The 52,500-nt window shown below is 55.8% G+C and carries 43 protein-coding genes, 1 tRNA gene, 2 rRNA genes, 1 pseudogene and 1 other annotated feature (1 of these 48 only partly in view); of the genes and pseudogenes, 20 read left to right on the plus strand and 27 right to left on the minus strand.

Features of this window, described 5'->3' with window-relative positions; genetic code table 11:
* The 5 genes from dnaA (at position 1) to gyrB (ending at position 6,867) form a co-directional block, all read left to right on the plus strand.
* Positions 1–1,359, plus strand: coding sequence for a chromosomal replication initiator protein DnaA (gene dnaA / locus ACVBAU_RS00005; RefSeq protein ID WP_138924945.1), 1,359 nt, complete (start codon positions 1–3; stop codon positions 1,357–1,359).
* A gap of 135 nt (positions 1,360–1,494) precedes the next feature.
* Complete coding sequence (gene dnaN, locus ACVBAU_RS00010; protein WP_138924944.1) at positions 1,495–2,613, plus strand: DNA polymerase III subunit beta; 1,119 nt, start codon at positions 1,495–1,497, stop codon at positions 2,611–2,613.
* 46 nt (positions 2,614–2,659) lie between these two features.
* On the plus strand, positions 2,660–3,757 hold the full coding sequence (gene recF, locus ACVBAU_RS00015) for a DNA replication/repair protein RecF (protein ID WP_448327158.1): 1,098 nt from the start codon (positions 2,660–2,662) through the stop codon (positions 3,755–3,757).
* On the plus strand, positions 3,754–4,374 hold the full coding sequence (locus tag ACVBAU_RS00020; RefSeq protein ID WP_448327160.1) for a LysE family translocator: 621 nt from the start codon (positions 3,754–3,756) through the stop codon (positions 4,372–4,374). Before recF ends, ACVBAU_RS00020 begins: the two co-directional genes overlap by 4 nt.
* A 78-nt stretch (positions 4,375–4,452) precedes the next feature.
* Positions 4,453–6,867, plus strand: coding sequence for a DNA topoisomerase (ATP-hydrolyzing) subunit B (gene gyrB / locus ACVBAU_RS00025; RefSeq protein ID WP_138924941.1), 2,415 nt, complete (start codon positions 4,453–4,455; stop codon positions 6,865–6,867).
* A gap of 263 nt (positions 6,868–7,130) precedes the next feature.
* Here gyrB and ACVBAU_RS00030 read toward each other — a convergent pair whose 3' ends face one another.
* Complete coding sequence (locus tag ACVBAU_RS00030) at positions 7,131–8,324, minus strand: MFS transporter (RefSeq protein WP_448327162.1); 1,194 nt, start codon at positions 8,322–8,324, stop codon at positions 7,131–7,133.
* Between the two features lie 84 nt (positions 8,325–8,408).
* On the opposite strand from ACVBAU_RS00030, the gene ACVBAU_RS00035 reads away from it, so the two are divergent.
* The gene (locus ACVBAU_RS00035) at positions 8,409–9,305 is read left to right on the plus strand and encodes a LysR substrate-binding domain-containing protein (protein WP_448327163.1); all 897 of its coding nucleotides are present in this window, start codon (positions 8,409–8,411) and stop codon (positions 9,303–9,305) included.
* Positions 9,306–9,683: 378 nt separating this feature from the next.
* Here ACVBAU_RS00035 and ACVBAU_RS00040 read toward each other — a convergent pair whose 3' ends face one another.
* The 5 genes from ACVBAU_RS00040 to ACVBAU_RS00060 form a co-directional block, all read right to left on the minus strand.
* On the minus strand, positions 9,684–10,826 hold the full coding sequence (locus ACVBAU_RS00040; protein WP_335744527.1) for a patatin-like phospholipase family protein: 1,143 nt from the start codon (positions 10,824–10,826) through the stop codon (positions 9,684–9,686).
* A gap of 67 nt (positions 10,827–10,893) precedes the next feature.
* Entirely contained in the window at positions 10,894–12,066 is a 1,173-nt protein-coding gene (locus ACVBAU_RS00045) for a YHYH protein (RefSeq protein WP_448327165.1), read from the minus strand.
* Between the two features lie 658 nt (positions 12,067–12,724).
* Entirely contained in the window at positions 12,725–13,405 is a 681-nt protein-coding gene (locus ACVBAU_RS00050; protein WP_448327166.1) for a response regulator, read from the minus strand.
* Positions 13,402–14,481, minus strand: a complete 1,080-nt coding sequence (locus ACVBAU_RS00055) for an ATP-binding protein (RefSeq protein ID WP_448327168.1) — start codon at positions 14,479–14,481, stop codon at positions 13,402–13,404. Before ACVBAU_RS00055 ends, ACVBAU_RS00050 begins: the two co-directional genes overlap by 4 nt.
* A 603-nt stretch (positions 14,482–15,084) precedes the next feature.
* Positions 15,085–15,675: a hypothetical protein gene (locus ACVBAU_RS00060; RefSeq protein WP_448327170.1), complete on the minus strand. Its 591-nt coding sequence runs from the start codon at positions 15,673–15,675 to the stop codon at positions 15,085–15,087.
* A gap of 228 nt (positions 15,676–15,903) precedes the next feature.
* Between ACVBAU_RS00060 and ACVBAU_RS00065 the strand changes: the two genes are divergently transcribed.
* Positions 15,904–16,221 carry a bactofilin family protein gene (locus tag ACVBAU_RS00065; RefSeq protein WP_138924933.1) on the plus strand — a complete coding sequence of 106 codons (318 nt, stop codon included), beginning with the start codon at positions 15,904–15,906 and terminating at the stop codon, positions 16,219–16,221.
* Between the two features lie 138 nt (positions 16,222–16,359).
* Here the strand turns inward: ACVBAU_RS00065 and ACVBAU_RS00070 are convergent, their stop codons facing one another.
* The 4 genes from ACVBAU_RS00070 to ACVBAU_RS00085 all read right to left on the minus strand — a co-directional run bounded on the left by ACVBAU_RS00070 (position 16,360) and on the right by ACVBAU_RS00085 (position 22,790).
* The gene (locus ACVBAU_RS00070) at positions 16,360–17,475 is read right to left on the minus strand and encodes an SH3 domain-containing protein (RefSeq protein WP_448327172.1); all 1,116 of its coding nucleotides are present in this window, start codon (positions 17,473–17,475) and stop codon (positions 16,360–16,362) included.
* A gap of 73 nt (positions 17,476–17,548) precedes the next feature.
* Positions 17,549–17,974 (minus strand): hypothetical protein, encoded by a 426-nt coding sequence (locus ACVBAU_RS00075; RefSeq protein WP_138924931.1) that lies wholly within the window; start codon positions 17,972–17,974, stop codon positions 17,549–17,551.
* A 53-nt stretch (positions 17,975–18,027) separates the two neighbouring features.
* A complete protein-coding gene (locus ACVBAU_RS00080) occupies positions 18,028–18,483 on the minus strand; it encodes a hypothetical protein (RefSeq protein WP_448327173.1) in 456 nt (151 codons plus the stop codon).
* Between the two features lie 107 nt (positions 18,484–18,590).
* Positions 18,591–22,790, minus strand: a complete 4,200-nt coding sequence (locus ACVBAU_RS00085; RefSeq protein ID WP_448327174.1) for a peptidoglycan-binding domain-containing protein — start codon at positions 22,788–22,790, stop codon at positions 18,591–18,593.
* A 304-nt stretch (positions 22,791–23,094) separates the two neighbouring features.
* Between ACVBAU_RS00085 and ACVBAU_RS00090 the strand changes: the two genes are divergently transcribed.
* Positions 23,095–24,162: a helix-turn-helix transcriptional regulator gene (locus tag ACVBAU_RS00090; protein WP_448327176.1), complete on the plus strand. Its 1,068-nt coding sequence runs from the start codon at positions 23,095–23,097 to the stop codon at positions 24,160–24,162.
* A gap of 612 nt (positions 24,163–24,774) precedes the next feature.
* Here the strand turns inward: ACVBAU_RS00090 and ACVBAU_RS00095 are convergent.
* The 7 genes from ACVBAU_RS00095 to ACVBAU_RS00125 form a co-directional block, all read right to left on the minus strand.
* On the minus strand, positions 24,775–26,133 hold the full coding sequence (locus ACVBAU_RS00095; protein ID WP_448327178.1) for a sensor histidine kinase: 1,359 nt from the start codon (positions 26,131–26,133) through the stop codon (positions 24,775–24,777).
* The gene (locus ACVBAU_RS00100; RefSeq protein WP_335744539.1) at positions 26,130–26,786 is read right to left on the minus strand and encodes a response regulator transcription factor; all 657 of its coding nucleotides are present in this window, start codon (positions 26,784–26,786) and stop codon (positions 26,130–26,132) included. The genes ACVBAU_RS00095 and ACVBAU_RS00100 overlap by 4 nt, the downstream gene beginning before the upstream one ends.
* On the minus strand, positions 26,771–27,193 hold the full coding sequence (locus tag ACVBAU_RS00105; protein ID WP_448327180.1) for a diacylglycerol kinase: 423 nt from the start codon (positions 27,191–27,193) through the stop codon (positions 26,771–26,773). Before ACVBAU_RS00105 ends, ACVBAU_RS00100 begins: the two co-directional genes overlap by 16 nt.
* Positions 27,194–27,293: 100 nt before the next feature.
* Positions 27,294–28,958, minus strand: coding sequence for a phosphoethanolamine transferase (locus ACVBAU_RS00110; RefSeq protein WP_448327182.1), 1,665 nt, complete (start codon positions 28,956–28,958; stop codon positions 27,294–27,296).
* Between the two features lie 344 nt (positions 28,959–29,302).
* Positions 29,303–29,746, minus strand: coding sequence for a sensor histidine kinase (locus ACVBAU_RS00115; RefSeq protein ID WP_448327183.1), 444 nt, complete (start codon positions 29,744–29,746; stop codon positions 29,303–29,305).
* Positions 29,747–29,821: 75 nt separating this feature from the next.
* Positions 29,822–30,232 carry a GAF domain-containing protein gene (locus ACVBAU_RS00120; protein WP_448327185.1) on the minus strand — a complete coding sequence of 137 codons (411 nt, stop codon included), beginning with the start codon at positions 30,230–30,232 and terminating at the stop codon, positions 29,822–29,824.
* A gap of 311 nt (positions 30,233–30,543) precedes the next feature.
* A complete protein-coding gene (locus ACVBAU_RS00125; protein WP_448327187.1) occupies positions 30,544–31,467 on the minus strand; it encodes a nitrilase-related carbon-nitrogen hydrolase in 924 nt (307 codons plus the stop codon).
* Positions 31,468–31,726: 259 nt separating this feature from the next.
* Between ACVBAU_RS00125 and ACVBAU_RS00130 the strand changes: the two are divergent.
* Both ACVBAU_RS00130 and ACVBAU_RS00135 read left to right on the plus strand, forming a co-directional pair.
* Positions 31,727–33,001: pseudogene (locus ACVBAU_RS00130) on the plus strand (IS3 family transposase).
* Positions 32,013–32,129, plus strand: a sequence feature (AL1L pseudoknot). (Overlaps the previous pseudogene by 117 nt.)
* 56 nt (positions 33,002–33,057) lie before the next feature.
* On the plus strand, positions 33,058–34,035 hold the full coding sequence (locus ACVBAU_RS00135) for a zinc ribbon domain-containing protein (RefSeq protein WP_448327189.1): 978 nt from the start codon (positions 33,058–33,060) through the stop codon (positions 34,033–34,035).
* Positions 34,036–34,038: 3 nt separating this feature from the next.
* On the opposite strand, the gene ACVBAU_RS00140 is transcribed toward ACVBAU_RS00135, so the two are convergent.
* The 4 genes from ACVBAU_RS00140 to ACVBAU_RS00155 form a co-directional block, all read right to left on the minus strand.
* Positions 34,039–34,443, minus strand: a complete 405-nt coding sequence (locus ACVBAU_RS00140) for a hypothetical protein (RefSeq protein WP_448327191.1) — start codon at positions 34,441–34,443, stop codon at positions 34,039–34,041.
* 114 nt (positions 34,444–34,557) lie between these two features.
* Positions 34,558–35,877, minus strand: a complete 1,320-nt coding sequence (locus ACVBAU_RS00145; RefSeq protein WP_448327193.1) for a plasmid recombination protein — start codon at positions 35,875–35,877, stop codon at positions 34,558–34,560.
* Positions 35,878–36,296: 419 nt separating this feature from the next.
* On the minus strand, positions 36,297–36,683 hold the full coding sequence (locus ACVBAU_RS00150; protein WP_448327195.1) for a hypothetical protein: 387 nt from the start codon (positions 36,681–36,683) through the stop codon (positions 36,297–36,299).
* A gap of 559 nt (positions 36,684–37,242) precedes the next feature.
* Positions 37,243–38,397, minus strand: coding sequence for a C4-dicarboxylate TRAP transporter substrate-binding protein (locus ACVBAU_RS00155; RefSeq protein WP_448327196.1), 1,155 nt, complete (start codon positions 38,395–38,397; stop codon positions 37,243–37,245).
* A gap of 232 nt (positions 38,398–38,629) precedes the next feature.
* On the opposite strand from ACVBAU_RS00155, the gene ACVBAU_RS00160 reads away from it, so the two are divergent.
* Complete coding sequence (locus ACVBAU_RS00160) at positions 38,630–39,028, plus strand: hypothetical protein (protein ID WP_448327198.1); 399 nt, start codon at positions 38,630–38,632, stop codon at positions 39,026–39,028.
* Positions 39,029–39,106: 78 nt separating this feature from the next.
* On the opposite strand, the gene ACVBAU_RS00165 is transcribed toward ACVBAU_RS00160, so the two are convergent.
* Positions 39,107–40,069 carry an SIR2 family protein gene (locus tag ACVBAU_RS00165; RefSeq protein WP_448327200.1) on the minus strand — a complete coding sequence of 321 codons (963 nt, stop codon included), beginning with the start codon at positions 40,067–40,069 and terminating at the stop codon, positions 39,107–39,109.
* Positions 40,070–40,114: 45 nt separating this feature from the next.
* Positions 40,115–40,720, minus strand: a complete 606-nt coding sequence (locus ACVBAU_RS00170; protein WP_448327202.1) for a hypothetical protein — start codon at positions 40,718–40,720, stop codon at positions 40,115–40,117.
* Between the two features lie 1,093 nt (positions 40,721–41,813).
* On the opposite strand from ACVBAU_RS00170, the gene ACVBAU_RS00175 reads away from it, so the two are divergent.
* The 3 genes from ACVBAU_RS00175 (at position 41,814) to ACVBAU_RS00185 (ending at position 44,133) form a co-directional block, all read left to right on the plus strand.
* Positions 41,814–42,572, plus strand: a complete 759-nt coding sequence (locus ACVBAU_RS00175; protein ID WP_448327204.1) for a hypothetical protein — start codon at positions 41,814–41,816, stop codon at positions 42,570–42,572.
* A 46-nt stretch (positions 42,573–42,618) separates the two neighbouring features.
* Positions 42,619–43,305 carry a hypothetical protein gene (locus ACVBAU_RS00180; protein WP_448327205.1) on the plus strand — a complete coding sequence of 229 codons (687 nt, stop codon included), beginning with the start codon at positions 42,619–42,621 and terminating at the stop codon, positions 43,303–43,305.
* A gap of 378 nt (positions 43,306–43,683) precedes the next feature.
* Positions 43,684–44,133, plus strand: a complete 450-nt coding sequence (locus tag ACVBAU_RS00185) for a hypothetical protein (protein ID WP_448327207.1) — start codon at positions 43,684–43,686, stop codon at positions 44,131–44,133.
* 34 nt (positions 44,134–44,167) lie between these two features.
* Here ACVBAU_RS00185 and ACVBAU_RS00190 read toward each other — a convergent pair.
* A protein-coding gene (locus ACVBAU_RS00190) for an IS3 family transposase (RefSeq protein ID WP_448325853.1) occupies positions 44,168–45,255 on the minus strand; the annotation gives its coding sequence in 2 pieces (ribosomal slippage) (positions 44,168–44,994 and positions 44,994–45,255; 1,089 coding nt in all).
* 195 nt (positions 45,256–45,450) lie between these two features.
* Here ACVBAU_RS00190 and ACVBAU_RS00195 point away from each other — a divergent pair.
* The 6 genes from ACVBAU_RS00195 to tnpC all read left to right on the plus strand — a co-directional run bounded on the left by ACVBAU_RS00195 (position 45,451) and on the right by tnpC (position 50,268).
* Positions 45,451–45,891, plus strand: coding sequence for a hypothetical protein (locus tag ACVBAU_RS00195; RefSeq protein WP_448327209.1), 441 nt, complete (start codon positions 45,451–45,453; stop codon positions 45,889–45,891).
* A gap of 193 nt (positions 45,892–46,084) precedes the next feature.
* The gene (locus ACVBAU_RS00200) at positions 46,085–46,270 is read left to right on the plus strand and encodes a hypothetical protein (RefSeq protein WP_448327210.1); all 186 of its coding nucleotides are present in this window, start codon (positions 46,085–46,087) and stop codon (positions 46,268–46,270) included.
* 119 nt (positions 46,271–46,389) lie between these two features.
* Positions 46,390–47,826, plus strand: coding sequence for a recombinase family protein (locus tag ACVBAU_RS00205; protein ID WP_448327212.1), 1,437 nt, complete (start codon positions 46,390–46,392; stop codon positions 47,824–47,826).
* Positions 47,827–47,869: 43 nt separating this feature from the next.
* Positions 47,870–48,301: an IS66-like element accessory protein TnpA gene (gene tnpA, locus ACVBAU_RS00210; RefSeq protein ID WP_067629910.1), complete on the plus strand. Its 432-nt coding sequence runs from the start codon at positions 47,870–47,872 to the stop codon at positions 48,299–48,301.
* Positions 48,298–48,654: an IS66 family insertion sequence element accessory protein TnpB gene (tnpB, locus tag ACVBAU_RS00215; RefSeq protein WP_448327214.1), complete on the plus strand. Its 357-nt coding sequence runs from the start codon at positions 48,298–48,300 to the stop codon at positions 48,652–48,654. Before tnpA ends, tnpB begins: the two co-directional genes overlap by 4 nt.
* A gap of 54 nt (positions 48,655–48,708) precedes the next feature.
* Entirely contained in the window at positions 48,709–50,268 is a 1,560-nt protein-coding gene (tnpC, locus tag ACVBAU_RS00220) for an IS66 family transposase (RefSeq protein ID WP_237271760.1), read from the plus strand.
* 189 nt (positions 50,269–50,457) lie between these two features.
* Here tnpC and ACVBAU_RS00225 read toward each other — a convergent pair.
* The 3 genes from ACVBAU_RS00225 to ACVBAU_RS00235 all read right to left on the minus strand — a co-directional run.
* A tRNA-Met gene (locus tag ACVBAU_RS00225) sits at positions 50,458–50,534 on the minus strand.
* 74 nt (positions 50,535–50,608) lie between these two features.
* Positions 50,609–50,723: ribosomal RNA gene (gene rrf / locus ACVBAU_RS00230) — 5S ribosomal RNA — on the minus strand.
* 89 nt (positions 50,724–50,812) lie between these two features.
* Positions 50,813–52,500, minus strand: a 23S ribosomal RNA gene (locus ACVBAU_RS00235); it runs 1,147 nt beyond the window's last position.

The raw sequence follows: 52,500 nt of genomic DNA on the forward strand, positions 1-52,500 counted from the left end.
ATGATGCAGGCAGAGTGGACGACAATTCGGGGCCGGCTTTTAAAGACGGTCGGGCAGAACAACTTTACGACCTGGATAGACCCGCTGACCGTTGGCCCGATCGATGACGGCATCTGCACGTTGTTCGTGCCGACCAACTTCTTTGGCAACTATGTCAGCCAGAACTTTGCCGATCTGCTGCTGCATGAAATGCAATCCGAAGACATCAGCATCAGCCGCCTGAAATTTGCTGTGGCCCCACAGGACAAGCCCACCGCCGTCGATCCTGTGACTGCCCGCCCCAAGCCCGCCGCCGCAGTTCATCCTGCGAACAGCCAAATCAACACTGCCCCGCTTGATGCGCGCTTTAGCTTTGACAACTTTGTTGTCGGCAAACCCAACGAGCTGGCCCACGCCGCCGCGCGTCGCGTTGCCGAAGGGGGCCCCGTCACGTTCAACCCGCTGTTCCTGTATGGTGGCGTCGGTCTGGGTAAAACGCACCTGATGCACGCCATCGCGCAAGAGCTTCAGATCCGCAAACCCGAGCTGAACGTGCTGTATCTCTCTGCCGAACAGTTTATGTACCGTTTTGTTCAGGCATTGCGCGATCGCAAGATGATGGACTTCAAGGAAATCTTCCGCTCTGTCGACGTGCTGATGGTGGACGATGTCCAGTTCATCGCCGGCAAGGACAGCACGCAGGAAGAGTTCTTTCACACGTTCAACGCGCTCGTGGACCAGAACAAGCAGATCATTATTTCGGCAGACCGCGCCCCGGGCGAGATCAAGGATCTGGAAGACCGCGTGAAATCGCGTCTGCAGTGTGGTCTGGTCGTAGATCTGCACCCCACCGACTATGAACTGCGTCTTGGCATTCTGCAAAACAAGGTCGATGCGCAGCGCAAGAACTACCCCGGTCTCGAAGTCGAGGCAGGCGTGCTGGAATTTCTGGCACACCGGATCACCACCAACGTCCGTGTGCTTGAAGGCGCGCTGACCCGCCTCTTCGCCTTTGCGTCACTGGTGGGCCGCGAGATCAACATGGACTTGACGCAGGATTGCCTTGCCGACGTGCTCCGCGCGTCCGAGCGCAAAGTCAGCGTTGAAGAAATCCAGCGCAAAGTGTCCGAACATTACAACATCCGCCTCAGCGATATGGTCGGCCCCAAGCGTCTGCGCAGCTACGCGCGCCCGCGTCAGGTCGCCATGTATCTGTGCAAGAAAATGACCAGCCGGTCGCTGCCTGAAATCGGGCGTCGCTTTGGCGGGCGCGATCACACCACGGTTATGCACGGCGTCAAACGCATCGAAGAGCTGAAACAGAACGACGGTCAGATCGCCGAAGATCTGGAACTGCTGCGCCGCTCTCTCGAGGCTTAAAAGCACCAGCTTGCTCAGAACACACGCGAAGGCCTTGACGGGCCTTCGTTTCGTGCTGAAAAGTCAACAAAACTCTTGTGAATACATTGGTATCGGGTAGTTTGCCCTCCCGGACTGCCGGAATGGAGATGGCATATGAAATTCAGCATCGAACGCGCCGCGCTGCTTAAGGCCGTATCACAGGCCCAATCAGTGGTTGAGCGCCGCAACACCATCCCAATTCTCGCCAACGTGCTGATCGAGGCCGAAGGCTCCGACGCGTCGTTCCGCGCGACCGATCTGGATATCGAAGTTGTCGATAAGGCCCCCGCTCAGGTGGAACGCGCCGGTGCGACCACCGTATCGGCAACCACGCTGCATGAAATCGTGCGCAAGCTGCCCGACGGTGCGTTGATCAGTCTGACCGCCGACAACGCCGCGGGGCGTCTGACGGTTGAAGCAGGCCGGTCCAATTTCTCACTGGCGACGCTGCCACGCGAAGATTTCCCCGTGATGGCCACCTCTGAATATCAGTCGAACTTCAAGGCCCCTGCCCCCGTGCTGCGCCGGCTGTTCGACAAATCCAAATTCGCCATCTCGACCGAAGAAACGCGGTATTACCTGAACGGCGTCTACATGCACATTTCGGACAGCGACGGCAGCAAGGTTCTGCGCTGCGTTGCGACCGATGGCCACCGCTTGGCCCGCATCGACGCGCCCATGCCGGACGGTGCCGCTGAAATGCCCGGCGTGATCGTCCCCCGCAAAACCGTGGGTGAATTGCGCAAGCTTCTGGATGACGATGATATGGAAATCGCCGTTTCCGTGTCCGAGACAAAGATCCGCTTTGCCACGCCGCATATCACGCTGACTTCGAAAGTTATCGACGGGACGTTCCCCGACTACACGCGCGTGATTCCGCAGGGCAACACACGTAAAATGGAAGTCGACGCCAGCGATTTTGCCCGCGCCGTTGACCGTGTTGCGACCGTAAGCTCTGAACGGTCGCGTGCCGTCAAACTGCAATTGGACGAAGACCGTCTGGTATTGTCGGTCAATGCACCTGACAGCGGTGCCGCCGAAGAAGAGTTGGTCGTCGCCTATGCGGACGAACGGCTCGAGATCGGGTTCAACGCGAAATACCTGCTTGAGATTGCAAGCCAGGTAGATCGTGAAAATGCGGTATTCCTGTTCAACTCCTCCGGTGATCCGACGCTGATGCGCGAGGGCAATGATATGTCTGCCGTGTATGTCGTTATGCCGATGCGTGTGTGACGCTGCCAGCTTACGCCGAATATCTTAACGCATTCATACCACCCGTATGAGCGGCCTATTTTTATCCCAGCTGACGCTGTCGCATTTCCGTTCGCATAAACGGGCGGTGATCGACAGCGATGCGCGACCGGTATCGATCTTTGGTCCGAATGGCGCGGGCAAGACCAATATCCTCGAAGCGGTATCTTTGCTGTCCCCCGGACGTGGCCTGCGGCGGTCGAGCGCATCGGATATGACACGCCGGCCAGAGGCGCTTGGCTGGAAAATCACCGCACATCTTCACAGCTTAGGACAGGTCCACGAGATCGAGGTCTGGTCAGAAGCAGGCGCGGCGCGACAGCTGCGCATTGACGGCAAAGCCGTAGCGCAGAACGGTTTAGGGCGCATTGCGCGGGTGCTGTGGTTGATCCCGTCGATGGACCGTCTGTGGATCGAAGGGGCCGAAGGGCGCCGCCGCTTTCTGGACCGTATGACCCTCAGCTTTCTGCCTGACCATGCAGATCAGTCGCTGGCCTACGAGAAGGCCATGCGGGAACGCAACCGCCTGCTCAAAGATATGGTGCGCGAACCGTCGTGGTATGTCGCGCTGGAACAGCAGATGGCCGAAGCCGGAAGCGCGATCCACGCCAACCGTGTTGCTGCCCTTCAAGCGATCACCGAAGCGCAGGCGCAGGCCGAAACCGCCTTTCCGACCGCCACACTTGATCTGGTCTGCGACATGCCCAAAACCGCCGACGGGCTGCGTCAGGCGCTTGCCGATAACCGCATGCGCGATCTTTCGGCTGGGCGGACATTGATCGGCCCGCATCGTGCCGACCTTGAGGGCGTCTATGCCGCTAAAGATGTCCCCGCGCGCGATTGTTCAACCGGAGAGCAGAAGGCGCTGCTGGTATCGCTGATCCTTGCCAACGCCCGCGCTTTGGCCGCTGATTTTGGCGCGCCCCCTTTGTTGCTGCTCGACGAGGTCGCGGCACATCTGGATGCAAGCCGCCGCGCCGCGCTGTATGAAGAACTAAGCGCACTTGGCGCGCAGGCCTGGATGACCGGCACCGGGGAAGAGCTGTTCGACACGCTCGGCCCGCGCGCGCAACGGCTTGAGGTGACAGACGCCGACGGATTGTCGACCGCAAGAATGCTCCCATGACCATCGACCTGTCCGACCTGCTGCTGTATTGCGGTGCGCTGCTCATCCTGTTTCTGACACCCGGTCCGGTGTGGTTGGCGATCATGGCGCGGGCATTGTCGGGCGGATTTGCATCGGCTTGGCCGCTCGCCGTTGGTGTCGCAATCGGTGATATGCTGTGGCCACTGGTGGCGGTGCTTGGCATCAGCTGGATTCTGTCGGTCTTTGATATGTTCATGTTGGGCATGCGCTGGATTGCATGCGGTGTGTTCCTGATCATGGGCTTCCTGCTGATCCGCCATGCCGACGCTAAAATCGACCGCGACAGCCGTCTCACGCGGCCAGGTGCCTGGGCTGGTTTCGGGGCCGGTCTGCTTGCCATTCTGGGCAATCCAAAAGCGGTATTGTTCTACATCGGCGTGCTGCCGGGCTTCTTTGATCTGCGCAGCGTTACCACAGTTGATGTGGGTGCGATCATCGCGGTCTCGGTCGCAATTCCGCTGCTTGGCAATCTCGCTGTCGCCGCTTTGGTGGGCAAATTGCGCGGCCTGATGACCAACCCTGCCACGCTGAAACGGATCAACATTGTGGCCGGCACGCTATTGATCTGCGTAGGTTTGCTCATTCCCTTCATCTAACGCAAAATCTTGTGTCAGGCGCGTGACAATCATGGCGAAAAATACTATAAATTGGGTAACAAAAGAAGGTTTCCCAATATGTCCGACACCGATCAGCTCCCCGAGGAATACGGCGCAGATTCCATCAAGGTTCTCAAAGGCTTAGAAGCTGTTCGCAAACGTCCGGGCATGTACATCGGTGACACCGATGACGGGTCGGGTTTGCACCACATGGTCTATGAGGTCGTGGACAACGGCATCGACGAGGCGCTGGCCGGTCATGCGGATGCGGTGAACGTCACAATCCACGACGACAGCTCCATTTCTGTCCGCGATAACGGGCGCGGCATTCCGGTTGGCATCCACCAAGAAGAAGGCGTTTCCGCAGCCGAGGTCATCATGACCCAGCTGCACGCGGGCGGTAAGTTCGACAGCAACTCCTACAAGGTGTCGGGCGGTTTGCACGGCGTGGGTGTGTCGGTTGTGAACGCCCTCTCCGACTGGCTTGAGCTGCGCATCTGGCGCGAAGGCAAAGAACACATCGCACGCTTTGAGGGCGGCTTTACCACAGAGCACTTGAGCGTTGTTGGCCCGACTGACCGTACGGGTACTGAAGTACGTTTCATGGCCTCGACAAGCACGTTTTCGAACCTCGAATACAGCTTTGAAACGCTGGAAAAACGCCTGCGCGAACTGGCCTTCCTGAACTCCGGTGTGCGGATCATCCTAACGGACGAACGCCCTGCCGACCCCCTGCGCTCAGAACTGTTCTATGAAGGCGGCGTGAAGGAATTCGTGAAATACCTCGACCGCTCGAAATCCTCTGTCATGCCAGAACCGATTTTCATCACCGGTGAAAAGGATGATATCGGGGTCGAGGTCGCGATGTGGTGGAATGACAGCTACCACGAAAATGTCCTGCCGTTTACCAACAACATCCCACAACGCGATGGCGGTGCCCATATGGCGGGCTTTCGGGGCGCATTGACGCGGACGATCAATAACTACGCTCAAGCTTCCGGCATTGCCAAGAAAGAGAAAATCTCCTTTACCGGCGATGACGCGCGCGAAGGTCTGACGTGCGTGCTGTCCGTCAAGGTGCCGGACCCCAAGTTTAGCTCGCAGACCAAAGACAAATTGGTCAGCTCAGAGGTGCGCCCCGCCGTCGAAGGCTTGGTCAACGAAAAGCTGTCCGAATGGTTCGAAGAGAACCCCCAGATCGCCAAGATCGTCGTCGGCAAAATTATTGAAGCCGCTCACGCCCGCGAAGCGGCGCGCAAAGCCCGCGATCTGACCCGTCGCAAGACCGCCATGGATGTGAATTTCCTTGCCGGCAAGCTCAAGGATTGCTCTGAAAAAGACCCGTCCAAAACCGAAGTCTTCCTGGTGGAGGGTGACTCAGCCGGTGGTTCTGCGCAAACTGGCCGTGACCGCCAGACCCAGGCAATTCTGCCATTGAAGGGTAAAATCCTGAACGTCGAGCGTGCACGGTTTGACCGGATGCTGGGCAGTCAGGAAATTGGTAACCTTGTTATGGCGCTTGGCACAGGTATTGGCCGCGACGAATTCAACATCGACAAGCTGCGCTACCACAAGATCGTCATCATGACTGATGCGGACGTCGACGGCGCGCACATCCGCACGCTGCTGCTTACGTTCTTCTATCGCCAGATGCCGAAGCTGATCGAGAACGGCCACCTCTATATTGCGCAGCCGCCCTTGTACAAAGTGTCGCGCGGCAAGTCTGAAGTCTATCTGAAAGACCAGGCCGCGATGGAAGACTACCTGATCCAGCAAGGCATTGATGGTGCTATGTTAAAACAGGGTAACGGCGAAGAAATCACCGGTCAGGATCTGGCCCGCGTCGTCGATCTGGCGCGCCAGATGCGCCGTGTTCTCGAAGCCTTCCCGACCCATTATCCCCGTCATATTCTAGAACAGGCAGCTATCGCCGGTGCCTTTGTTCCAGGCGCGGTCGATTCCGATTTGCAAGGTGTGGCCGATAAGGTCGCCGTGCGTCTGAACCTCATTGCGCTGGAATGGGAACGCGGTTGGCAGGGCCGTATCACGCAAGACCACGGCGTCCGTCTCGCCCGTATCCTGCGCGGCGTGGAAGAAGTCCGCACCCTTGATGGCCGCATGCTCCGCTCCGGCGAAGCAAAGCGTTCCGGCGGTTTCACAGAGCATCTGCAAGACGTCTATGGCACGACCGCCAAGCTGGTACGCAAAGACCGCAGCCAGCTCATCCACGGTCCGATGGACCTGCTTGAGGCAATCCTCGCAGAGGGTGAAAAAGGCCTGTCTCTGCAGCGCTACAAAGGCTTGGGTGAAATGAACCCTGATCAGCTTTGGGAAACCACGCTCGACCCCGACGCGCGGACCCTGCTGCAAGTCAAAGTGGCCGATATGGCCGAAGCAGATGATCTCTTTACCAAGCTCATGGGCGACGTCGTGGAACCCCGCCGCGAGTTCATCCAGCAAAACGCGCTGAACGTAGCAAACCTCGATTTTTAGAGGGTTCATTGGCCTGCGCCGTATCGATATGCCGAAACCCTTCGGAAAGGGGCGCGGCCAGAACGTCCTCGATTCCACGCTGTGATTGGCGCAGGTTCAAGGCGATGTGGGCGAACCCTGCAGCGTGCAGGGAACGAACCTGTGTCGTTAGAGCATTGCGACCGATACGGCTCCTGAACTGGGTGGGCCGGAACAGCGCATCGGGATCAGGGGCAAGACCCCGCTGCATGGCGGTCAGGATTGGCGCGGATGGCAGGCCTGCATCATTGCGCGCCTGACGCCACATCGACAGTCGGCGTGCGGCCTGATCGGGAGGGCCCGGATAGGCGCACCAGTACAATCCCGACAACCACCACACCAGCGGCGATGTAGGGCGCAGCGGCAAGGCCTATGCATTCCACAACAAGCCCCCCGGCCCATGCACCCCCGGCGATGCCAAGGTTGAACGCGCCGATGTTCAGACCGGATGCCACATCGACCGCACCCGGGGATACTTCGCGCGCAATTTGCACGACATACGATTGCAGCGGCGGCACGTTGGCGAAGGCAAAGCCGCCCCAGAAGGCCGCAACCGCGATGGCTGCAATCGGGTGTGTAAGGAAGGCACCAAGTGCGACCAGTGATATCGCAAGGCCAGAGAAAATCACCGTCAGGGACGCGACTGCACCGATACGGTCAGCCAGTTTGCCACCGGCGATATTTCCTACGGCAACAGATGCACCGTAGAGCAATAGCACAAGACTAACCGCGCCCGCAGACAGACCCGTGACTTCGTTCAGCATCGGTGCAAGGAAGGTAAAGGCAATGAAGTTGCCGCCATAGCCGACAGCCGTGATCAGGTAGACCAACAGAAGGCGCGGCGAAGTCAGCACCTGTAGTTGGGCTTTGATTCCCGCTGATGCGGTCTTGGACAGATTGGCGGGCACCAAAATGGCAGAAGCGATGAAACCGATAACGCCAAGCACGACAACGCCAAGGAAAGTTGACTGCCAGCCGAAGTTCTGGCCGATGAACGTCCCCAAGGGAACACCCGTCACAAGCGCGACAGTCAAACCAAGGAACACCAGCGCAATAGCCGAGCTTTCCTTTTCAGGTTCCACAAGGTCCGTGGCGATAGTCGAGGCGATAGCAAAGAACACGCCGTGGGCGAGGCCAGTAATAAAGCGCGCAGCGACAAGGCTGCCGTAATCCGGCGCAAAGGCAGCATAAGCATTGCCGAGCGTGAACAGCGCCAGCAAGAGCAGCAACAGCGTTTTCCGCGGCACACGGTCTGCCATGGCGGTCAGCACTGGCGCGCCGATGGTCACGCCAAGCGCATAGAGGCTGACCAGCAGGCCAGCGGAAGGAATGGAAACGCCAAGATCGGCGGCGATGGTGGGAAGCAAGCCGACGATAACGAACTCGGTCGTTCCGACGGCAAAAGCGCTGATGGTCAGCGCCCAAAGGGCAAGTGGCATCGGTTTTCTCCAATAAATTTGATGTCGACGCCGTATATGCCTGTCGTTATCTATTGCGAGAACAGACAAGTTTGGAATGGATCATTGCAGAAATTGCACGAATTGCTGCGCATGGGGGATTTGGCCGCCTTCGTCGGGATCGTCGATGATGGAGGCTTTGCTGAATCTGCCCGGCGCAGAGGGGTGTCTGCCTCAACACTCAGCCGGTCGGTCACGCGGCTGGAAGAGCAGCTGAAAGTCACGCTGCTGCGCCGGACCACGCGGTCCATCGAAATCACACCCGAAGGCGCCGCCGTTCTGGCTGAGGCGCGCGAGATTTTAGATCGTAGCGAAGCCCTGCAAGAGATCGCCACAAGTGGACAGGCCCCCGCCGGACCACTACGTGTGAACGCACCGGTTCCCTATGTCCTGCATGTCCTCGCCCCGCGGCTGGCCGAGTTCCGCACCCGATATCCCGACATCCAGCTGTCGATTGACATGACGGATGCGCTGGTGGACCTAATCGGCAGTCACGCGGATGTTGCCATTCGGCTGGGCCAGCTGCCTGATAGCGACATGTTGCAGCGCCCCTTGGGGCGCACGGCTTGGAAATTGGTGGCGACGCCGGAATATCTCGATCGCAACGGCTGGCCCAAAACACCAACCGACCTCGCACGGCTGGAGCAAGTGCGCTTTGCGGCACCAGATCATATCAACACGCTGCGCTTTACTGGTCTGCCCACCCCCGTGACGGTGCCCCCCGCCCTGACTGCGAGCAATGGAGAGGCCGTGCGTCAGATGGTATTAGGCGGGCTTGGCATCGCGCGGTTTTCCGATTTCATGATCGCAGATGACATCGAGGCGGGCCGATTGGTGGAGCTGTTTCCCGGCCGACTTGACGCCGCCCCACTGGATATCTCAGCGCTCTACCTTACCCGCGTATCAGGATTGCGCCGTCTGGGCGTCTTTTTGGATTGGCTGGGGAACCTTAGCGAAGGCTAAGTTACGCTGGTGCCCTTCGCGCATGCATAACGATACCGAGCAAAGCGTGGCCTCGAAAAGGTTAATCTCTGTCAGTCTTATATAGACATATTTTTTATGCCCGCTTTCGGGAAGTTGCCCGCAGCGGTGCGATCCCTTCCGAACGGCGGGTAAGGCTGGAAGTTGCCATGGTGACGACGCGCGGAGAGCCGGCCTTTGCTGCGGGTTGTACGATCGGCAGCCATGTGCAGAAAGTTGGATTTGCAAAGTCCGAGATTTTACTAGATTCAGCGCATTTTTGTTCTGCGGTGCGCCCGCTGCGGCTTACGTTTTCCGCAAGTTCGGGGTGCTGACCTAATCAATAAGGATCGGTGCTACTTCTTCTATCGCCCATTCTTCCTATGCGTTCGTCCAAAGAGCGCCATTCTGCGCCCGCTCCGCCCCGTGCTGATAAAGGGCGTTCATATAAGTTGATGAAAACCGATCCGACGGATCATAAACGATCCCCGAACTCGGATCGATCGATGTCACCGAAAAGCGGAGCCCCCTTTCTCGCGCGTAAAGCTGCGTCGCGTTGACCTGTAGCAATGCATTTGCTCTGCCTGTTGTCGTGAGCGCTTGTTGCGAGATGCTTAGCGCGGATCTTCTTACTGTCTCAGGTGCAGGGTTAAGCGTGTTGTTGATGAGGACGTAGATATGCCCGCCTTGCAGCTTCTGATCAGGTGTTGTGAACGCGAAATTAGGTACCGCCAGAAACTGCATGTGAACGCCACCGTCGACATGTGTTTCCGCATAGGTTTTATCATTCACACTGTATCGCAGGTTCACGGGCGGAAAGAGGCCCGGCAATGCAGCAGACGCCCGCATTATACTGCGAAACAGATCGTATTGCCCTGCGGCGGCGATGGCACCCATGTCCCAGACCGAGGCTCGCGCACTATCAAGCTCCGAGGTTACGACCAGCAGACTATTTCCCGCTTTATGCTTTTGCGCAATGGCACGGAGGAACGAGGGTGGGGTGTTTTCCTCGATCAACACTGCAAGCGGAGAAGTGTCATATAGCGCGTCGCTGAAGACTGCCTGAAATGGACGCATCCGCATGATGTCACTTGCATCACTTTGGGTGAAAACGCGGGTCAGAACCTCGTCATAGTCCTGTCCCATAAACGCAAAGGGCGCGATCAGCGCTCCGGTCGAGATACCGGTCACCAGGTCAAAGTCGGGTCTGTCGCCCCGTGCGGACCAGCCAACAAGCGCGCCTGCACCAAAAGCACCATCCTCACCGCCGCCGGATAGGGCCAGCACGTTCGGCCCGTCGGAAGACCCCGACGAGGATTGCGGGGGATGCAGGTGTTTGAGCCATTCATCCGGCCCATCATCCGCAAAGAGACGAAACCGAGACAGCGGGTCATCGTCTGTTGCAACACGCGTTTCCAAGGGGATCTGAACGCGGCTTGAGCAGGCTGAAAGGGCGGTTGCCCCAAGACCCATGAGAAGCGAGCGGCGGCCCAAAAGGTCACTGGTTGGTTTCGTGCACGTCATCTCAATTTCCTCAACGGCACCGAGCAAGTAGCCCTGCTCGGTGAACTGTATCCTGTCTTAATGGTCATTAATGGTCGGGCGGTGGTGGAAGGGTGGCCGGCAAGGCATCTTCGGTGATGCCCAGCGCCTTGGCCGCAGCGGACATATCGGGCCGTCCAGCTTGAGGGTCGCCCAAGGCACGCACCAGTTCTTCGGGTGTTACCCCAAGCGTCTCTGCAGCCTCAGCAAAACCCGGAGGCATCTGCCCCGACGTGCCATCGCCGGGACGTGGCGGTTCATTTCGCCCGTCTGCACCAGCCCGTGTTGCGCCAACCCCTGCAGTTGCGGTTGTTGAGAAATTACCCACGGCTTGCACGCCAATCAGGCATGCCGGCAGGTTCGGGAATTCATCCGTAGCATGATAATGATATATTTCGCCTGTGGGGGTCGCTCCGATGTGACCGTTGCAAGCATCAAGACCCGTGACTTCTGCGCCATCCGCTTCGGTGCTGCCATACATGGCGTGACCGTCGAATGCGTAGCCGAACAGCGCGGCGCTATCTTGATCCAATGCACAATCTGCGGCGACGCCTTGCTTTTCAAAGACGGTTTCTATGTCCGTCGACGTGGCATGCCAATGATACCAACCGCCGGGATCGATATGACCGCCACAGGTATCAAGCGCTGGCATATGCCCCGTTTGCTGAATGCTGGGCGCGTCCGAGAATATCGGCACACCATCAAGCGCCACGCCGACCTTGGAGACAGTGCCAAGCGGGCTGGGGCTCCCTGCCATTACTGGTGTCACCGGTAGCAGCATGGTGATCTCGACGCTTTCGTCCGCAGATACATTGATGCAGGCGTGGTCGACCGTTGGCCGTTCGGTCGCGTTATCGACCGTGTGCACGGTTCCGTCCTCGTCGAAGAAGCTATAGCCAAGCTCATCCAGCATCCCAAGGAATGCCCCATCAACGCGGTACAGCTTGGCATTCACGCCAGTCCAGTCCCAGATCCCGCCCGCGTCGTTCAGTGTCGCTGGACAGAACGGCCCGATGTCCAAGTCTTTCGGCATGTAATTGACCGTAATTTTGTAGCAGCTCGATGCTGTGCCGTCCTCGAGCGTGCAGTCCACGGTCACAGGTTGCTCAGCAAAGGCCGTCTTGGCAAATTCTTCGATGTCGGGATGGGCCAAAGCCGTTTGACCAAAACCGACCGAGGCGAGCACAAACAGGCCCGGCCAAAGGTGAGATAGACGTTTCATTCAGCAAATCCTTTATCAGGACGTTTACAGAAAACACGACAACCCAATGCGGGGTGCCGTGTCGAAAGGTGATTCAGGAGGGGAGCTTAGCCTTTTTTCGGCATACTCGCTGGGGCGCAGGCAAGAGGCACATCCGACTTGGGGGACATACAGGTGCCCTGAACAGCGTTGCCGTCACGACCTGAGAATTCACAGGCTGCCTTCGGCTGCGCATTTTCACAAGCGCTTATTGCTTCGCGCGGCGGGCGGTCTGCGCGCGCTCCCTTACCGGACGGGGCAGCTTGCGCATAAACGGTTCCTTGGTCCGTGACTGGCATGCTTTCAGCCCGCACAGCCGAGATGTTCAGCGCGCCCAGAAGCACTGCGGCCAATGTGATCGCGAGGATAACACTTTGGTTTCCTTTGATGCGCGGTACTGTTGGTCGGTAAAGCGGGATCTTGCGTTGGGCCGCGGACTGTGCGCGTCGTGCTCGAAATTTATCCATGAACATCGTAGGTTCTCCTATTGTGGCGTTAAGTCGCCATTCACAGGATCCTTTTCCATGTTCTTTGAGCAGTGAGTTTGCAGCAATTATGCAGCGAAAATGCAGATCGTTAAAAAATGAGCTCTGTAGCTTTTGTGGCTCAATTCTCGGAGGATAAGGCGCGTGCAGCCCCTTTATCCATCGTACGCGTATCCCACGCCATAGACAGAGCGGATCGGGTCCCAAGTGCTGACCGATGCGATCTTCCGCCGGATATTTCGAATGTGACTGTCGACGGTTCGGTCAAAGACCTCTGTGTCGTCGGGAAAGGCGAGAGAGAGCAGTTGATCGCGCGAAAAAACGCGGCCTGGCCTTGAAGCCAACGCCTGCAACACCGAGAATTCGCGACGCGTAAGATCGAGCTGGCTGCCATCCAGCGTTGCCTGCCACCTGTCGCCGTTAATGATAAGGCGGTCGTTCGTGACAGGGCTTTCGGTGGGCTTGCCAATAGGGCGTCGCCGCAAGACCGCCCTGACCCGCGCGACAAGCTCACGCGGGGAATAGGGTTTGCATAGGTAATCATCGGCCCCCAGCTCGAGCCCCAACAGGCGGTCGATTTCTTCAACCTTCGCAGTGGTCATGATGATCGGCACATCTAATGTCTTGCGCAATTCCCGGCAGATCGTCAGCCCGTCGACCGCTGGCAGCATCAAGTCGAGAATGATCAGATCATACTGCTTTGCCTGTGCGAGCTCGACGGCACCCGCGCCCGTACTGAGCATTTCGACACTCATACCTTCAGTAAGCAAGTAATCCCGCACGACTTCTGCAAGCGCAATTTCATCTTCTACGATTAGGATGCTCGCAGTAGTCATTTTGATCCCTTTGGCAATCGGATGACAATTTGCACCCCGCCCAACTCAGAGCGGCCAGCAGAGATGGTGCCGCCATGCGCCTCTACGATCGCCTTACAGACAGAAAGCCCCAGTCCAGACCCACCATACGCGCGAGATCGCGATGCTTCCACACGGTAGAAGCGGTCAAATAGCTTTTCCACATCACCTTCAGGCGCAGCTGGCGGAGTGTCCTCTACAGTCAGCAGCGCGAAACCCTCATCGTCTTGCAGATTTACGCGTATTTGGCCTGGTCCATCCGTGTATCGGAATGCGTTCTCAAGCACGTTATCCATGACTTGGCCGATCTGCCCTCGGTCGCACGGGACCAACATATGCGCGGGCAGATTGAGTTCCAATTCAATTCCTTTAGCGCTTAACCTTGACCGCGCCGCTTCAGCCGCCTGATCTACAAGTGTCGGGAGGTCCTCATGTTCAAGTATGGATGTCAATTCTGCTTCGCGGCCATACGACAGTGTTTTGAGGTCCTGCACCAAGCGCGATAGTCGCATGAGTGCAGCATGCATTTCGGTCAGCGTTTTGTCATCAGGCTGGCGTATCCCGTCCTGTAGTGCCTCAATCTGGGCCCGCAGAACCGCAAGCGGAGTTTGCAATTCGTGGCTGGTGTTGGAGATCCATTCTCGCTCGGCCTTGGCCGTCTGTTCAAGTGTCGCTGCCAAGGTGTTGTAATGGCCGATCAACTGCCCGAGTTCGTCACTTCGGTCCTGTTCTATCCTTGCTGTATAATTACCTGCGGCCATCGTTTTCGCCCCGGATTCCAGCCGCCTAATGGGCTCCAGTAACTGGCGCGCGATAATAAATGCAGCAGCAGCCGAAAGGGCAATGGCGATCAGCGCAGCAAGGGCAAGAGACGCATACTGCCCGCGCAAGAAAAATGCATCACTCGCATCTCGCTGCTCAACTGGGGCGCTTAATCCGATATAACCGAGAAGGTTCGCACCCGTGCAATTGTTTTTCGCACATACTGGGCGACGTTCAAATAACGATGAGCGTTCAATGTTGCCCGCGATGTGAATGCCATCGCGGTCAAGCAGCACGATGCGTTTCTCGAGCCTCATATTGTCGTCGCCTGCCGCAAACGGCGGTGGGTTGGCTTGCCTAGGACCCGGTGGCGCTTCAGATGGAAATCTCGGGGGCCGGCTTGGGCGGGGGCCGAAATTCCCCTTAGGGCGAGGAGCATGCGCATGTACAAAGGCGCCCCAGACCTGCGGATCACCATCAAATTCAGCCCACCCGCCTTGGTTGCGCTCAGCCAAGGACGATGCCAGTTCGTCAAACTGTGCCAGCTCGCCCCTTAGCAGGTACCGTGCAAAACCGTCACGCATCCACACCGCGACCATCAGCGCCATCACCAGTACGACAAGTATGGAAATCGCTGCGACTGCTATGAAGATCTTGGCAAAAAGTGACTTCCGGATTGGGTTCATGCCGTAAGTATTCCACCGAAATATGCAGTGAGTTTGCAGGTACGCTAATGGTTCAGCGTTGATGCTGTTGAATCGCTCACCAGTATTGTTAAGCTTTAGTTCGGTCCAGCAAATATCAGATCTTAGATGTAGCTTTGGTCACGGTTCGACTCGAAGGAGATATTCGCGGCTGACTTTAGCAATGTCCGCTAAGGGACGATCAGGCAGCCAACCTTATCTGCTTTCAAGAAATTGGTAGGCGTCAAGAATGGTTGCTGCCAGGCCTTCAAAAAAGTGCGGCGAGGCTACATCGATCAAACCCGTGGGCGCGCCCTGTGATGTCGCTCCGTTATCTTCGTCCTGTGTCACTACCAACATCGCACTTTTGTTGTTCAGCAGCTCGCGGTGGCTCGCGCCGTGCCCGTGCTTTAAAACATTGATCGCCAAATAATACTGGTGAAGTCGATCGGCGAGGTCGGCATGCCCAGCCGCCAAAAGCGCGGCCTGTACTTTGCGTGACAGCGGGCCTCGTTTGAAATGGCGTTGCATCCGTGCTTCGAACACGGTGAAAATATCCACTGCAACCAATTTAATCGTATCCGTTTCAGATGCGATTTCTTTGATTTGTGCGTCCGACAGGGTTTGACCTTCGGCACATTTCAGAATTTCCGACATCCGGTCCAAGGACGTCTTTGCCGTGCTCTGCGCTGTGTGAACCAGTTCCGTTAGGGGCTGTGAGCTTGCCATTTTTTGTCCTTCCAAGAGTTTCTCTCTCAATACGCTAAAAGGCCGCCGATGGTAGGAGAAATTGGCGTTGAGCGGCAACGCCACATCCGCATTCGGAAAGCCGCATCACGGCGCCGACTGCGTTGACCGATGGCAGCCAAGGGCCGTACCCGCCCTTGACCAGGCCCCGTGACAAGCCGACGCTGCACGACATACGCGCCTGGTGACTTCCTGCGCTTGGACCCGCTAGAGACCGCCTTCTACGACGGTGTTCAAATCCCAGTTTTCATTCTATGGTCGCCAATCTTTCATCCAAGGGGATTCAATGTGCCAAGCTCAATTATTGAAGAAGATCTGATGATCGAAGGCAACATCAGCTCAAGTGAGGGCAGTGTCGACATCAAAGGTCGCGTGGTTGGGGATGTCAGCGTTAAGATGATCACTATTCAGTTGAGCGGCTCAGTTGACGGGGCAATGTCGGCAACGAAGATCACAGTTGAAGGCAGCCACACCGGCAGTTTGAAGTGCGACGATCTAAAGCTTGCATCGACCTCACGGGTTCAGGCTGATGTCGTGGCCAAGGTGATGGCAACAGAAAGCGGCGCCAAAGTTAAAGGCAAGATCGATATTACAGGGCGCAAATAGGACAATTCCGGTATCGCTACGCGGTAAAGTCACATTTGGGCTTTTACAGCTAAATCATTCCAAATGCGGCGCGATGCGCGAGTGGCTGTTTCCATGACGCTGCGATGCAGCTTGCGATCGGACGACGAGAGCCCGCTTCTAATTCAAGTTGCAACATCCATGGAGCGTTTCCGTTTGCCCGCCGCTGAGCGCGCGGATCAGGATTAGGGACATGGGATAGCTGATGTCGGACATGCCATCCGAACAGGTTGTCTGATCAAGCGCGCCGGAATAACGCTGCGCCCCGAAGGTGTAGGGATAGCCACCTCCCGTGGCCGGTGTCGTTTGCGTGAGCGACGTGATTGGGTCCGCCCCGTCGTTGAGCGAAGTATATTCCACCGTGCGATCTTCGGCGATGGTCAAGGTCCAGAACGGCTCCGTCCCACGACAGGTCAGCCCCAATGGAAAGCCGTTCACCGTCGTATTACCGCCGCTTTCAAAGGCGCGGGTGAGGTAGCTCATGTGGACATAGCCGATCTCGCCATTGAGCGTGATCTGTCCCCAGTCCTCGGATGCCCGTGCGTTGATGCTGACCACCGAATTGGGGGTGAGCCCGCCGAGCCGAGCGCCTGTGACTGCGGGCGCATCGCGGACCCAGAGCTTGTCGCCTGCGGCCACGCCCGTCACGGTAAACACCGCCGGCAGGCGGGCACCATCGGGGGCCGTATGCGGATCAATCCCGTCGCTCGGGTCAGGCAGGGTGCTGGCCGCCGTCAGATAGGCCGTTGAGACCCAGCCCACATTGCCGCCGAAACCGATCATCGCCCATGTTCCGCCCTCGGCCATCTGGATGACATGCACCAAGGTTTCATTTCGCAGTGTGCCGATGGCCGCGAACTGCGTGCCCGCACCACCGCGCACCACCAGCCCGCCGTCAGGATCGTCAGCGGCAATGCCCGTCACGACATTGGCCCCGATTGCCACTGGGGGCGGCTCGGAGGTGGCGAGATAGGCCGTCGAGACCCAGCCCAGCTGGTCGCCATATTGGATCCGCGCCCATGTCCGCGCAAAGTTCCGACCCAGCACCTCGACCATCGTGTGCTCCTCCAGATCGCCAATATCGGCGGAGGACGCATTCGGGCCTCGGCGGACGTTCAACGTGTCGCCATCCGCAATGCCGACCACCTCCATCATCTCGGCCGAAGCCCCCAAGGCGGAAAAGGTCAGGCCAAGGGCGAGAAGCGACATATGCGCAGCGGGGAAGAGACGGGACATACGGACAACCTCGAATTGAAAAGAATAAGCCAGTGGGCGCCCCGCACCGAAACGCGGGCCGCGCCTTGTCATGTTATTTGTAGCAGCTTGCCGCGATCTTCTCGGCGGGGACTTTCCCTTTGATCATCTTGATAATCTCACCAGTTTTGCAAACCTTAACGTGCTTAGCACGCTTGGCATTTTCCTTGGCAGGCTGCGCCTTGCCCTTGATCCCGTCGACTTTTTTGGTTGTCGCCTTCTTTTCGATCAGCTCACCTTTGATCGGGTCGAGTTTCATGTATCCCTCCGCTCTGAGGGTTTGGAGTTCGACCTGCTCTTCTGACGTATCCGGCTCGCCGAAGTGGATATAATCTCCGCCGAGCTTTTCCGAGAGCCAGCAGCCGATCGCGTCCAGGTTCTCGGCATAGCAGACGTCATAGGGGCGTGCCTGTGCGGACAGCGGCAAGATGAGACCAAGGGTGGCCGCGGCGAGAAAGGTTTTTGTATTGAAAAGGGTCATAGTGTTGTCCTTGTTGGAAATGTTGAGGTGGTCTGGTTCTTGTCGAGGATCAATCAATCACGCTTCATAGCGTCTCCGAGTGATTTGGATTTTTCGGCACCTTTCCCGTGAATGTGCAGATCCAGCATATAGGTGGTCTTGCCGACGGGGACTTTCACCGAGATGTCGTTGACCATCTTGCACGGCCCGCACCAGATATCGCCAAGCGCCTTCATGCCGGAGGTCACGAATTTGTCTCCTGCACCGATGTGCTTGGCGACGGTTTTCAGAACAAAGGCTGGGCGATCCGCGCCCTTGAGGCCGTCGAGTATTTTGATTTCGCTGCCCGTGAGGGAATACGGATTGATCGGTTTACTGCCGGAATTCTTCTTAATGATAATATCAATGCCCGAAATCGAATCATCGCCGCCAATGGCCAATGCGGGGGACAGCCCCGCCATCATGCTCATCCCGATGACGGCTGTGCCGAGTATAAATCTACGTCTTAAAGTCATGAATCCATCTTTCATAAAGTTGAATTGTTGCGCTTAAGGTGTGGTGTCTTACCAATGTCGAATTGCCGATAGCTAAGCGATGTCAGCCCCATGTCATCTGATACCACCACCCCAAAGCATTGTTATTTAATGCAAATTTCATTGAGTTTGATCTTGCATTTTTCTGTACCGTTCTCGTCCCTTGCAGGGCCAGACGGCTTGATCACCAGAGGAATACATTTACCGTTGATCATCGGCAGGCCATTGCTACAACCGCATTGGGTAGCCGAGATATTCCTGGCGTTTTCATGGTCGATACAAGCGCAGATGTCGCCGCGTTCATAGGTCGAGCGCAGGTCGCATTGCAGCGCGGGGGTTGGCTCGGGCACAGGCGCTGGTGTGTCCGCGACGACCTTGACGCAGCCCTTGCCATTCACCAGTTCAAACCCTTTGACGCATTGGCAGGAGGTACTGCTGCTGGCGGCCATGTTATCATAGCGACAGGCACAGCTTTCGCCACGTTTCACCGTGCCAACTGCATCACAGCGTAGAGGTGGCGCGGGCGTTGCGGGAAGCGTGGCAGTGATACAAGAATTCACGCCGTTCTCTTGCAAGGGTAAGCCGAGGGCTTCAAACAGCGCGTCGTCAAAGTCGCGGCTTTCGGGTAGGCCAAGATCGCTGCGCAGCTTGCGCAAGGCGGTGTAGGTCTTTTGTCCCGGCTTACCATCGACTGGTCCCGCGTTGAGACCGCGATCATTCATAAGTTTCTGGATCAGGACCACGCGCTCTAAGCGGTTGTTCGGAACCCCGACCGCCGCGCAGTTCTGAAACGTGCCACCTTTGCGCAGGGCGCTGACCGTCATGCGCAGGTCGATATGGGTGGATGCCCCAGCTGCAAGGTTGAGCGCGGGATGGGAACACGACAGTGCCGCATTCACCACCGCGCCACAGGTCCAGCCATTGCCCGAGAGCACCTGCGCCGCCACCCTTCCCGGTGCGCCGCTCGTATCGGTTATCACCAGCGGCCCAAGATAGGCCCCGTCGCCCGTATTGGTAACACGCAAGCGGAAGCCGCAGTCATAGGTCTGGCTGATGCGGTCGGAATCACAGCTTTCTGTTTGTTCCTTCACCATGGTCAATACGGCACGCGGCACAGCAGGCACGGGTGTCGGCGTCTCGGCGCGCGGGAGCACGATGTCGGGTCGGGTAGATCCGATGCTGCCCGTACCGATGACGGGGCCACCGGGCGTGTCGGGCACGGCAGGATCAACCATGCCCCCCGTTCCCGCCACGGTATTTGCGGGGAAGTTGATCGGCGTGCAGACCTTTTCGTCCCCCACAGGCCCCGCAGGCGCGCGCAGGGACAGCGTCGGGATCGTGACCCAAGCGCAGTTCGTGATCGAACCGCCGTTGATGAGCAGCCCCGCAGGGCCAGAGAAGGTCGCGGTGTAGGGTTGCGTGATCGTGGCGCTACCGTCGGCTTGCAGATAGTTCAGAAGCATTCCGGTGGCGTTATTAAACCCTGCGGGCGTGCCTGTTGTTGGCCCCCAACCGCCCGCGCCCATTGCATTGAAGGGCATCAGCGAGGTCAGCGGCGTTTGCGGACCGCTACCCCCCAATTCATCATAGATGTAGAACTGACGGTTGGTCGCGGTGTCGAAGTTCTCGAAATGGACGTAGATTTCGCACTCTGCGGTCCAGATACCATCCCCCCCGCGCACGGCGGGGGCGCAGGTCTTGGTGATGTCGAGGCTGGGCTCTGGCGCGGGCGGTGGTGCGATTTCAAAGCAATCGCTGGCGAGCGGTTCGCCCTCTCCGACCTCTTTGCCCAGACCGATCGAGACGCAGTTCTCCGCGCCGAATATGTCCATCGCGCCGCTTATCATCAGATCAACGGTCAGGAATGAGCTACCCGAAGCAGGAAATTGCCCGCCATCGATGCTGCATTCTGGCGTGGTGCCTTGGCCTGCGGGCGCATAGGGTGGGTTGGAACAGACCCAAGGATCAGCGGAGGTGATGTTCAGGATCGAGCCCGCACCGGGGTTCTGCCCAAAGGACAGGTCTTCTGAAAGCCACAACGGACCTGTGAAGGGTGCGCCATTTGTCGCGACCGTGAGGGTGCATTGATAGGGCTGGAACCAGATCGAAGGACTGAAGGTTTGTCGCGGGCCGGTCTCCTTGCACTGTTTCGAGACATCAAAGATGGTTTCGACAGGCGGCTCTTCGATCTCGACACAGTCCGCCGATCCGACGACCTGATCCCCGATCCGCACCTGCGCGCAGTTCTGGAAACCCTCGTCGCCAAAGCCGCTCGTCGGGATCGACAGATAGGCATCGATCCGATGGCTCGGATTGCTGTTGAAATCGGCGGCGGCAATCGTGCAGCTTGCGCCATTGGTATAGGGCGGCTGCTGGCAACCCCACCCGTTCGGCATGGCGGGGGTGCCTTGCATGTTCAGCATATATTGCGTCGCAGGGCTGCCCGATGTGGTCGAGAACAATTCGTCAAAGGTCAGCGGATCGGTGATCGGCGTGCCGCTGCTCTGCGTGATATAGACCGTGCAGGCATAGAACGCGTTTCCATCCTGCACCCCGCCCAGACGGCAGCCCTTTTTCAGTGCAAATTCGGGCGGCGTTGTGGACACGGGCAGGTCCAGAACCACGCAGTTGTCAGGCAGGCCCGCAATCGTATCTGTTGGCGGTGCAAGCATGTCGGGCGCAGCACTGCGCTGGCCTGGGGCGCTATGAAAGGAGGCAGGCAGAATGGCGGACTGGGGACAGTTGATCACCCGACCCTCTGACTGGCTCACGGTGAAATCGAAGCTGACGTTGATCGTCGACGCCCCGCCTGCGGCCAACATATCGGACGCGGTGAGTTCACACAGTCCGGTCGATCCGGGGTTGTTGATGTTCTGATCCACGCAGGACCAAGGCTCGGTCGAGGCGACATTCATCATCGGGCCCGTAATCGTTGTGGTCATGGGCGGCAAAGAGCCAAACATATCTGCGGCGAGGACAAAGCTCCCTGTCGCAAGGTCCGTGCCCGTCACCTCGATCTGACAGTTAATTGCAATCGGTCCCGAGGTGACCGCCTCAAGGGGGTCGCAGCTCTTGTCGATGGAGCTGCGCGGAATCCATTGCGCATTCACACAGTTGCCCGCGACAGGCGTGACCGCGCCCGCACCGTCATCATAGCTGCCCCCGACGCAGTTCTGCATCGGGTAGCTGTCCTGCAAATCTGTGCTGGTGACAAAGATGGCAAAGTCGAGTGTGTCAGTGCCGCTCGCATCAAAATCCGCCCCGTCGATGGTGCAACCCGCCCCCGTCGTGCAGTCGAAATTGCCTGAAGCGGAAGTGCCAGAGATCACTTCGCTCGATGTGGTCGAAATCGGGGTGTAGAGGTCCGAGACGCTCAATGTGCCTGCAAAAGGCACGCTCGGCACGGTGACATCCACGGAACATTCCCACAGTTGACCGACTTGGCCATTATGTTCGGCCGAGGAGGTCGGTGTGCAGGATTTGGTGAGAGAAATATTGCTTGCCTCCAATGTGGGGGCTGATGGCGTCCAGCCCGCAACACATTGCTCCACCGGCACAAATTCAGCATAGACGTCGTCCATCGCGACGCCCGAATAGGTGAACGCACTCAAAGCATAGGTTTTACCCGCCTCGACGTTCATCCGTATCGCCTTTTCATACCAGCGGCCGTCTGGTGTCAGCGTGAACAACTCATTAACCGACGCGGCCCCATGTGCATATCGGGGGTCCATTTGTGGTGGATTTGGATTGGCTTGTATTTCCTGAAGATCCAACGGCGTCATTTCATGAATTTCAAGCTTCACCCAATCTGAGATTTGCCAAAAAGGAACCGATGGCGGGGCGGCGCGGGCAATATCCGCACCGAATTTGATACAGCCGTTTTGAGGCATTTCGACCCGTTGGCCAAACTGCCGCCAGTAGACCCCCGACCAGCTGTCACTGCCAACCCAACGTAGATACTGCCCCTCAGGCGCATTGGACGCATCCTCTTGCGGCAGCGCCTGGATCAGAGCATTTCCACCAAAGACCCCTGGTTCTGCAACACTTGTCGCACCGCCCACGCCGTCAACGCGCACCAATGACCCCTGCATAGTGACCCCGCCCGGGCCGCCAGCTGTCGAATAGGTCGTGAGCCACGGCGCAGGCAAGATCAGAATATTGTCACCATGATTTGGCACGACAGGAGACTCGAAGTCGCCATTGACGATCAAATTCTGTGCCTCTGCAGATGCGATTGCAAAGCCACTAAATGCCAGTGGCATCAGAAAGTAGCGCAAAGCGGCGGTTGAGAAATGTCGGGCCATGGTGAGGTTCCTATCGGAGGGAAACGGAAAGCCTCGCGCGCACAAGGGTATGACTTCGGTATGTTGCAAAAAAACCGAAACGAACTACCAAACGGGAGTTGTTGGGACATATCAGCGAGAAAATTTTCAATTGATCCAAGACCGCCCTAAGGTTGAACCAAACCGCGTTGTCCTCTCCTTGGGCCTTCGGTTTTGAGGGGGTGACAGACGGGCCGCTGAAACCTTTCAATTCTGTGGCTTCGCTCCAAGCGGCCCGGTGCAGGGTCTGCGGCCCATTCGGGCGTTACGACGACAAGGACATGATTTGGATACCCTATTTCAAGAGCTTGAAAACACGCTGGGCCGGGCCTGCGAAGACGCCCAGTATTGGGACGCGGCTCTCAACATTGTTGTGGAAATTCTGGGAGGTAGGGGGGCCCTTATTCCCGCCACAGACCCGTTCTTTCGCGGCACGTGGATGGCAGGCACCAAGAAGATGAAAGAGGCTTTGCCCAGCTACATCAGTGAAGGCTGGGCGAGCAACGATCCGCGCGAGGCGGTGATTAGTCTGATGATGGAGCGCGGGTATGCCTGCGATCATGACGTGTTTGCGGACCATGCGGCGCGCGACATGATCCCCATCTATCGCGACTACCTCTATCCGCTGAATTTCGGGGTTCATTACTCCATACGTATTCTGACGCCCAACGGCTATTGGGCAATGACTGTGCATTTCGACAATGACCATCCGCCGATCAGCGCCGAAGACGTAGTTTTGATCAAGCGGATTCAGACGATGTTTTCCAAGGCTACCGCACAGGCAGATGAAACCGCTCACAAACGCATCGCCGCCTTCGCACAGTTTTTCAAAGGCACGGAGTCCGAGGTCTTTGTGCTCGACGTTGATGGCAAGCAATGTTTCAGCATCAATAGCAGCGGCAAGATTCGGACCCGCGCGCGGTTGGGGGATGTGATCCCCAACGAAATGAGCACAGCGCTTGGGGCCGAGATCAGAGAGCTTTGTTCCAGTGATCCCAGCCTGTCGATGAGCCGCGCCTATCAATTCAATATCGCAGCCAAGAGCAGAAGCGTGTTGATTATCCAGATCCCACCAAATTTGCGGCACTTCTTCATGCACTTCAAAGTCTGCGCGATCCGGACCGAATGCAGTGATACCACCGCGCTAAAGCAAAGCTGCCTGCGCGAGAACTACGGGTTGTCTGCGGCGGAGGTCGCTACGGTAGACCTTTTGGTCGGGGGCAAGACGCCCAACATGATCGCAGAGTTATTAAGCGTAAAAGCCACCACCGTACGCCAAAGGCTCAAGCAGATTTTCGAGAAGATGCAGGTGAACAGTCAGGTGGAACTGATCGCGTTGCACAACCGCCTTTAGAAGGCTGTCTATTAAAACTGGCATTTTCGACCCCGAGAGGACCAGCCAAGAAAGCGACGAGAGCAACGCCAATTTTGCTTTCATCGTCGGTTGGACAACTGGTCTGCGGTGAACAATAGGTGCATCGTTTTTGACGTGTTCCCAGACTTGAACAAATCTGCGCGGCGATCCTGTCCTCAGTGCCTTACTTAACCGCAAATGCCTTTTAAGCTTCCGTGAGTTTGATAGCTTTATCCGCTATTCCGAAATTCATTCTTCAAAATGCTGCGCCATGAACGAATGGCCAGTTTGTTGAACTGCACCGCGGCATTCTCTGGTTCCATCAATGTAGGCTCTGGGCCGCCCCTTGCGTAAAATGTGATGCTGCAACTGCGAATAGTTTCAAGCTCGACACTTTCCATAAGGGCTCCTTGCTGCCATTCGCCGCGCTTGCACACTACATCAGTGTCGAGATGGGAGGGACAGTCTGCTAGGCGGACCTTCATGCCGTTCGCTGCAGGCGCTCTGTTTTCGCTGCGGTTGCGAAGACCTTTAGGATAAAGGGCGGCAAGCCGACTTTCTGTGCACTTGCGATGTATGTTCCATCACTCGGAGAAGCAGGCCTTAACGTCGCTAGGCTTGGCTGTTCTTGCCTTTTGGCAGGCGCAAATCAGCAGCGAAACCGCGAGGGCTATTTTTCGAGGGAACATAGATTTCAAGGCGACATCCAGATTGGGCACACAGATCCTGAACAATCGACAACCCAAGCCCGTAGCCGTCTGACAGCGCGCCACGCCGGATAAATCGCTGCTTAATTCGGTCAAGGTCTGTGGATGATAGAGGGTCGCAATCGTTGAAGACAACAACATGGCCCGGTTGGCTGGCGTCTATAATTGTCTGCGAAGGGCCGCGGGCATGCTTCAGGGCGTTGTCGAAAATATTGTTCAGGATGATACCAAGCGCATCCGGATCAACGCGGGTTAAACAGCGCCCTTCTGGGAACTTCAGCTGTACCTTGTCCGGCTGGGCGCTTCGGCTGCGCATTTCCGTCATCAGGAGTTTGATAACAGGGTTAACGTCTGTCGCTACCGCAGTTAGTCCCAGCCCTGATTGCGCCCGCGACAATTGCAAAAGGCGTTCGATAAGGCGCTCAAGCCGCTTCAAACCGGTTTCAATCTCGACAATGTTTTCGATTTGATCGGGCGCATTGAGCTTTGCCCGAAGTCGTTGCGCCTGTGCCTGACAAATGGCAACCGGGGTGCGCAATTCGTGGGCGGCGTTTGTGGCAAAGGCACGTTCTGCAGTCATCGCGCGGTCAAGTAAGGCCATCAGTCCGTCGAGCGTGTCGATCGCTGGGGTGATCTCGGAAAATACATTCTCTCGATCAATCGGGGACAGGTTGTGTTCGTTCTTTTCAGCGATGGTGCGGCTGAGCTCGGCGATCATCGCGACCGACCGTCGGACCGCCCAGAAGGAAGAGAGACCGAAAAGCATTCCCAGCATGATAAAACCTGCAACGACGCCAATCACCACATCGATTATCGCTTCGTTGCGTTCGATCATCGGCTCGGCCACCACGACGCTGCCCGTCTCGGGCTGATCTGAACGGAGCACGATAAGGCGATGCCCGTCCGAGGTGCTCAGACCCGGTATCAGTGGCGCGGGAAGCGCGAAAAGACCAGCGGTCTTTGACTGCGCATAGACCTCCCCCTTCTCGTCAAGAGCCCACATCAACGCGCGCTCATCCGGCTTACGCAGTTGGTTTTCGAAATCCAGTAGGCCGCCCACGTCGATACCGGTTGAGCCTTGGGTGGTTTCGATAAATTCCAACAATAGGTGTGCCTTGCCCACCAGGCTGGCATCAAGGAGCTCGTCATATTCATCTTTGAAAATATGGTGGACGATCAAAACGCCGATCACCATCACGGCCAGTCCGGGCAAAAGCAACGAACCAAGCAGCGACTGAACCATGCTTTTACGGCGGCGTGTCATGAGGTCAAAGCGTATCCCATGCCACGGTGTGTGACGATAAGGGCTTTGCCCAACTTACTGCGTAGACGGCTGATGTGTGCTTCTAGCGCATTGCTTTCAACTTCTTCGCCATAGGCATAGATGGCCGCCTCAAGGCTTTCTTTCGGCACGATCTGAGCCTTGCGGCGCAGAAGTGTCTCGAACACGCCCCACTCTTTAGAAGTCAGCCGCACGGGCTGCCCTTCGCGCATGACCGTGTGATCGGATAGATTGACCACCAAATCGCGCAGGTGAATGGTTTGTGCAATCTGGTTGGCGCTGCGCCGACATACGGTGTGAATGCGCGCCTTGACCTCGTCCAAATCAAAGGGCTTGATCACATAGTCATCGGCCCCCCGGTTCAATCCATCAATCCGGTCCGACACCTTGTCGCGCGCGGTCAGAATGAGGATCGGCGTGCGCAGCGCCCTCGCCCGCAGTTTGCTGAGAAATTCTAGCCCGTCACCATCGGGCAAGTGCAGGTCCAAAAGCACCACGTCATACTCCAGCGTATGCAGCGCGGCATCTGCCTCGTCCAGCGTACAGAACCATTCAACAATGTGTCGATCCGCTTCCAGGTGCTCCTTGAGCGGCCGCGCCAGAGCTTTTTCGTCCTCGATCAGCAATATACGCATTGTGCTCCTGTCCAACTCCCTGACGCGCGCTGGCCGGTTCGGCCCCCGCTGACATCATCACGCATTTCTGTGTAATGCATTCTATTTTTGTCGGTCTTTTCATCCAACTTCTTCCACCTCATACCGTAAAAGCGCAAGATCACCGCGCCCAGAAAAACGCCGTTGGCGAAAAGCAGACACATCGTCGCAAGGGATCCCAGATCCTTCGCGTCACGGGCAAAGACCTCCCATTGTGGTGCCAAGTGGTCGACGATGCATTCGATCGCCGTGTTCAGCGCCTCGACCGCAATGAGGCCCGAAAAGAGGATCAACAGGACAAGAAAATCTGCGACACCTCCATACCGTAGAGGAGCAACCCACAAAGCGGCAGAGCCACGATGATGTGCCTGAACGCAGTTTCCCTCCAAAGCCGTCGGACACCCCCGATCGAGTAGCCGGCAGCGGCAAACAGATGGGCAACCCCGGTCACCCGTTCAGGTTTCTCGCGTGGGTTTGTAAGGTCAGGCTTCATAACTTAGCTACCTCAACGTTTGTTTTGCAGGGGGTAAAGATATCCAGATCTGGATTGCGCTCTGCTGTGTGGATATCGAGCAATCCCAGCAACGAGTGGAACAGGTTGTCATGCGACAGCGCCTTGTCCCTCTGGTCGGCCACACAGCTTTCATCAATGCTAAAGCGGGATTGGAATGCGTCAGACATCCACAGGATCATCGGCACATGGGTCTGTGTTTCGGGTGCCATGAAATAGGGTGCGCCGTGCAAATAGAGCCCACTTTCGCCAAGCGATTCACCGTGGTCGGACACATAAAACAGCGACGTGGCCAGTCCGTCATTTGCGGCCAGCATGTTAACGGTTTGGGCCAGAATATGATCCGTATAGGCGATTGTGTTATCGTAAGCGTTGGTAATCTCCTGCGGCGTGCACTTCTTGAATTCTGCGGTGCGGCAGGCGGGTGTGAAGCGTTCAAATTCTGCCGGGTAACGCTGATAGTAGGTCGGCCCGTGACTGCCGATCTGGTGCAGCACCAATACCGTGTCCTTGTTGACCGATGCTATGTATTCCTTGAGGGGTTCGAGAAATATGCCATCGATACATTCCCCCGTTGCACAGAATTCCGGGTTCTTGAGATTGGTCAATCTGCGTGTGTCAAACCGCGCGGCAATCGCTTTGTCGCCCGTATTATTGTCCCACCATTCGACATTCAGCCCCGCATGTCCCAACACATCCAGCACGTTCTCGGTCGAGGTACCCTTTTCAAAAGAGTAGCTGTCTTGGCTGAACTTGGAGAACATGCAAGGCAGCGACACAGCTGTGGCCGTGCCACATGAATGCGTGTTGCTGAAATTGATGACGGGCAGCTTGGACAGTTCCGGGTTTGTGTCGACATCATATCCGTTCAGGCTGAAATTCTGGGCCCGCGCGGTTTCCCCCGCGACGACAATCGTCAGCATAGGCTTTTGCGGCGCGTCATAGGCAGCGCCGGCTTTTGCGTCCATACCTGTGCTGGTCAGGACCAGGTTGGCAGAACGCGATATCATCTTGGCGTAACGGATCGCGCCCACCAACGGCGCGCCGGGCTGGTAGCTGCTCATGAAATCCTTCCGTTCGCGTAGGATCGACGCATAGGATTTCAAATCCACCATCAGCAACCCTGTCGCCAAAGCAAGACTGACAACAAATGTCACTATCGGCGTCACCGCAGCCCAGACCCGTCGCTGAGGTCGAATGCGTACCCACATCACAATGAGCGAGGGGAAAACACCGAAGGCAAGAATATGGGCCACATAGCCAAGCGTTATCAAATGCCTGGATTCAGCTACGGTGGTCACCATGACATTCTGGATCATGTCGCGATCAACGATGATGCCCAACGTATCCACATAATACGATGTCATGGCGGCCAATATGAGCATTAAAATTAGAAATGGTTTCACCGTCCACCGAAATGCAAACAGGCTGAAGGCCGCCAACGTCAGGCAGAACACGGCTGCCATATAGCCCATGAGTGAAAGTAGGTGGCCCGAGAAGACGTCGCTGGCGATGTACCAGAACGTACTATTGTCGACACCAAACATGAAAGCGATGGAAAAGACGGTCAGTAGGGCTGGTGAGATGCTTATTTGCGCACGCAGAAGGGATGTTCGGTATAAAAGGGTCTGGACAAAGGGCATGGCAGAGCTTTCGCAAGATTAATTGCGTTCTCATGACCAGCCTAAGCTTACGAGAAGCTTACGAATGGCGTTTTACTGTATCCGCTGGTGTCACAAGCACAGCCCTATTCGCGCGTGATAGGCTGGATGACATGGGCATTTGAAAAGTGAAAACGGTCTCATCATCGTCCGAAGTTACTGTTAGCGTCCCGCCGTGTCCCTTCGCGACTGAAACGGTTTCTTGTGCGTTCGAATGGCATGAATATCGTCGGAAGCAGTTCTTCGGGAATGCGGTCCCCGCTGTTAGCAACAGTCAGAATGAAGTCATTATCTACAAGCCGCGCTGCGGCTTTGATAGGTTTTCCTTAAGCGCCGTGGGTGACTGCGTTTCCCAGCAGGTTCAAATACAACTGTGACATGCACGCGACGTCGCAAGACACAGGGCTTGGCAAATCGACAGTCATCTCAATCGGCTGATCTGGCGTCACGGTCCGAAGCTCGGCGCAGATCTGATGTAAAGCTGGGCCCAAATCTTCGAATAGACGTCGCTCGAAAACGATACCGCCACCACTGCGTTTGCGGACCTGATCCAGAAGGTTCTCGATCAAGAGCCCCATACGATTAACCGAAGCGCGCATCAAACCTATGAGCTCAACCGTCTCGGCATCAATATTTCGTCGCTCTATCAACCTACAGCCAGACGACAGTGCATTTATCGGATTGCGCAAATCATGCGCCAAGATGGCAATGAACTGCTCTAGGGCGTGAGCCAGACCGCGCTCGTGCGACGAGGCATCTTTGCTCGCCAAAAGTTCCTCATCAGAATCCCGGATTTCTCCTATCATCTTGGTAAACAGTCGGAAGATAGCCAAAACCCTTTCATCCTAAACGCGGAAAGGGTTGGGGTCGATGGCGCAAAGTGTGCCGAAGAATGACCCGTTCGCGCGTCGGATCGGCACGGAGATATAGCTACGAAAACCATAACGGGCGGGGCAGTGATGCGCGGCGTAGGTCGGATCGTTGTTCACGTCATCGATCACAATCTCCTGATCGAATTGCCTGACCTCGTGACACAGTGTGGTTTCCACCTCGAGCTCATCGCCTGCCGTTAGACCGAACGATATATTGTCGAGAGCGCTGCATGTGATCCAGCGCGCTTCGATTACGCGCGCTACAGCTGCAAAGCCCATACCGATCGCGGGCACGATCGTTTCAAGTAGTGTTGGAATGACCGCGCTGCGACCGATCGCGTCAATATCTTGCAGGAAATCGTGAGCGTTGGATGGGGCATTCATGGCTTAGCATCTCACTATGTCAGAACTCATAGGCGCTCTTGAGAAAGCTAATTGCAATATTCGCCAGTGTCAGCGGTCAAAAATTTGGTTTGGGAAGGGGGCTTATTGCGTCATGTCCACTTACGGGACGCTCCAATATTAACTTGTCCGAGCGCCGATAGGCTCTTCGCACACCAAGAAGCTGCGGCAAAGTCGGCCCATTATTTGATGCCGTCCAGTGATCGAAGGTCAGCCTTAGCAAAGCGGGGTTTGGACCACCGTGAAGGTAACCGGTTGAACTAAAAGCAAAAACATAACTTCTAAATCAGATGTTATTGAGAGGCCGGGTCAACGACGGACAGATGATCAGCGTTCCATATTGCCGGACAAACTTCGGCCTCGGCATGACCGTTACGCACTCTCCGGCACGCACCCACTGGAATATCAGTCGCAATCAGAATGCGATCTGTCATCATCGCGGCCGTCTGCGGTGCAAGAGTGACGTGAATACCATCAAGCGCGACACCGACATCGCACGGCAGAAAGACGCTGGCACCACCCACGCCTGTATCCGTCAGGGGCTGTCCAAATGGCACACCAACTGCGCCAAGAACGCAAACAACAGTCTGAAGCTCGATCGCCCGTGCACGAGCGCAACTAAAGACCCTGTTATAGCCCGTGATCATATCCGTTTTGGCGGGAATAATGATCAGATCAAGATCGAGCTGCCCAAGCCGTGACCAGAGGTGGGTGAACTCACTATCCAGACAAATGATCATTGCGATGCGCAGACCATTCCACTCAATCACGTTAATCGTTTCACCATGAACGGTAACGCCGCCTGCTCCCTGCGCTTCAAGTGGCGTTAGGCTTAGCTTATCCTGCGCGTGGCGCGCGCCTTCGGGCGTCAGTAACCATGCACGGTTTAGATATGTTGGCGTGCCTTCCTGAAGCCCTGCAGCAAAAGGTATCGTTCCAGCGAGGATCGAAATACCGTGTCGCGCCGACATATCAGCAATGGCATCCAATGCGATTTCGCCACATTCATACAACCACCCCATCGTGCTTTCGGTTGGTAGATCCACAGGTGCAAAGCTTAACCATTGCGCACATGCAAATTCTGGAAGAACAAGCATGTGGCCGCCGCGTGCAGCGGTCTGTGCGACGCGCGCCTCAAGCTCAGCAAGCCATGCCGCAAGGTCAGGGACAATGGGTTCAAGATTTGACGCCCAGAGGTCGATCGAAACGTGTTCCATGTGCATCCCTGCTGAATTATGTTTAGTCCAGTGTGAAGTAGCGCAGAAGCCACCCTCTACAACACGTTTCCCGTTAAAAAGCTAAATGCTTAAATATCGGTACGGCTGATGTGCAGAGAGCTGTCCTATTTCTCCATATAGCGATAATTCTTTGAGTGTAGCTCAGGCTATTGAATAGCCTTTAGGTCCCGAGACAGGATGGATCTATGGATCGCGCCGGGTCTGTCGGAGACCATCAACTTAAGTAAGGATGATGGTTATGACAAAAAGCAAAATGGCAAATCGCTACTCGCCTGAGGTCCGCGCCCGCGCGGTCCGTATGGTGTTTGAGCATCAAGGCTCCTATGAGACGCAGCGGGCGCGATCGCGGCCATTGCACCCAAGATTGGCTGTATTTCCCAGACCTTGAGTGGATGGGTCAAGCAGGCCGAGAAAGACAGTGGCATGCGCGACGGTGTCACGACCGAGGAACGTGATCGCATCAAGACTCTGGAACGAGAGAACCGTGAACTGCGCCAGGCGAATGAGATATTGCGCAAGGCGTCAGCTTATTTTGCGCAGGCGGAACTCGACCGCCCACTGAAGCGATGATCGCCTTCATTGAGGATCAGCGCGTTGTCTACTGCGTCGAGTCGATTTGCAGGGTCCTGCCGATCGCGCCGTCCATTGCCCGGCAGGCGATTGCGTAGCAATCTGCCGAGAGGGGACATATTACCGCCGCGTGGCATGTCTCGCTGATCCGTCCAAAGCTTCGGCGCGTCATCAGCGTGACCGAGCGCTTTGCCCGGAGATCCAACGGGTCTGGGATGAGAATTACCAGGTCTACGGCGTCCGTAAGGCATGGCATCAACTGAAGCGCGAGGGCTTTGAGCTGGCGCGCTGCACGGTGGAGCGACTGATGAAACAGATCGGCATCCGTGGTGCGGTGCGTGGAAAGGTTGTCAAAACAACGATCCCGGACACATCTGCTCCCTGTCCGCGTGACAAGGTGAACCGGATCTTCAGGGCACCTGCGCCGAACCTGCTCTGGGTCAGCGATTTTACCTACGTGTCAACTTGGCAGGGTTTTGTCTATGTGGCTTTTGTTATCGACACATTCGCTGATCGCATTGTCGGATGGCGGGTCTCCCGGTCTGCCAAAACTGACTTTGTTCTCGATGCTCTTGAACAGGCCCTGCACGATCGACGGCCCGTCCAGAAAAGCGGATTGGTCCATCACTCGGATCGCGGCGGGCAATATTTATCCATTCGCTATACCGAGCGTTTGGCCGAAGCAGGCATTGAACCATCGGTCGGCAGCGTCGGGGATTCCTACGATAACGCCCTCGCTGAAACTATAAATGGTCTCTACAAAACCGAACTGGTCCACCGCCAGGGACCATGGCGCAACATGCAGGACCTGGAAATGGCCACTCTCGGCTGGGTCAATTGGTTCAACAATCGTCGCCTGCTTGGCCCCATCGGAAATATCCCGCCAGCCGAGGCCGAAGAGAACTTCTATGCACAGCGTGACGTGCTCGATATGGTCGCGTGAAATGAAGCTATAGGTCTCCGACAAACCCGGGGCGATTCATCTACATTGGTCGGCGTGTGTGGAACCGCCAGCGCTATTCAAAACACCCCGAGACCGGCAAACGGATCCCGCGGATGAACCCACCAGAAGACTGGATCACGTTCGAGGCCCCGGAACTACGGATTGTCGAGCAATCCGTCTGGGAGGTCATAAAAGCGCGTCAGACAGCCCAGCAACGGATTCGCACCAAACGCGCAGCGAACGACCCTAACGGCCTCTCCGTGGCTCAGGGGATGCGTCGGCGCAAATATTTGCTGTCAGGCTTGTTATCCTGTGGTCAGTGTGGCGGCAATCTGACTATCGCGGGCAGCGGCAAAGCACGACGCTATTACTGCGCCAATGCTAAGGAGAAAGGTGCGGCCATCTGCGCTGGTATGCCCGGCTTGAAAGAACAGGACGCAGCAATCTCAATTCTTTCAGGCCTCAAAACTGGGCTGATGCAAGACGAAGCCTACGCAGAGTTTAGAGCGAAGTTTCTGGCGCGTATGAAAGCCGCTGAAAAAGAAAATGAGGGTATGCTGCGGCTGCACAATCAGAGCATCCGCAAGCTGGAAACAAGGCATGCTAACCTGATGAAAGCGGTAGAGGATGGAGACTTTTCTGCCCCTATTGTTGCTCAGCTCAATAACGTGGACGCAGAGCTAACGGAGGCCCGCGGCAAACGCTCCACACTAATGCCAGGGCCGATTAGTTTGCCTACTGACCTACCAGCGCTTTACCATTCATATGTCGAAGACATTGTGGCGCCCCTTCAAGACGAAGAGGTGTCTGGTCGCGCCAGCGAAGAGCTGCACAGCTTTGTTGATACAGTGGTGGTCACCTGGGACGCAGAGGCGAAGGTTCACCACCTTGAGCTGCGTGGCAAGCTATTGGAGATGCTAAACGCAACAAGGCCCGCAGGTGATGCGGGCCTTGTTGAATGCGAAAGTTCGCTAAAGTTGGTTGCGGGAGCCGGATTTGGCCTTTGGCGAACAAATCTCGATCTCTGCGAATGAAACTTAGGCCGGAACTTGATCACCCGCCTCTTTGGCTTTTTCCGCGGCTCGTTCAGCTTCTTCCTTCTGCTTTTTCAGATCGTCCTCAACTTGCTCGGCGATACCTGAAGGCATAAGCGCGTGTTTGGAGATACGGCGGCGGTTGCCGGCAGAGGCCATCATACAAACCTCATAGTAGAACTGATCGACTGCTTCTGGTTCATTTTCCGTCAGGAAGGCGATCCATTCCTCGATAGTGTCAGCAATGGCTTTGCGCGCAGCTTGCTGGGCTGCTTCATCTTTTCTGGACAAGTTCGCGGCAACGTTGGCGACCTTGAACATCGCTGCTTGCATCGCTGCGCTCATCGGCACTTCAGCGCGTTTCTTACGGGTGGTTTTGGAAGGCTTTCCTTGCATGCGGTTGTTCATTTAATATTCCTCTGTCTTAGTAAGTTCAGGCCCGGGCGGAATGTCTGGGCTACGTAAAAAAAAGATGGGAGAGCAAATCGGCGTGCGGTGACTTTTACTGCAACAAAAAATCGGTCAATTTTCTAAGTCATTGTCTTTGCTTGAACTTCTTTTTTCGATTCTTTCGTGTGGAAGATTTCCCGCGATAACTGCTTTCTTGAGGCGTTGCGTAAGCTCCGAGAGAGCAGCCACATTTTCAGTGAAGCCGTCGCCGAGAGCGGCCCCAATCTTCGCCAGCATTGATGTGGCCTCCTCTAATGTTCGGTTGGCAGCGCGGAACTCATCCGAAACCCGTTCAAAGGCGTCCGTGCGCGCTTTCTTGAACATTGCGCCCCATCCGCGGCGGAACGCTTTCGCAACGCGCGCTGTGCCCGTGGGCGATTGCCTCGCTTTGTTTTGTGCTCTCAGGAAAACTGGGTCATTCTCGCGACCCTTCACCGGTGCGATTGCCGCTGCTCCAACAGCCGAGGGATCAACAACGCCGTCCGCGATGGCTTCGGTGATGTCGATGATGGCGTCCGCCTCCGCCGACTTTTCTTCGACCGCTTCTGTTCGAGCATCAAGATCATGCTCACGCCTGGCTAGTTCACTGTCCTTCTTGCGCCGCCAATCCCTGGTTTTTGTATGCATCCGTTTTGGCGGCGGCGTTTCACCTTGGGCGACGGCTTGGCGGAACGCCTCCTTGCGCTTTTCACCGCGGTCGAGACCAATCTGAGAAAACCACGCGCCGACGCTATCCTGAGCGTGCTCGTAGTCTTCGATCACATCGAACTTTGACGGTTGTAGCATCAGCCGGGTCGCGATGACTTTCTTATCGCCCGTTGCCTTGTCAGTGCGCTTAATCTCGACACATACACGCGGCATAACCACGGCGTGGACGTGATAAGCTTCTTCATCAAGGTCTGCGCGGGCGTGAATGACGTCATCGCCAAACTGTTCTTTCAACCAAGCAACTGACAAGCGCTCAAAATCCGCAATCCTTTGGTTGTTTTCGACACCTTCATCGAAGACCGCTGCAGGGTCAGCATCGAACCACTCTTTGTTGGCCGTCAAAATCACCTCTCGCATTGGACCGTGACGTGTCGGACGCCAAGGGTTGTGCGGCCCTTCCGCCAGCCGTTTCTGGATATCTTTTTTACGCTTGCGCTGTTCCAACGCCTCAAGTTCGGCCGCAAAGTTCTGTGCCTTTATTTCGGCAATCTCAGCTAAAGCTTCAGACGCCCAGTTTTCGGATCCAATCAGACGGCGATTTGGGGCTGGCGGGTTCTCTAGAATGTGACCGGTGTCGCCCCCGACCCGCTTACGGTGCTTTTCGTATCCAGCGAGGTTCTCAGGCCCGATACCCTCGAACCGCAGAACCACTGGGTAGCGGGTGTGAAATTGTAAACCGTCCATTTTTCATCTCCTCAATGGTGGAGATGAGAAAATGGTGATGGGATTTTTGAGGTGATAATTTGAGGGCGGCAAAGATTTCTGGTGAAAGATTTTGTCGCAAATGCAATCGAGCCAGCTCCATCACACTTCGGTCAGTTGGGCGGTTTGCCGACATTCGCTGCACCTGCAAACTAAACGGGTGCGTCCTAAGAAAGCAGACGCTCAGGGTCACGACACTTTTTTGTCTGGGTGCATCTGCAGCGAAGGTCGGCAGTGAACCCAATGTAACCGATGCTGCGCGATCCATGGATATCCGCTGTTGCGAGACAGCCAAAAATAGATCGTTTCTCAGCCGTGCCAATACCGCGCGTTTTTGAACGGACGCTGAAGGCAGCTGAACGTCAGTTCAGCAACCTTTTCGTAAAACCTTGATCTGAAGCTTACCAAGCGCAGATTGAAAGCTCATCGTTTTCCCAACACGCCGGGTCCTCAGTGGAACGATTAAGGTCGTGCAACTGGCCGTGCATATGGCTCGCGTAAGCTTCTTCGGTCCACATACCCTGAGCGTAATTACCTTCGATTGGACCCACAGTAGCTGCATATTTTGCGTTTCCGGTTACTACCGTGAAGGAGCCTCCAACATCAGCCTGAAAATAGCAGGATCCACTATGATAAATAGTGCCATGGTCCGCGATACGGCATTGGATTTCCCGAGGCGCAGTTCCATCAGGATCCATATAGGGCATGAAGGGTTCATCGGCTTGAGACGGACCAGGCATTACTACGATCAGCGTGGCTAAGAATGTCATAAAGGTTTTATACGGCATTGTAACTCCAACATTATTTCAAGATTACTTGGCAGCGTATTATGGAAAAATTATGGCAATATATCCGCTTGAGAAAGTCGGCGATTACTTTGCGAATATTTGACAAGCAACTTCGAGTTTAAGTTAGCCTGAAAGATCTGCCAAAAAACGACCGCTTGTTGAACGGTTCGCTGACCCCGACATTGGCCCACTTGCAGCGAAGGTCTGAAAGGTCCGCAGTGCCGCCGCTCGCCCTCCGGTTTGACGCTGATTTCGTTTGCAAGTGCAGCGAAGGTCGGCAGTGAGCCCAAATTAACCGATGCTGCATTATGCATGAATGGCAGCTAACGGAGGTGAACCAAAAATCCTCAACAACTGTTTAGATTGTGCGCGGGATTTTTTGCAGCTGGAAATAGGCCGGTTTTCCGCAGTGCCAAAAACGAGCGTTTTTGAAAGGGCTGCCGAGTGTCGGTTAAGCTATACCTTCCGGATTTTCGCCGAATATGCGCAGAGAAAGGGAAGGAGGGCGCACCCAGAAGGAGGCGCCCTCATTATTATGCGTCAGAGCGACACATTTAGCTTACTGGGCGTAAGTCGATGGATCCACTTTGGAAAGCACTTCGTTCCAATACAGCTGCTGGAGCGCGTCCGAGCTGTCGATTTCTGCGACAAGGCCATTCCACTTTTCCAATAACGCGGGAAAGGCAGCAGCAATTTCTTCCGCACGCTCAACGTTGTAGGTATCTTTGAACAATATTGCGACAGTCTTGAGATCCTGCTTTACGAATTCCTGCATCGCAGTCACCAGCTCCGGCTCCGGCTGATGGATATTGACGCCGCTGTCACGTGAATCTTGGATCGCGACGGCATCGTTGGTATAGTAATTCCACGTGATGTCAGCTGTCATATGGCTGCCGCCCCACAGTAGCGTTTCGCGCGCTTTGTCGTCCATGTCTTTCCAGCGGTCAAGGTTGACGTTGGCGGCGCCCACACCGGCAAAGGCACCACCTGGAACACCCAGCGTAATGTCGGTGAGGACCTCATCCAAGCTGTAATTGGTGATTTCGGGATTGTTCAGCATAGCGCAATCAATGATACCTTGATCGAGCGCCTCATACACCTCATTCACCGGCAAGCTTACGGCCTGCGCTCCGAAATGCTCAGCGAAACGGACGAAACCCGCTCCACCGGCGCGTAGCCGCTTGCCTTTGAGGTCTTCTGTGGAAGTGACTTCTACACCCTTGCACAGCAGACTGTACAACGGGGTCACACCACCGCCGGTAAACACTTGATTTTGCGCCTTGAATTCTCCAAGACATTCCGGGCAATCGTTCAGCGTGTATTCCAGCATCGCACCAGCAAACGCTAAGGGCTCCTTACCGGTCGGATTCTCCACAAGGTTGATCAACTGGTTCATCTCGTGCAGGAACAGATTCGTAGGATACTCAGCTGCGAAATATGGGATCAGCAATACGCCGACATCAGCCAGTCCATCGCGGACACCCGCGCTTGTCTCTGACAAGCTCAGCAAGGTCATTGGAAATCCGGTAGAAGTAACTTCACCACCTGAGCGTTCTTTGATCGCTTTAGCGTAATCATCCACAGCCATCCCGATATTCGAGTTTTGCGGATAACCATAAGCAAAATTTAGCTGATCCTTGGCGGTGGCCTGTCCGGCGATCGCGGTCATAACCACTGTTGCGGCCAATGTCAGATTGTAACCAGTAGTTTTCATTTGCTCCTCCAAGCATTAACGCCGCCGGTCCGGCACGATCTCAGCATGGCGGCGGGCGTGTTGTGTTGATTGTCCCGCGGACCGCTCTCCCAAGCGCCAGGTGAGTTATCCACCGATTTCGACCGGCAGAACAACATTCCCCATAATACAGGAACTTCTATATGCTGCCTGCGCAAGTCAACACAATTCCACCGCCGCTGTACTTGGCAGAGGGCACCAGACCAATAGCGCCATGCCGGTGAGAACTTTGTGTCACCGTCTTTCGATAAACCAATCGGCATACAGAGTTCAGATCATTCTACCCTCGCCGCAGGAGATCACCGAACTGCAGATCATCGTTCAAAAACTATCGTTTTTGGAACAACCAAATCAGTGCTGGCAGACACCCTACTTTTCGATTGCAGCCATTTACCCTAACACCATCAAGGTCGGCTTTGTCTGCACACCGACGTTTCAGTCGCCAAAAATGCTGCACCATCCACCAACGGCCGCTTCGACGAGCCGCGCCGCAGCTTTGCAACTGAAAGTGAATGGCAGGTCTGGGCCGTTCGTGTCGATCGACATGGATGGGCGGGAAGCAGACATTCGCTGCGTGAGCAAAACTGGATTTAACTCAAGGAAAAGCGGCTGAGAGAGAGAAAAAGCCTGTGAGAACACCATGGAAATCGCCTACTGTACGAAATTCAACCCCTTGGTCGTTTAGGATGAGCTACCAGTCGGAAAAGGTCAAAACATCTTCAAGTAATTCTAATTCAACATCATCTCCCAACTGCTCGTTCCAAAACTTGGTTCTGTTTTTGTTGTTTCCTGAACCAAGCCAATCAATGACTTTGACGATTTTATCTCCACGCATTTGAGAAATAAGCCTATTGAGGTGCAGGTCGTTTCCAGAATATCCAAAGATTACTATCTCAGAGCTTTCTTGAAATGATCGCTCCAAAAACTCCCAGTAAATACTAAGAATTTCAGACGCTTCAATGATTTTAGGCTTATGCGTAAAATGCGTCAATACGATATGGCGTCCGGCATTTGTTCGTTCCAAGGGTTTGTTATCAAAGGCCGCATCCGAAAGTTTGTAGGGTGATGACGCTCCTCTGTCCGCGAAGAGCGGCCCACCATGAAGATGTAGATACCAGCCACCAAAATTCTTTTGCCGAAACATGTTTCGACGATTGAATTTGGAATCCACAAATCCATCAAATAGAATTGCCTGATCGCTGCCCATCACACCGGAGGCCTTCAATGCGCTTGAAAGTAGCCCATCATAATTCAGCGTTGCAACATGAGATTGAGTAGCCCTAATCTGCGCAATGAGCGGGTCTATAAAATAGTCTGGCAGGCAGCAACGCTGCTCCACTTGATCACCGAAAGTATGTTTGGACAGATACATACGCCTCGCGACCAAGAACGCAAACTTACGCACTGCTTCGGGAAACTGCCTCCCTTGCTCAGATAGCCAATGACCTGCACCTGTGTCACGCACGGTAAGCAGCACTTCGCAGGCGCTGACAGTGTCTTGGAGTGTCGCTAGCTCTTCCTCCGAAGTTGGCTGATCGCATCCAACTGGAAGACAAGCTGATATCAAACGCTTTTGGTCGACATTGAGCATATCCTCTGCCCACACATTCGACATCGCGGCTGTCAAGTTGTAGGCTTCAGGGGCAATGGCCATACCTAAACCATTTCCGAATATATATGTTTTCCTCATTTTTACGAACTAGCTGTTTGAAGCATATTCGACGATCGTTTTAGAAAGCCCGTCAATCGCTTGGGGAATAGTTTTATTGACGGCTGCAAACATCTTTCCTTCAACAGCATTAAACATTTTATATTTGTAGTTAGGCGCTGTTTTGAGGAATGCCTTTTGCATCAGATAAACTCCAACGCCCGCATTTTCTCGTTCCAGTTCAGGCCTTTGAGCAGCCCAAATGTTATAAACATCGAAGCTCTTAGACGTTTCCATAGAAAATAGGGGAGAAACTGAAATAACCAATTTCCCTCCGCACAACTTGACCTTCCCTTTCTTATCGAAAACCTCAACGTTATTCTTTGTTCCAAATTTCTCTAAGAACATCTCATAGGCAGCTTTGTTATGGCTCAGTTCAGAGGGACTGCTAGACCGGTTAAGAATATGTTGAATTTCATCGTTTGATGCTCCGCTAATTTTTGCGCGCACAGCAGCCGTTAAACTTCCATAATAATCGTACCCATTCGAAGCTTGCATCCTACGGGCAATCTCGCCGACCAGTTTGGAGTGGGACATTGAGTAATATCGAATGAAAGTGGTTAGGCTGAGAGTTAGCAATGTGCTGGATTCTGACATGATTTTCGCCCTGAGGTTGCGCAGAATGAGAATGTCATACTTATGGCGATTTGCAACCGCGACCATTGAGATCAATGAGTAGATCCTCGGAGACAAGACAGTCACGTCCCAATTATTGCGTTTCTCGCTACGACATTGATCAATATCTTCTGTGTGGTAGCTGCGGCGCAGCGCCGTAATCGGTGGTCAAGGCCGGCTATGGGCCGCAAGCGACTTCCCTCCGTTCAGAACGCCGGTCATTTACTCACTAAGTAGCTCGCACTCCGGCCCTTCGGTTCTACGTGCGAGCTACGCATTCGCCAGGGGGAAGCCCCCTGGACCCTGGCCGCCTGCGGCGACCTTAGGAGACGTCCAACTCTCCCAAACCCTCAAGGGGCTTTCAGCCCGAGAAAGGGAGGTTTCGCCCACCCCTTTCATCCCCACTCGCAGGGTCGTCGTTCGCCACTCCCCCTGCACCCCCTGGCAGCCTTTCCGTCTGGGACCAAAGAGGGGACTTCCCTCTCTGGACGCTCCAAGGCAAGGACCACTCGCCGTTTGTCCCTGCACCCTCTCAGACGTCTCAGACGGTTTTGAAATGCGTGCAATCGCAAGGCAGCAGACGGCCCCAATCTGCCGTTTACGCAAGCTCTCGAACCTGCGGCGCAGTTTTTCAAAGCGGACATTGGGCGAAGAGCGCAGCATTTTACATGCTGCAGGTTCGCTTTGCGGACTTTGCTAGTTTCGTCCCGCCGCTCTGAACGTCACCTGCGCAGCTAGACGAAGGCAAAAGCAACACCAATCTTCACAGCTGATCGCACCACGTGCACAGCCGACGATCGGTCGCAGTCATGCTTGACGCCACATTGATCAAAGTCTGCAATAATTTCGGTCGTTGCATTCCGGCCGTATTGAGGACTTCAGTACCGACGGCACCCGGCGCCTCGCTATATTCTATGCCGCCGCTATGCGCTTAACATATTGTAGTTGGTCAATTTAAGAGCACTGCCATTCTCATGCTTTCGGGGTGTACAGCGAACCTTCAGGCGCATAGAGTTGCCCCCGCAATATCAATGCTAGATGAGGCGCGTCGCGCGCAAGTCGGAGACCGCCAGTCATGCACACCACCGCAATCGATCTGCTTCTGGTTTCGGGGAGCCGCCCGCAACTGCTCGAACGGACACTCGATAGCTTCTGGAAAAACCTACTCTCGAACTTCGAGGTCTCAACGGTCTACGCCAACATCGATCCGTTCGAAGGCACAGCCGAGGACACCCAGTCCTGCGCCGACCTGATCCGAGAGAGATTTCCTGCCTGCCACATCCGCGCGCCTGATACTTGCAGCTTCACCGGCGCGGTGAAGTGGCTTTGGTCGAACACCTCTGCAGCAGCGGCACTCCACCTTGAGGATGACTGGGTGATCGACCGCGAAGTGCGGCCGGAGGATGTGTTTCCGCATTTCGACAATATGACACGTCAGATTGCGTTTCTAACAAAGGAAAAGAACTGGAAGGGACGCTCGCCGTTCCACTATGAATGGTCGCGTCGCCGCATCGCAGGCCTCAATATCGGGCGAAAGTACAACTACGATCGGCCGATCTTCACGACAAGCCCTAGCTTTTTGGAGCGCAGCTTCGCGCATGAATGCGCGTCGAAGATGAGGTTGGACCTTGATCCGGAGAAACAGCTGTACGGGGATCGCAACCCAGAACTGGGTCAATACACCAAGAAGTTCCGGAGCCGGCTGCTTGGCGTCGGAGGCGACTTTTGGATCTCTGACATCGGCCGCGAACATCGTCAGGCCAGTAACCTGAAAAAGACCCTCATCGATGGCCAGAGCCACTGGATTCGGGACGTCCATGAGAGCGAGACCTGATTAAATGCGCAGCGCGTTACAGTGCTCTACTTAGAAGGCTGAAAACTTGACCTTGAACGGATTGATCACTGGCTGCGGCCGATCGGGTACCAGCTATCTTGCCGATGTCCTGAATGTTTCAGGTGCGTCTTGCGGCCACGAAGCGGCCTATGACGTTTTTGGACAGCATCATAGTTCCCACCGGTTCGAAAGCTCTTGGTACGCTGCGCCATTTCTAGATCAGCTGCCCCCACGCACACCGATCGTTCACCTCGTACGAGATCCTGTGAGGGTTATCCAATCGTTCCATCGCCTTGGCTTGCTGTCGAAGCGACCCTTCCGGCATGTCACCTACGGTCGCACCGGTTTTCATCCGAAGGCCTGGATGCTCTACCGCCGTCAGGTTCGTGATCGATGGCACTTTGTATTAGAACATCGCCGTTTTCTAGAGCGGCATCTCGATGTCTGGAGTGAGCATGATGAGGTGCAGCGGCTAGTGACCTACTGGTTTCGCTGGAATCAAATGGTCGAGGATAATGCCGCACATCTTAATCTTCCCTACCTACGTGTGCGCCTAGAAGATCTCGACCAGCGGCTGAATGACGTTGCAGAGTTCCTTGGCGTCGACCCCATCCTCGATCGACGGAGTCCGACGAACACAAAAGTGGGATACAAGCCTCGCCCGGTTCCGGAGGTGGAACTTTCTGAGCAAGCTTTATTACTAGCCAATCGCTTCGGCTATTCCGGAAAGTAATCCATGGCTAAAACCGCGTTCCAGGTTGCCTCGCGGTTTTTCAGGACCATGATTTCGAAACCGAACCTATTGTGCGCGGTGCCCGAAATCCGTCCTCTCTATCGAACAGCTCAAGCATATCCTGAGAGTTTTCGCTGAAGGTCCGCTTCTTTAATTAGGCGGGGTACGGTCATCTTTTCGGCGAATGGCCGTTTACCGCCCGACTTCTGCATAACAGAACTTCCAATAAAATTTGACGAGAGGGCCTACCCTCTCGCCGCTCTCCCGGATTTTGCCTCCTTTTTTGCCGCGCGGTCTTTGTGACGCGCAGCAAAACTGGAGGCTTTTTAGGTTTCCAAAGCTGGTGTCGATTTTCAATCGCATCACAGGAGACCCCAGATGCATCAACCCCCCCAACCATTCGTGCCGGCCTTTGATTGGCAGAACCTTGTCGAACGCGGCGACGTCGTCTTGTTCCGGTATCCTCTCGCGGACGAATACGACGCATCAACGGGCACGCGGCCCAAACGTCGCCCCTGCTTGGTTCTCGACCTCTTTACCAAAGGCGGGACCTACTTCATCGAACTCGCCTATGGGACCTCCGCCCCGACCAACGCCAACCGCGGTTACGAGGTGAGAGTCGGGGAGTTAGCGTCCTGCCACGCAGCTGGCCTGAAGCGGCCGTCGCGCTTTGTCTGCGCCCGTCGGATCATCGTCAGCGTTAATCATTCTGGTTTCGATGACGACGACGATAGCGGAACGCTCATCGGTCGTCTGGATCCGCCACTGATCGAGCGGATGAATGCCGTGCAGGCACGATTACAGGCCGACGCTGACATACGGGGGTAATCCCCCCATTTTTAATGAGGTCCAGCGGTAGAATTCAGGCGGCTGTTTTCAGTTTCATTGCGGGTGTTATGCCGCCGATGCCCATGTTGGGTCGTTCGTTGTTGTAAGTCCAGAGCCATTCCGTGGCCTGATCCTGTGCCTCCTCGATGGTTTCAAAGATGTACTGGCTGAGCCATTCGCCGCGAACCGTGCGGTTGTAGCGTTCGATATAGGCGTTCTGTTGGGGCTTTCCGGGTTGGATGTATTCCAGCCTAACGCCTTGTTTTTCTGCCCATTCCATGAGCTTTCCACTGACATATTCGGGTCCATTATCAATACGAATAGCCTTGGGTTTTCCACGCCATTCGATGATCTGGTTCAGACTCCGCACCACGCGCTCGGCTGGCAATGAGAAGTCGACTTCGATGCAAAGGCCCTCGCGATTGAAGTCATCCAGGACGTTCAGTGTCCGGATCGACCGGCCGTCAGAGAGCTGATCGGCCATAAAATCCATCGACCACGTCTCATTTGGCTTGTCAGGCACAGCCAGCGGTTCTGGCTTGTCGCGCTTCAGCCGTTTCTTGGGTTTGATCCGTAGATTCAGCTCCAGTTCGCAGTAAATCCGGTACACGCGTTTATGGTTCCAACAATAGCCCTGCACGTTGCGCAGATACAGAAAGCACAGGCCAAAGCCCCAGGTGCGCTTGTTTGCCGTCAGACGTTCCAACCAATCGGCGATCTCCTCGTTCTCGGTGCTCAGCGTTGGACTGTAGCGATAGCAGGTCTCACTGATCTGGAACGTGCGGCACGCCAGCGCGACACTGACCCCATGCACCGCCACCATCTTCATGGCCATCTCTCGTCGATGAGACGGCCTCAAGACTTTTTTCCGAGGGCTTCCTTGAGCAACTCATTCTGCATGCTCATCTCCGCATACATCTTCTTGAGGCGGCGATTCTGCTCGGCCATGTCCTTCATCTCTGCGATGAGCGACGCGTCCATACCGCCAAATTTAGCCCGCCATTTGTAAAAGCTGGCACTGCTCATCCCGTGCTCCCGGCAAAGCTCAGAGACCGGCACACCGCCCTCCGCCTGCTTCAACACAGCCATGATCTGCGCATCGCTAAATCGTCCGTTCTTCATCGTAAATCTCCTCAGATATCTTGCCGAGAAAATTCTACTTTTGAACACCACTAATTTTAGGGGGGATTACCCGGGCAGCTGCGCAAGAAGAACGCCGGGAACAACAGGCACGGTAGTCGCGCGTAGATCGCGGTTTCCTTTTGGGAACCGCGCCTTCGAGCGACCCCGCACCCCAAACATCAAAGGATAAAGACTATGGAACTACCATTCACACAAGGAACAGAAGTCACTCCAATGGCGGCCGCCTGCTACCCGCTTGCGCGCGCCGCTGCGACCGGCATTGAACAGGATGTCCTCGACCTCGTTTCGCCAAAACAGAAACGTATGGCGCAAGAACTCGCGGTGCTCCTTCAAAGTGGGGCGATCTTCGACAAAGGCGTTCTCGCAAAGCTGCACGATCTGGTGGGCGTGCTTGATGCCGAGATCATCGAAGGAACCTATGTCGAAACGCATTACGATCACTCCTTGGAGAACGTATCCGATACGCAGGATTGGGGGGAGGAGCGGATGACGCCGGAAGCCGATCGGCTAACCAACGCACTGGGAGTGCTAGTCGAGCTCTACGTAACGCTTTCGGCTGTGCACGATCTGCTTCGTGCCGAGATGGCCCTTCAGGGGCTACGCGCAGCAGCCTGACCGAACATGCGGGTGTAGACACCCCGCATCAGGCACGCTGGCGACCCTTCTGCTGCTACAGATGTCAGCGCGCCGCCCATAAAGAGACGCCCGCACAGATCATCTCTGTGCGGGCGTAGACGATCAACCGTTAAGGGCCACCGTGTCTCGTCGTGTTGTTGGTTTTGTGTGTCCACAACCGAAGGAGAAGCGAATGACCCTCACAAATCTGATCGACCTGATAGCTGAAGTTGCCGCCAAGCGGGCCACCGAAGAGGGCAGAACGAAGGAAGAAACACCAAGCGCAGGGTTAACCATATGCAGGCACTTTTGGGCAAAGTTATGGCGAACAAGGTCATATCGCATTTCATTCGGTGCGTTGCCACAAAACCGCCATTGATGCGGGGCAACTATCAAAGCAATCATCTTAATATCGTGAACAACAGTTCGCAGGAGACCAAATGACTTCGACTGCCCGCCGTGCCGTGATCTACGCCCGTTTTTCGACTGAGATGCAGAATGCCAACTCGACCCGAGATCAGATCGCGAGTTGCCGCGCCTTTGCGGAGACAAAAGGGCTGGGAGGTTCTGGAGACATTTGAAGATGCCGGGATCTCCGGCGCAAACCGCGGCAGACCTGGCTACCAAAAAATGATGCAAGCCGTCAAAAGCGGTCTGGTCGATATTGTTCTCGCCGAGGGAACAAGCCGACTAAACCGCAGTCAGGAACTTTCTGCGAATCTCTTCGCTGTTTGCGATTTCAACGGCGTTGAGATTCACACGGTGGCCGATGGCCGTATCGAGGAGATTCACATCGGCATGAAGGGCACAATGGATGCCCTACAGATCAAGCGGACGTCACAGGAGGTCCATCGGGGCCAAACTGGCAGAATCAAAGATGGCCTCTCTGCAGGCGGGCTTAGTTTTGGCTACCGGATTCCCATCGACCCATCGACCGGATTGCGTAAGACCGGCGAGACCGAGATCGACGAGGCCCAAGCGATCATCGTCAAAAGGATCTTTCGCGAGTTCGCAGATGGTAACAGCCCGAGGGCCATTGCCCACCAGCTCAACAAAGAACACATCCCTGCCCCGCGTGGGGGAGCCTGGAAGGTCAACACAATATACGGCAACGCAGCCCGCGGCACAGGGATATTGAATAACCAACTCTATGCCGGCACGCGCGTGTGGAACCGGTTGAACTACCGCAAGAACCCGGAAACCGACAAGCGGGTATCACGGAAGCGGGATGAGGGAGAACTTGTTGTGCACGATGTGCCCGAGTTGCGGATCATCGAACCGGCACTTTGGGAAGCGGTAAAAGCGTGCCAACGCACGCAAAGAAGGACCTTGTCAAAAGCGGCACCCGTCGCCTTGCGACGCAAGAAATATTTGCTCTCTGGGCTCGTCCAATGCGGCCAGTGCGGAGGTAATATGACTGTCGCAGGAGCAGGCGCGCGCCGGGCATATTATTGCGCCAACGCCAAAGAGAAGGGTGCCGCGATCTGCAAGGGCATCCCAGGGATCCGTATAGACCGGTTGCAGCCTTTGGTTCTGGCAGGGCTCAGAGATGCGCTGATGATGCCAGAGGCTGTTGCGCGCTTCTCCGAGGAGTATCGACGCCATATCGCGGAGAAAAATCGAACCAAACACGAAGCGACCGCAGTCCTGCGTCACGCAATTGCGCAGCAGCAAAAATCCATCGACGGCTGCCTGCGCGCAGTCCGCGATGACCGAGCAACGGATAGCATATACGAGATGCTGGTAGAGGCTGAAGCAACCAAGAAGAAGCTTGAGGCGGATCTGGCTACTCAGGCTCAGGATCCTATTGAGATCACACCGGACTTAGCAGCACTCCACCGCGCTGCGATTGACGACATCTCCGACATCCTTAACGACCCGGATGTTGTGCATCGTAAGCGTTGCCTGGACAGCACCTTCCCAGTTTTCGCCTGAGCTGCGACTCCGTTTCTGACGGATATTGGGCGGGAGTTTCGCGATGGCGACTACGGTAGAGTTTCTCAGGGACTACGGGGTGGAGATACGGGCCAATGGCCAGAAGCGGTGGCCCAATGAGGTCAAAGCACGGATCGTGGCTGAGAGTTTGCAGCCGGGCGTGAGCGTGAATGCAGTTGCGGCGCGGTATGGGCTTCGGGCGAACCATTTATCGGAATGGCGGAGTCAAGCACGCGATGGCCGGTTGGTTTTACCTGCGGGCGATGACGACGCCTTTAGTTTTGCGCCACTCGTAGTCTCGGATGGTGGCGGCGGTGCGCATATGTCGGCCGTTGCGGGGCGGTCCGCGAAGCCTGACGAGTCATCCCATACCTCCATCGAGATTGGGATTGGTCGTGTGACAGTCCGGCTCGATGGCACGACCAGTTCGTCCCGGGTTGCCGAGATCGTGCGGGCAATCGAGGGTCAGCCATGATGTTCCCATCAAACCGTGTGCGGGTTCTGGTCTCGACGCAGCCTGTGGACTTCAGGAAAGGTCATGATGGTCTGGCGTCGATCGTGTCGTCGGTGCTGCTGCGCAAGGATCCGTTCACCGGCACGGTTTTTGTGTTCCGCTCGCGCCGGGCGGATCGGCTGAAGCTTTTGTATTGGGACGGCACCGGATTGGTGATGGCTTATAAGCGGCTGGAAGAAGCGACCTTCACCTGGCCGGCGATCAAGGACGGGATGATGGCGCTGAACCACGCCCAGTTCGAGGCCCTGTTTGCCGGTCTGGACTGGCGCAAGGTCAAGGCTCTGGAGATGCGCCCACCTGCTGCGGCAGAGTGAATCAACCGCTGTCTTTTGTGTGTTTTTAATGGGGTTTTATCGTATCCTGATGGCATGATCACGACACCCGCCATTGACCTATCCACCATCCCTGCTGCGCAGCGTGCGGCGGTTTTGGCGTTGATGGAAAAGGTAGCGGCGCTTACGGAAATCACCCAACGGCAAGAGCACCTGATTGCGGAGCTGAACCATGCCCTACATGGCAAACGGTCGGAAAAGCTGACCGAGGATGAGCGGCAGCTGGCGTTCGAGGATCTGTCCATCGCCCTGGCTGAGGTCGAGGTGCAGAAGGACCAACTGGCCGCTCAGACAGGTGACAAGACGACAACCAAATCTGCGCCAAAGCGCACCATCGGCAATCTACCGGCCGCACTGCCGCGCATCCAAGAAGTCATCGAACCTGACAGCCTGAGCTGCCCTTGCGGCTGCGGCGTTATGCACAAGATCGGGGAAGACCGCAGTGAGCGGCTGGACATCGTGCCGGCGCAGTTGCGCGTCATTGTCACCGTCCGCCCGAAATACGCCTGCCGGACCTGCACCGACGGCGTGACCCAGGCTCCCGCACCATCGCATCTGATCATAGGTGCCCTGCCGACCGAGGCCACCATCGCCCATGTGCTGGTCAGCAAGTATGCGGATCATCTGCCATTATACCGCCAAAGCCAGATCCTGGCGCGTGCGGGTCTTGATCTGCACCGCGCTGTGCTGGCGGACTGGGTCGGCAAGGCGGCCTTCCACCTCAAGCCCGTCGTCGACCGGCTGGCCGAACACCTGAAACGATCCGACAAACTGTTCATGGACGAAACCACGGCCCCGGTGCTGGATCCGGGGCGCGGTAAAACCAAAACTGGCTATCTCTGGGCACTGGCCCGCGATGACCGACCATGGGGCGGTGAAGATCCGCCCGGTGTGGTTTACTTCTATGCCCCCGGTCGGGCGGGCGCGAATGCCGAAACCTTCCTGACAGGCTTCGACGGCATCCTGCAGATCGACGGCTATCAGGGCTATAATCGGCTGACCAAACCCACGCGCAAGGGCGGTGCCCCCATTCGGGTGGCCCATTGCTGGGCGCATGCGCGCCGCAAGCTGAAGGAAGTCTTTGACCGAGATGGCTCAGAGATCGCCGCCGAAGGCCTGCGCCGCATCGCCGAAATCTATACCGTCGAAGCTGACATTCGTGGCATCTCCTCCGGCCAGCGATTGTCTGCCCGTCAGGCCCGCAGTGCCCCGCTGGTCGCAGCATTCGGTGAATGGCTGGAGGCTGAGCGCCGCAAGATCTCCACCAAATCCCGGCTGGGTGAAAAGCTGACTTACATCCACAATCACTGGGACGGACTGCAGACCTTCTTGGCCGATGGGCGCGTCGAGATCGACAACAACCGCGTCGAAAACCTGATCCGCCCCATCACCCTCAATCGGAAAAACGCCCTCTTCGCTGGGCATGACGAGGGTGGTATCGCCTGGGGCCGCATCGCCTCACTGATCGAGACCTGCAAGATCAACGGCATCGAGCCCTTCGCCTATCTCAAGGCAACCCTCACAGCGATCGCCAATGGTCACCCACAAAGCGGCATCGACGATCTGCTCCCGTGGAACTTCAAGACGTCAAGCTGACCCGACAGTGCCCTCCTGAGAACGCTTACTGTGCATCGCGCGTCAGAAGTCCTTGGAGAGCTTATTGACAGCATTACGATGCGGAGCGGGGCCACACGGCGCAGCTGGAGGGTAAGTTGTTGGGACTGTTGATCTTTGCGGACAGCAAAAAAGCCGCATCCTATTCGGACGCGGCTTGTTCGCTAAAGTTGGTTGCGGGAGTAGGATTTGAACCTACGACCTTCAGGTTATGAGCCTGACGAGCTACCGGGCTGCTCCATCCCGCGCCGGGTGCCAATGAGTATGTATTGGCTTATTAATTGTCATCGCAGAGAGATACGTTATTTAGAGGTTTTGCTAGGTTTGGCGGTGACCTACTCTCCCACGTCTTAAGACGCAGTACCATTGGCGCAGTAGCACTTAACTGCCGAGTTCGGGATGGGATCGGGTGTTTTGCTTACGCTATGACCACCAAACCGAGTAAAACCTCTAAATGTCCAAGTCAGTACAACTGATTGTATGTGTATGCTTTTGTCTCAGTAGATTAGTCTTTCTTCTACTGGATCAAATCAAGCCTATCGAGCAATTAGTACCAGTCAACTGAACGTATTACTACGCTTACATCTCTGGCCTATCGACGAGGTGGTCTACCTCGGCTCTCAGGGATACCTTGTTTTGAGGGGGGCTTCCCGCTTAGATGCCTTCAGCGGTTATCCTGTCCGATCATAGCTACCCAGCACTGCTATTGGCATAACAACTGGTCCACCAGTGGATCGTTCACCCCGGTCCTCTCGTACTAGGGGCAACTCCTCTCAAGTATCCTACACCCACGGAAGATAGGGACCGAACTGTCTCACGACGTTCTAAACCCAGCTCACGTACCTCTTTAAACGGCGAACAGCCGTACCCTTGGGACCTGCTCCAGCCCCAGGATGAGATGAGCCGACATCGAGGTGCCAAACACTGCCGTCGATATGGACTCTTGGGCAGTATCAGCCTGTTATCCCCGGCGTACCTTTTATCCGTTGAGCGATGGCCCTCCCACTTGGGACCACCGGATCACTATGGCCGTCTTTCGACTCTGCTCGACTTGTCAGTCTCGCAGTCAGGCTGGCTTCTGCCATTGCACTCAACGAGCGATTTCCGACCGCTCTGAGCCAACCTTCGCGCGCCTCCGTTACGATTTAGGAGGCGACCGCCCCAGTCAAACTACCCACCACACAGGGTCCCGGATCCGGATAACGGACCGCGGTTAGACATCAAGCAGAACAAGGGTGGTATCTCAAGGGAGGCTCCACGCAAACTGGCGTTCACGCTTCAAAGCCCACCACCTATCCTGCACATGTTCGGCCTAATGCCAGTGTGAAGTTGTAGTAAAGGTGCACGGGGTCTTTCCGTCTAACCGCGGGTAACCGGCATCTTGACCGGTAATTCAATTTCGCTGAGTCTATGTTGGAGACAGCGGGGAAGTCGTTACGCCATTCGTGCAGGTCGGAACTTACCCGACAAGGAATTTCGCTACCTTAGGACCGTTATAGTTACGGCCGCCGTTTACCTGGGCTTCAATTCAGAGCTCTCACCCCTCCTTTTAACCTTCAGGCACCGGGCAGGCGTCAGACCCTATACGTCGTCTTACGACTTCGCAGAGCCCCCTGTTTTTAATAAACAGTCGCCACCCCCTGGTTTGTGCCCCCAGCCCGTACTTGCGTACAGACCGGGCCTCCTTCTCGCGAACTTACGGAGGTATTTTGCCGAGTTCCTTCAACATAGTTCTCTCAAGCGCCTTGGTATTCTCTACCTATCCACCTGTGTCGGTTTAGGGTACGATCTAACGATGGAGCTATTTCCAGGAACCTCTAAGCAGCCCATTCAATCCGATAAGGATGAACTACCTTCGAGATCCGTCACTTCCATCTGGCCCAGGAATATTAACCTGGTTCCCATCGACTACGCCTTTCGGCCTCGCCTTAGGGGTCGGCTTACCCTGCTCAGATTAGCTTTAAGCAGGAACCCTTGGATTTTCGGCGAGAGTGTCTCTCACACTCTTTGTCGCTACTCATGTCATCATTCTCACTAGTGATCTCTCCACGGGATCCCTCACAGGCCCGCTTCACAGAAAGCTCCTTGTGTCCAATTCCACCCGAAGGAGGATAAGGACACATGGAACTATGTCACACTACGCTCTGCTACCATGCACTAAATGCATCCTAAGCTTCGGCTCATGGCTTGAGCCCCGTTACATCTTCGCCGCAA

This window comes from Sulfitobacter sp. M13, from assembly GCF_053474885.1.

What these genes read in the sequence shown, in the direction of transcription:
- dnaA (WP_138924945.1), top strand. Translation starts at nt 1, where the DNA reads ATGATGCAGGCAGAGTGGACGACAATTCGGGGCCGGCTTTTAAAGACG.
- dnaN (WP_138924944.1), top strand. Translation starts at nt 1,495, where the DNA reads ATGAAATTCAGCATCGAACGCGCCGCGCTGCTTAAGGCCGTATCACAG.
- recF (WP_448327158.1), top strand. Translation starts at nt 2,660, where the DNA reads ATGAGCGGCCTATTTTTATCCCAGCTGACGCTGTCGCATTTCCGTTCG.
- ACVBAU_RS00020 (WP_448327160.1), top strand. Translation starts at nt 3,754, where the DNA reads ATGACCATCGACCTGTCCGACCTGCTGCTGTATTGCGGTGCGCTGCTC.
- gyrB (WP_138924941.1), top strand. Translation starts at nt 4,453, where the DNA reads ATGTCCGACACCGATCAGCTCCCCGAGGAATACGGCGCAGATTCCATC.
- ACVBAU_RS00030 (WP_448327162.1), bottom strand. Translation starts at nt 8,324, where the DNA reads ATGCCACTTGCCCTTTGGGCGCTGACCATCAGCGCTTTTGCCGTCGGA.
- ACVBAU_RS00040 (WP_335744527.1), bottom strand. Translation starts at nt 10,826, where the DNA reads ATGACGTGCACGAAACCAACCAGTGACCTTTTGGGCCGCCGCTCGCTT.
- ACVBAU_RS00045 (WP_448327165.1), bottom strand. Translation starts at nt 12,066, where the DNA reads ATGAAACGTCTATCTCACCTTTGGCCGGGCCTGTTTGTGCTCGCCTCG.
- ACVBAU_RS00050 (WP_448327166.1), bottom strand. Translation starts at nt 13,405, where the DNA reads ATGACTACTGCGAGCATCCTAATCGTAGAAGATGAAATTGCGCTTGCA.
- ACVBAU_RS00070 (WP_448327172.1), bottom strand. Translation starts at nt 17,475, where the DNA reads ATGTCCCGTCTCTTCCCCGCTGCGCATATGTCGCTTCTCGCCCTTGGC.
- ACVBAU_RS00075 (WP_138924931.1), bottom strand. Translation starts at nt 17,974, where the DNA reads ATGACCCTTTTCAATACAAAAACCTTTCTCGCCGCGGCCACCCTTGGT.
- ACVBAU_RS00080 (WP_448327173.1), bottom strand. Translation starts at nt 18,483, where the DNA reads ATGAAAGATGGATTCATGACTTTAAGACGTAGATTTATACTCGGCACA.
- ACVBAU_RS00085 (WP_448327174.1), bottom strand. Translation starts at nt 22,790, where the DNA reads ATGGCCCGACATTTCTCAACCGCCGCTTTGCGCTACTTTCTGATGCCA.
- ACVBAU_RS00095 (WP_448327178.1), bottom strand. Translation starts at nt 26,133, where the DNA reads ATGACACGCCGCCGTAAAAGCATGGTTCAGTCGCTGCTTGGTTCGTTG.
- ACVBAU_RS00100 (WP_335744539.1), bottom strand. Translation starts at nt 26,786, where the DNA reads ATGCGTATATTGCTGATCGAGGACGAAAAAGCTCTGGCGCGGCCGCTC.
- ACVBAU_RS00110 (WP_448327182.1), bottom strand. Translation starts at nt 28,958, where the DNA reads ATGCCCTTTGTCCAGACCCTTTTATACCGAACATCCCTTCTGCGTGCG.
- ACVBAU_RS00120 (WP_448327185.1), bottom strand. Translation starts at nt 30,232, where the DNA reads ATGAATGCCCCATCCAACGCTCACGATTTCCTGCAAGATATTGACGCG.
- ACVBAU_RS00125 (WP_448327187.1), bottom strand. Translation starts at nt 31,467, where the DNA reads ATGGAACACGTTTCGATCGACCTCTGGGCGTCAAATCTTGAACCCATT.
- ACVBAU_RS00140 (WP_448327191.1), bottom strand. Translation starts at nt 34,443, where the DNA reads ATGAACAACCGCATGCAAGGAAAGCCTTCCAAAACCACCCGTAAGAAA.
- ACVBAU_RS00145 (WP_448327193.1), bottom strand. Translation starts at nt 35,877, where the DNA reads ATGGACGGTTTACAATTTCACACCCGCTACCCAGTGGTTCTGCGGTTC.
- ACVBAU_RS00150 (WP_448327195.1), bottom strand. Translation starts at nt 36,683, where the DNA reads ATGCCGTATAAAACCTTTATGACATTCTTAGCCACGCTGATCGTAGTA.
- ACVBAU_RS00155 (WP_448327196.1), bottom strand. Translation starts at nt 38,397, where the DNA reads ATGAAAACTACTGGTTACAATCTGACATTGGCCGCAACAGTGGTTATG.
- ACVBAU_RS00160 (WP_448327198.1), top strand. Translation starts at nt 38,630, where the DNA reads ATGCCGGTGAGAACTTTGTGTCACCGTCTTTCGATAAACCAATCGGCA.
- ACVBAU_RS00165 (WP_448327200.1), bottom strand. Translation starts at nt 40,069, where the DNA reads ATGGCCATTGCCCCTGAAGCCTACAACTTGACAGCCGCGATGTCGAAT.
- ACVBAU_RS00170 (WP_448327202.1), bottom strand. Translation starts at nt 40,720, where the DNA reads ATGTCAGAATCCAGCACATTGCTAACTCTCAGCCTAACCACTTTCATT.
- ACVBAU_RS00175 (WP_448327204.1), top strand. Translation starts at nt 41,814, where the DNA reads ATGCACACCACCGCAATCGATCTGCTTCTGGTTTCGGGGAGCCGCCCG.
- ACVBAU_RS00185 (WP_448327207.1), top strand. Translation starts at nt 43,684, where the DNA reads ATGCATCAACCCCCCCAACCATTCGTGCCGGCCTTTGATTGGCAGAAC.
- ACVBAU_RS00195 (WP_448327209.1), top strand. Translation starts at nt 45,451, where the DNA reads ATGGAACTACCATTCACACAAGGAACAGAAGTCACTCCAATGGCGGCC.
- ACVBAU_RS00200 (WP_448327210.1), top strand. Translation starts at nt 46,085, where the DNA reads ATGACCCTCACAAATCTGATCGACCTGATAGCTGAAGTTGCCGCCAAG.
- ACVBAU_RS00205 (WP_448327212.1), top strand. Translation starts at nt 46,390, where the DNA reads ATGCCAACTCGACCCGAGATCAGATCGCGAGTTGCCGCGCCTTTGCGG.
- tnpA (WP_067629910.1), top strand. Translation starts at nt 47,870, where the DNA reads ATGGCGACTACGGTAGAGTTTCTCAGGGACTACGGGGTGGAGATACGG.
- tnpB (WP_448327214.1), top strand. Translation starts at nt 48,298, where the DNA reads ATGATGTTCCCATCAAACCGTGTGCGGGTTCTGGTCTCGACGCAGCCT.
- tnpC (WP_237271760.1), top strand. Translation starts at nt 48,709, where the DNA reads ATGATCACGACACCCGCCATTGACCTATCCACCATCCCTGCTGCGCAG.